Origin of the sequence: Burkholderia sp. NRF60-BP8 (genome assembly GCF_001522585.2) — a bacterium.
Classification (GTDB): Bacteria; Pseudomonadota; Gammaproteobacteria; order Burkholderiales; family Burkholderiaceae; genus Burkholderia.
In genome coordinates this window covers 1,705,365-1,763,035 of the sequence record NZ_CP013373.1, presented here as the reverse complement: position 1 = coordinate 1,763,035, position 57,671 = coordinate 1,705,365, and the positions used below count along the sequence as shown (strand labels likewise).

Sequence of the window (57,671 nt, the reverse complement as noted above, 5' to 3'; positions counted from 1 at the left end):
ACGGCACGCGCCAGTACGTCGCGCCGTCGATCAAATGGCAGGACGCACGGCGAAGCTGGCTGCTGCAGTTCGAATACGACACGTACCAACGCGTGCCCGATCGCGGCATGCCGGCGCCGGTCGCCGCGATCGACGCGGCCGGCAGGCCGATCGCGTTCTCGCTGCCGTCCGCGCCGCGCGCGACCTTCTTCGGCGCGGCGGACCGCGACACCGTCCGCGACAAGAACATGAACGGGCGCTCGGTCGTCACGTACGTGCTCGACGGCGACTGGACACTGCGCCATACACTGGGCGTGCTGGATTTGCACAGCACCTTCGACAATACCTACGTCACGCAAAGCTACGTCACGAAGCCGCGCGACTACCGGCGCGTGCAACGTGCGCGCTATCTGCAGGACATGACGCATCTCAACGTGCAGACCGGCGTCGAATTGAGCGGCAAAGTCGCGACCGGGCCCGGCTTGCATCACCTGCTGTTCGGCATCGAATACGGCTGGCAGAAACGCAGCCCGACGCTCTGGCAGGCCGATGCGGCGCCGGTCCCGATCACCGGACCGGATCGTCTCGCGCCGGCCGGCGCGGCGCCGCGCCCGTATGCGATGAACCGCCATCGCGTCAGCGACTACGCGATCTTCGCGCAGGATCGCATCGACCTCGGGCGAGCGTGGAAACTGCTCGGCGGCCTGCGCGCGGAACGCTTCGACGTCGATTCGACCAACGCGCTGAACGGGCTGCATGCGCGGCGCACGACGACGGCATGGAGCCCGCGGCTCGGCGTCGTGTGGTCGCCGGTTGGCGCGCACAGCGTGTATGCGTCGTACAGCAAGAGCTTCGCGCCGGTCGGCGGCGACCTGATCGGCATCACGCCGGACGCGCGCGGCAACGCCAACGATCTCGGCCCGCAATACAACCGCCAGTACGAGATCGGCGTGAAAAGCGACTGGCGCGATGGCGCACTGAGCACGACGCTCGCACTGTTCCAGCTCGATCTGTACAACCGCCGCGTCGCCGATCCGGTTCGGCCCGGGTTCTTCGACCTCAACGGCCTCGAGCGCAATCGCGGCCTGGAACTGGGCGTCGCCGGCCGGCTCGCGGGCGACTGGTTCGTTCGCGGCGGCATCGGCTGGCAACACGCACGGGTGGTCGACGCCGAGCCGAAGTACGCGGGCAAGCGGTCGGCGGGTGTGTCCGGGTCGAACGGCAGCCTGTTCGTCGGCCATGCGCCGCTGCGCGGATTTTTCGCCGAACTCGGGCTGGTGTACGAAGGGGCGCGTTACGCCGATCGCGACAACCTGCTCGAACTGCCCGCATACGTCCGCTGGGACGGCAAGGCCGGATATCGCACGCGCGACCTCGAGGTGACGCTGGCGGCCGTCAACCTGACCGATCGCGACTATTACGCGAATGCGACGGGCCTCGCGCAGATCATGCCCGGTTCGCCACGCACGTTCACGCTGACGGCGGCGTACAAGTTCTGACCTCGCGGGCCGCGCCGACGCCTCGCGCGACCGGTCCGCCGGGCAGCTCGCGCTTGGCACGCCTGTGCTATCGTATGCGCCGCGTTCGGTGCTCGCATGCGCATTCCGCGCATGCAGTTAAACGGGAAACAGGAGGCGGATGTCCGCCCGGCCTGTGCTGTCCCCGCAACGGTACGCCGCCCGCGCAACGCGCTTTTTTCGCACGTGCGCCCAGGCCGCCCGCGATGCCACTGCCCTTCGACCGGGCGGGAAGGCTGCGGTCTGGCAAGCGGCCAGCCCGGATACCGGCCGACGCAAGGGGCGAGCGCGATGCTCGCCGAACGCCCGGTCCGCGGGGGACGGATGGGGTGCGCATTCCACCCGCGTTCGCGCGGGTTTCGCCCGATCCGTCATGCACTGCCTGCTCGCCGGCCGCCGATGCGCCGCCCGCCTTCCCTGTTCCACTGTGTCGACACGGTGCGCGCCGTGCCGCGCGCGATGAGCCGCGCATGGCTCGTCGGCGCGGGCCCCGGCGACGCCGATCTGCTGACGCTCCGAGCCGTGCGCGCGATCGGCGCGGCCGACGTGCTGCTCGTCGACGATCTCGTGAACCCCGACGTGCTGCGCCATGCGCGCGCCGACGCGCTGATCGAGCACGTCGGCAAGCGTGGCGGCCATGCGTCGACGCCGCAGGCGGCGATCGTCGCCGCGCTGCTCGCGCACCTGCGCGCGGGCCGCAGCGTCGCGCGGCTCAAGGGCGGCGATCCGTTCGTGTTCGGCCGCGGCGGCGAGGAACTGGTCGCACTCGGCGCGGCGGGCTTTCCGGTGGAAGTCGTCAACGGCGTCACCGCGGGTATCGCCGCGCCGGCCGCGCTCGGCATCCCGGTCACGCACCGTGGCGACGCGCAGGGCGTGATCTTCGTCACCGGCCACGGCGCGGGAGCCGACGAGCCCGACTGGCGCGCGCTCGCGGCCACGCGCATGACGATCGTGATCTACATGGGCATCCGTCGCCTCGACGCAATTGCCGCGGCGCTGCGCGACGGCGGCCTGCCCGGCGATACGCCGTGCGCGGCGATCGAGAACGCCACGCGCCCCGAACAGCGCCACCTGCTCGCGACGCTCGATACGCTCGTCGAGCGTGTCGGTGCGGCCGGTATCGGTTCGCCGGCGATCGTCGTGATCGGCCGCGTCGCGGCGCTCGCCGACGATCCGGCGGTGCGTGCGGCGCTCGGCGGTTGCGCATGATGCGCGTCGCGCTCGGCATCGGCTTTCGCGCGGGCGTCACGGCCGCGCAACTCGATGCCGCGATCCGCGCCGCGCTCGCGCGCTACCCGGCCGCCGAACCGGCGCTCGTCGCGACGCTCGCCGACAAGGCACGCGCCCGGGCGCTGCGCACGCTGTGCGCACGCCGTGGCTGGCCGCTCGTCGCATTCGATGCGGCGCAACTCGCGAGCCGTCCGGAACTGGCCGCGAGCGGCCCGTCCGGCGCCGCGCTGGCGCGCTTCGGCATCGCGGGCGTGGCCGAGCCGTGCGCGCAGCTCGCCGCGCCGCACGGCCGGCTGCTCGGCCCCAAATCCATCCGGGACGGCGTGACGGTCGCGCTCGCCGGCCCGCTCTGAACCCGTTGTTTCGCTTTCGACAGGACGATTCCCGATGAAGACCGATTCCGAATCCCATCAGCGGATGGCCGAACGCCGCCGCGCCGGCCACGAGAAGAAGCAGGCCGCCGCCACGCAGGAAAAGGGCCTGCTGATCGTTCACACCGGCAACGGCAAGGGCAAGAGCACGGCCGCGTTCGGGATGGCCGTGCGCGTGCTCGGCCACGGCATGCGGCTCGGCGTCGTGCAGTTCATCAAGGGGGCGCTGCACACGTCCGAGCGCGACTTCCTCGGCGCGGTCGCGCAATGCGATTTCGTGACGATGGGCGACGGCTATACGTGGAACACGCAGAACCGCGACGCCGATATCGCGACCGCGCGCAAGGGCTGGGACGAGGCGCGCCGGATGATCGACAGCGGCGACTACCGGATGGTGATCCTCGACGAGCTGAACACCGTGCTGAAGTACGAATACCTGCCGCTCGACGAAGTGCTCGCGACGCTCGTCGCGCGTCCGGCGTCGGTGCACGTCGTCGTCACCGGGCGGCACGCGCCCGATGCGCTGATCGATGCGGCCGATCTCGTCACCGAAATGCGGCTCGTCAAGCATCCGTACAAGGAGCAAGGCGTGAAGGCGCAGCGCGGCGTGGAGTTCTGAGCATGCCGGCCTGCCCCGCGCTGTTCGTCAGCGCACCCGCGTCGGGCCAGGGCAAGACGTCGGTGACGGCCGGCCTCGCGCGGCTGCACCGCCGGCTCGGCCGCCGCGTGCGCGTGTTCAAGACCGGCCCCGATTTTCTCGATCCGATGCTGCTCGAACGCGCGAGCGGCGCGAGCGTGCATGCGCTCGACCTCGGAATGGTCGGCGAGGCCGGCTGCCGCGCCCTGCTCGCCGAGGCCGCGCGCGACGCGGACCTGATCCTGATCGAAGGCGTGATGGGGCTGTTCGACGGCACGCCGAGCAGTGCCGATCTCGCGGCCGCGTTCGGCGTGCCGGTCGTCGCGGTGATTTCGGCGAAGGCGATGGCGCAGACGTTCGCGGCGATCGCCTTCGGGCTCGCGCGGTTCCGGCCGGGATTGCCGTTTCACGGCGTGCTGGCCAATCGCGTCGGCTCGGCCCGGCACGCGCAATTGCTGCAACAGGCGTTGCCCGACGAGTTGCGCTGGCTCGGACACGTGCCGGCCGATGCGGGCATCGCGCTGCCGGAGCGGCATCTCGGCCTGCATCGGCCGGCCGATATCGACGATCTCGACGCGCGGCTCGATCGCGCGGCCGACGTGCTCGCGCAGACGGCGCTGGCCGACTTGCCGCCGACCGTCGCGTTCGCGGAACCGGACGCGGCCGCGCCGCTGCCGCGCGCGCTGGCCGGCAAGCGGATCGCGGTGGCGCGCGATGCGGCGTTCTCGTTCATCTATCCGGCCAATCTCGCGCTGCTGGATGCGCTCGGTGCGACGCTGCGATTCTTCTCGCCGCTCGCCGACGAACCCGTGCCCGACGATTGCGATGCGCTGTTTTTGCCGGGCGGCTATCCGGAACTGCATGCGGCGACGCTTGCCGGGAATGCCGCGACCGCGCGGACGATTCGCGCGCATGCGGGAGCCGGCCGGCCGATCGTCGCGGAATGCGGGGGAATGGTTTACCTGTGCGAATCGCTGACCGATGCGGATGGCTCGACGACGCCGATGCTCGGCCTGCTGCCGGGGCATGCGACGATGCAGCGCCGGTTCGCGGCGCTCGGCATGCAGCAGCTCGATACGCGCACCGGGCCGATGCGCGGTCATACGTTCCACTATTCGCGGCTCGCGACGCCGCTGGAACCGGTCGCGCGCGCCGCGCGCCCCGACGGCGCGCGGGACAGCGGCGAAGCCGTCTACCGGAGCAGCGCGATCGTCGCGACGTACATGCACATGTACTGGCCGTCGAATCCGGATGCAGTCGTGGCGTTGTTCAGCGGGGGCACGTTCTAGATGGTGGGATGCGGCGCTCGGATCGAGGCCGCACAGGTCATATCGGGATGGTGGGGCCGCTTTGCGACGATCGCACCTGCGCATCGACAAATTCGGCAAAGTGATCGCCAAGGGAAACGGATGTGTTTCGCGACATGAGTCATCTCCTTGGGATGCGGCCATCATGTACCAATTTTGGGTACATTTCGCGTTCGCCGCGCCGAAGCGGGGCCGATGGCCGGGTCGGTGCCGCGTGCCCCACCTCCTCCGTCACACCAGAAACGCCTCGGTCAGCTTGACCCAGTACGACGCACCGGTCGGCAGCGCCGCGTCGTTGAAGTCGTAGCCGGGGTTATGCACCATGCAGCCGCCCTCCCCGTCGCCGTTGCCGATGATCAGATAGCAGCCCGGCCGTTTCTCGAGCAGGAACGCGAAATCCTCGCTGCCGGTGAGCGGCACCATCCCATCGATCAAGTTGGCTTCGCCGACCCATTCGCGAGCGACGCCGCGCGCGAACGCCGTCATCTCCGCATCGTTCACGAGCACCGGGTAGCGGCGCTGGTAGTCGATCGTCGCGGTCGCGCCGAACACGGCCGCCTGCGCATGCACGACCTCGTTGATGCGCGTTTCGAGCAGGTCGCGCACCTCGGGCTTCAGCGCCCGCACCGACAGGCGCATCTGCGCGCGATCGGGAATCACGTTCGGCGCCTCGCCCGCATGGATCGCGCCGACCGTGACGATCGCCATGTCGAGCGGCGACACGTTGCGCGACACGATCGTCTGCAGCGCCAGCACGATCTGCGCGCATACGACGACCGGATCGATCGCCCGGTGCGGCACTGCGCCGTGACCGCCGCGACCCTGCACGTCAATGACGACGGTATCCGACGACGCCATGAACGCCCCCGGCAGGAAACCGAATTTGCCGGTCGGGAAGCCCGGCATGTTGTGCATCGCGAAGATCGCGTCACAGGGGAATTGCTCGAACAGCCCTTCGTCGAGCATCTTCTTCGCGCCGCCGAGCCCTTCCTCGGCCGGCTGGAAAATCAGGTTCAGCGTGCCCGAGAAGCGGCGTTCGCGCGCGAGGTGCTTCGCGGCCGCCAGCAGCATCGCCGTGTGGCCGTCGTGGCCGCATGCGTGCATCTTGCCCGCGATCGTGCTCTGGTACGGCAGGCCCGTCGCTTCGTGGATCGGCAGCGCGTCCATGTCGGCGCGCAGGCCGAGGCGTTGCTTGCCGTTGCCCACTTTCAACTGGGCGACGACGCCGGTGCCGCCGAGCCCGCGATGCACGGTGTAGCCCCACGACTGCAATTGCTCGGCGACGAGATCGCTCGTCGCGAATTCCTCGAAACCCAGTTCGGGATGGGCGTGGATGCGGTGCCGAATTTCGATCATTTCGTCGGCGAGGCCGGCGGGGATCACGCTGTGCGTCACGGTGTCGTCTCCTGATGGGCGATGGGGAACATGCAGGCAACGATAGTCGATTCGACAGCAACCGGGCAGACGGAAAGTCGTCGCGGTAGCAACTGATGGTTGCTATATAAAAATACGGCTCACGACGCACGGTGACCGGCCATCCGGACGACTGCCGCGGCCGATCCGGTCGCGCGAAACTGTGTGTCCTATCGCGAATTTTCGTGCAAGAGGGAGTGGTCGTGGCTATTTGCGCATCTGAAATACTGCCTTTACCTCAATGGTTTACGAGATTACGTTCACTCTTTGACGCTTGTACATTTTTTGTGTACGATGATAAAAAAGTGAACAAGCGATCCTCGTTGATGCCCAAGAACGCCACCCTCCCGATGTCGGAACAACAGGTGCTCGACGAAGCGTGCGCCGCGTTCGGCCGCGTCACCCCGCGCTTCAACGCGCGGCCCGTGCGCGTGCCGGCGGCATACCGCGCGCGCGCCGACGCGATGATTCGCTTCGACGTGGCCGGACAGGTCGTGGAGATGCCGGTCGCCGTGAGCCTTCGTGTCGAATCGCTGGCGGGCGCGCTCGCGGAATTGCGTCGCCGCGGTGGAGCCGCACACGTGTCCGGCGAGCGGCCGCTGATGCTGGTCGCGCCCCACCTTTCCGGCGAACTGGCCGGGGGCCTGATCGACCAGGGCATCCCGTTTCTCGACACCGCCGGCAACGTATGCCTGATCCAGCCGGAAGCGACCGTCATGATCGCGGGCCGGCCCAAACCTGCGCGCACGCCGCGCCGGCAGGCGTCACGCGCGACCACGCCGAAGGGGCTGGCCGTGATGTTCGCGCTTGCGACGCAGCCGGGCCTGGTCGCGCAGCCGTATCGGGGGATCGCCGCCGCGTCGGGCGTCGCGCTCGGCACGGTCAATCTCGCGATGGACGATCTGATCGCGCGCGGCCTCGTCGGGCAACGCCGCAACGGCGAGCGTCTGATTCCCGACTGGCCGCGCTTCGTACAGGAATGGGTCGCACTGTACCCGAGCCGCTTGCGTGCGAAGCTGCCGAGCCGCCGGTTTGCCGGCCTCGCGCCCGACTGGTGGCGCGGCTTCGATTTCGCGGCCTTCGATGCACAACTCGGCGGCGAGCCGGCGGCCGATCTGCTCACGCACGATCTGAAGCCGGCCGCGATCACCGTCTATACGCACGGCGCCGTGCCGAACGGCCTGCTGCTGCAGGGCCGCCTGCGTCCGGACGCGCACGGCGACGTCGAAATCCTCGAAGCGTTCTGGCCGCGCTCGCCGGCACTCGACTGGCGCGAGCAAGAGGTGCCGCTCGTGCCGCCGCTTCTGATCTATGCGGATCTCGTCTCGTCCGGAGACAGCCGCAATCTTGCCGCAGCCGAACACATCCATGACCGATACCTCGCCCACCCGCCCGCTTGAAGTCGATGCGAGCCGCCCGCTCGAGCCGGCAGCGGTGGCGCTGCTGCAGTCGGTTGGCGCGGCCTGCGCGCAGCTCGACGCGGCATTCGTCGTGGCCGGCGCGACCGCACGCGACATCCTGATGTGGCATGTCCACGGCATCCGGCCGGTGCGCGCGACGCGGGACGTCGACGTCGCGGTGTGCGCGGTCAGTTGGCCGTTTCATGCACGGCTCGTCGATACGCTCGTCGCGACCGGACAATTCGCCCGCGCGCCGAAGCATCAGCAAAAACTGCTGTTCGACAGCGGGATGCAGGGTTTTCGCACGGAACTCGACCTGGTGCCGTTCGGGCCGCTCGAAGCGCCGCCCGGCGAAATCGCATGGCCGCCCGGCGGCGACTTCGTGCTGAACGTGCTGGGTTTTCAGGAGGCGGTCGATACCGCGCTGACCGTGTCGATCGGCGCCGGCATCACGGTGCCGGTGGCGAGCCTGCCGGCGCTCGCGCTGCTGAAGCTGCTGGCGTGGAAGGACCGGCGCGCGCGCCAGAACAGCGACGCGTACGACCTGCTGTTCCTGCTCACGCATTTTCACGATGCGGGCAATCGCGAGCGCATCTGGGACGTCGCGCCCGACCTGCTCGAACGACATGGCTTTCAGCCGGAGCTGGCGGCAGCGGCGCTGCTCGCGCGTGACGCGAAACGGGCTGCGTCGCCGCACACGTACGACGCGATCCGCGCGCTGTTGTCCGACGACGCGACTTACGCGACGCTCGCGCAGGATCTGCAGGCCCGCGCGTTCGCGCTGTTGCCGGGTGAATTCAATGACGACGCCGACCGGTATCTCGATGCGTTCCGCGGTGGCTTCCTCGCGGATCCGCCCGTTCGTCGGGCATGACGGGCTGCCGCGCGACCGCAATCCCATCGTGCATTCGCTGCGTCATGCCGAGGCCGCCCAGTCTTCGAGCGGCAACCCCGCGACACGACTGAATTCGCGACCGTTGTTCGTGACGAGCACCGCACCGGCTGCGATCGCGTGGCCGGCGATCGATGCGTCGTTCGCGCCGATCGGCGTGCCACGGGCGGCGAGGTCGGCGCGAATCGCGGCGGTTGCATCGATCGCCGCGGTATCCCACGCCAGCACGCCGTCCAGCCGCGCGACAAAGCTCGTCACGAGGTCGGCATGCTTCGGCGATGCCTTTCTGCCGACTGCACCGAACCGCATTTCGGCATAAGTAACGGCCGATACGACGATCCGGTGCTGCGCGTTGACGCACGACTGCAACCGCGACAGCACCGCGGGCGGCCGCTCGCGCATGATGAACGAACAGATGTTCGTATCGAGCATGTAGAGCGTGGTCACCGGTTCGACTCCGTCGGCACATCGGCGTCGCCGGACAGGTCGAAGCGACCGGTTTCGACGACGGCCGGGCGTTCGGCGAGGAAATCGGCATCGGCCAGCGGTTCGTTCGCGAACGACAGCCACGTGGGGCGTACCGGCCGCAACAGCAGCGTATCGCCCTCGCGGCGGATCTCGAGTTCGGTGACCCCCTCGAACTCCATGTCCTTCGGGATGCGGATTGCCTGGTTACGGGCGTTCTTGAAAATGGAAACGGTGCGCATGAGCCACTCCATGGGAGTACGATGCGCCCATTGTAGACATATGCTGGCATATGTCAATTTGGCGGAATGCGAATCCGCCACTGCGTCCCACGCTGTCGAGGATGTCTGATTCATGCTGCCGGCCTGTCGTCGATGAGAGGAGCGATCCATTCTTCATGACGCAGGCCACGCGGTCCATATACCGGACGGCCAATGCATGCGCATCGCAAGGTCGCGCACACCGTCGCACCGACGCTGTGCGCCGCCCCCGTCATGGCAATCGGAAAGTGTCAAAGAACGTATCGCGCTCGATCACGGTGAGCGCCGCGCGCTTGTGCGGGAAATCGAACTCCTTCAGCGTGTAGAACCCGAGCCGATGCATGTACGCGATATGCCGCACATGGTCGACGCGCGGCTCGCCGACGAGCCGCTGCGTACGCGGTTCGTCGACGAACATGTAGTGCAGCACCCCGCTCCACCACGCATGCAGCTTGCCGGCGCTCTGGAAACGCGAGTCGCCGATCAGCAGGTGCAGCCCGCGATCGTAGTCGTGCGCATCGTAGAACGGCGCGAGGCGGTCCTCCTTCGCCCAGTAGAACTCGAAATAGCCGAACGGCGTGTCGTCGAAATAGCCGATCGTCGGGTGCATGTGCGGGTCGGCGAGCCGTTCGGCGAGATACGCCGCATGCTCGTCGCGCGTGCCGCGCTGGTCCCAGAAATGCGCGACACGATCGAGGTTCATCCACGTGCTGAACAGGTCCGCGTGCGCGTCGATGTCGACGGTGCGCAGGCTGAACGTCATGCCGACCTGCGGCATGGCGCGGGCATAAATCTCGCCGGCCGGCGACGGCGGCCGCACCGGATGCCGATGGCCGTTCGTGATCGCGTAGCGCAGCGGCATCCCGCCCGACGCGGGCGCCTTCAGCCACGGCCGCGGATTCTGCCAGAACGTCGTGCGCGACACGGTGAGCCGCAGCGTGTCGCCCGCGATCTGCGCGCCGTCGATCACGCCTTCGCGCACCGCACGCGCGACGTACGATGCCACGGCCGCCGCATCGGCGCCGCCGAGCGGCACCGAGATCGTCGCCGCATCGTGCCGCGTGTCGGTGTTGAACAGTGCGACGAAGGTCGCGAGCAGCGCGTCCGGCGCGTCGTCGGGCCGCCATGCGTCGAGCGCCTGCTCGACGACGGCCGCCGCCTGCCCGTGCGCGGCGCCGTCGAGCGCCGCGGCCACTTCACCTTCGACGGCGTCGGCCGCGCCGGCCGGTTTCGTCAGCGTGTCCTGCATCACAATGCTCCCGCGTCGTGGCGATCGGCGAGCACGTGCAGCCCGCGTTCGAGCGCCGGAAACAGGCTGCGCTGGAAGTTGTTCCAGCGCAGTTCGAGAATCGTGTCGTCCGGCGCGATCGGCGTGTCGAGCACGTCGCAGATCACCTCGCCGGAATCGATACCGTTGTCGACGTAGTGGAACGACGCGCCCGTCATCGTCACGGGTTCGACGGATGACGTCGCACCGGTGGCCCAATCGACCCGTTCGCCGCGTGCGCCGTGCAGCGCGTCGAGCGTCGCCCACGCGCCGCGCCGCTGGTACGGCGAATCGTCGGCCGTGATGCCCGGGTGGATGTTCGCGATGCGACGGTGAAAACGCGCGCCCGGCCGCACGAGCTCGTCGAGAATCACGAGCAGCCCGTCGAGCACGACGATGTCGGCGTCGAGTTCGAGCAGGCGCTCGAGCAGGCGGCGCTCGAATGCCTGTTTGCCGGCCACGCGCTCGCGCGCGTCGCGCGGCAGCCGCCGGTACGTCGATGCGATCGTGCAGAACAGTTCGTCGACGGGCCGGCCTTGCACCGTCAAGCCTTCCGGCAGGATCCACGGGCGGCCCGGCGTGCGTGCGAACCCGTAATCGGCCACTTTCGCGCGGTCGGACGGCGACCCGTCGTCGTCGTCGACGATCACGCCCTGGAGCGTGTAGCGTTCGCCGAGCGGCGAATCGTTCAGGCGCTCGACGAGGAATTCGAGCGGCGCCTTCATGTAGCGCGTGCCGCCGCGATAAGCGACCGGCTGGCCGGCGCGATCGGCCGCGCCGTTGCGCAGCGACTGGATGTAGACGAGATTTTTCTTCGGCATGGAGGCGTCGTGGAAAAAAGCGGACGAAGGCGCCGCGGCCGGCCCGCGCCGGCCACGAAGGCCGGCCGGCGAGCCGCGGCGCGCGACGTCACCAGTTGTATTTCGCGGTCGCGATCACCGTGCGGTCGGTCCCGAAAATGCAGACGTTCGTCGACTGGCAACCGCTGATGTAATGGCGGTTGAACAGGTTCGTCCCGTTCACGGCGAAGCGCCAGTTACGCATGTCGTAGTGCAGGCCCGCGTCGAACAGCGTGACGCTCGACACCGTCAGCGAGTTGTCGGCCGCACCGGCCGACGCGCTCTGGTAACGAATGCCGCCACCGAGGCCGAAACCCGCGAGCGGCCCCGTGTGCCACGTCCAGTCGGTCCACAGCGACGCCATCTGGCGCGGACGCGGAATATCGACCGGCCAGTTGTTCAGCGAGGCGTCGTTGGCCTGCACGTTCTTCACGTCCTGATAGACGTACGACGCGATCACCGAGAGGTTTCGCGTGAGCTTGCCGGTCGCGCTCAGCTCGATCCCGCGCGAACGCACTTCGCCCGTCTGCACGGACTTCGTGCCGGTGTCGTCCTGGCTCGGCAACGCCGGCGTGAGCACGTTGGTCTGGTTGATCTGGTAGATCGCCGCGTTGAGCATCAGATTCTTGCCGGGCGGCTGCCAGCGCAGGCCGGCCTCGATCTGCTTGCCGCGCGTCGGCTGCGGCAGCCCACCGCCGAGCAGGTTCACGCCGATCAGCGGATTGAACGACGTCGCATAGCTGACGTACGGCGACAGCCCGTAATCGCCCTGGTACGTGAGGCCGACGCGGCCGGTGAACGCCGTGACGTCCGCCTTCGTCGACGTGCCGGCCGCGCGGTCGTCCATTCGCATGTTGACCCAGTCCTCGCGACCGCCGAGCGTCAGCGTCCAGCGGTTCCACTTGATCTGGTCCTGCGCGTACAGGCCGAACGTGTTCATCGTCGTGTACGTGTTGGTGCGGAACGTGGTGCTCGGATCCGAGAACACGGCCGTCGTGACGGGCGTATACACCGGGTTGTACAGGTTCAGGGTTGGCGCGGCGGCCAGCCATTCGCTGTCGGTCGCGGTCTGGCGGTTGTACTGGAAGCCGAGCAGCAGCGTGTGCTGGAGCGGCCCCGTCGCGAAGCGGCCCTCGAGGTTGTTGTCGATGTCGAAGCGGCTGTAGTTCGTCTGGAACACGCCGGCCCAGCGATTGACGGTGGTCAGCGTGTCGTCCGAGAAGCCGTTGCCCCACACCGAACCGTTGTCGAGCGACAGGTGCATCAGGCGCGTGTTCTGACGGAACGTCCAGGCCGGCGTCAGGTTGCGCTCGAACTGGTAACCGACCGACCACTGCTTCTTGCGGTAGTAGTTGAAGTTGCCGTCGCCTTCGTAGATGTCCTTGTCGATCTGGCCGTTCGGGTTCGGCAGCACCGTGCCCTGCGCCGGCAGGAAGTTCGACGAGATGTCGCCCCAGTCCTGCAGGTAGGTCGCGGACAGCGTCAGCGACGTATCCGCGTCCGGACGCCAGCGGAACGACGGCGCGAGCGCGACGCGCTGGTCGTTGTTCGGGCCGGTCAGTGCGTTCCCGTCGCGCGCGACGCCGACGAACCGGTACGCATACTTGCCGTCCGGATCGAGCTTGTCGCCGACGTCGATCATGAACTGCTTGCGCGCATAGTCGCCGATCTGCACACCGGCTTCGCGCACGCGTTCGCCGTCGGCGAGCTTGGTGTGCACGTCGACGATCGCGCCCGGATCGCCCGCGCCGTACAGCACCGAGGTCGGTCCGCGCAGCACGCTGATGCTGTCGATCATGTACGGATCGACGCGCCAGCTCGCGAGGTTGATCGTGTTCGGCACCTGCAGCCCGTTCACGTAGGCGGTCGGCGTGAAGCCGCGCAGCGCCGCGTACCAGTCGGAGCGGTTGTCCGACCCGTACGACGAAAAGCCCGGCACGTAGCGCAGCGCCGCGTTCACGTCGGTGGCGCCGGTCATCTCGATCTGCTGCGCGGTGACGACGTTGATCGTCTGCGGGATCTCGTCGAGCGGCGTGTCGGTCTTGGTGCCGGTCGTGCTGCGCTTCGCGACGAGCCCGACCGTGCCGTCTCCCGCCGAGGCCGCGTTGACGGTGATCGCCGGCAGCGTGCCGTTTTGCGCGCCCGTCGACGGATTCGCCGTCGCGCCGTTTTGCGCACTGCTGGCCGACGCCGCGGCGCCCGCGTTCACGGCCGGCGCCGTCTGGGCGTAAGCATGCCCTGCCGCCGCCGTACCGAACGCCACGCTTGCCGCGGCTGCGATCGCACGCACACGCGTGCCTGTTGCCCACTCCATCTTCTTCTGCTCCACTTTTTCATGCGGTCTCCGACCGCGCCTTTGTCAAAGAGCGAAAGCCATCCGGCCCGCGCTCACCCCGTTGTTCGGTCGTTTTTCATGCGTTGCCCGGGCCGCGCCTTCGTCATGCGCGGACGCGATCCCGTCTTCGAGCGACGCGCAGATTTCGTCCGCGCGGCGCGCCAGTACCGACAGCAGCGTGTCGGACAGGCCGTGGCTGTCTTCGCAGCAGCCTTGCAGATAGATGCGCGGCGCGAAGTGCTCGGGCGTCGCGAGCAGGTAGTCGCGCGTCACGTCGCCGCGCGCGAGCGCATCGCCCAGATGCGGCGCGAGGCCTTCGAGCAGCGCCGAATGCGTGTCGCGCCGGTAGCCGGTCGCGAGCACGAGCGCGTCGAAGCGCTCGACGCGCGTGGCGCCGCTCAACCGGTCGCGCAACGTCAATTCGATGCGGCCGTCGGCGCCGCGCACCGCGGCCTCGATCGCGCTGTTCGCGAGCAGCGCATGACGCGGCGTGCCGTCGATGCGCTGCAGGTACAGCATTTCGTAGATCTGCTCGATCAGCGGCCGGTCGACCACCGCGTAGTTCGTGTCGCGATAACGCTCGAGCAGCGCGCGGCGCGCGTCGTGCGGCTGCGCATAGACGACGTCGGTGAATTCGGGGCTGAAGATTTCGTTGACGAACGGGCTGTCGTCGGCCGGCTTCAGCGCGCCCGCACGCATCACGAGGCTCGCGTCGACGTGCGCAAAGCGGCGCGCGAGATCGATGAACACCTCGGCCGCGCTCTGCCCCGCCCCGATCACCGCGACACGGCGGCGCTCGCCGTCGGGCGACGCGACGAGCCGGTCGATGTCGGCCAGGTACGACGACGAATGGATCACGCGGTCGCGGCCGAGCGCGGCGAACGCATCCGGAATCGCCGGCGTGCCGCCGACGCCGATCGACAGCGCACGCGTGACGCGCTGGCGCTCGTGGCCCGCCGCGTCGCGCGACAGCACGCGCAGTGCGTCGATCTTCGCCCCCTCGCCGCGCACGGGTTCGATCCCGAGCACGGTCTCGCTGTAATGGACGCGATCGTCGAACGCGTCGGCCACCCAGCTCAGGTAGTCGTGGAATTCGACGCGGGTCGGGTAGAAATTCTTCAGGTTGACGAATTCGTTCAGCCGGCCGCGTTCGAACAGGTAGTTGATGAACGTGTAGCGGCTTTTCGGATCGCGCATCGTGACGAGATCCTTCAGAAACGAGATCTGCATCCGGCAGTCGTCGAGCAGCATCCCGCGATGCCAGCCGAATTCCGGCTGGCGCTCGACGAAGCAATGGGCGAGCGTGCGCACGCCGCCGCGCTCCGCGAGGCGCACGGCCAGCGCCAGATTCGACGGCCCGAAGCCCACGCCGATCAGGTCGAATACGGTTTCTCTCTGCATGTCTCAGCTCCCTTGTCGGTGAATCCGGCCCGTCAGACGTGACGGCCGGAGAAGAACGTCTCGCGCAGCGTGCGCATCCACAGCGGCTGTGCGTCGGCCAGCGCGAGACGGCGCTGCCGCGCGAAGCCGTGCCGCGCGAGATGATCGGCAACCCGCGTGTGGCCGGCCGGAACGGCACAGCCGACCGCGTCGGTACGCAGGTCGTCGAGAAACAGGTAATGCACGACGGACGGCAGCCAGCCGGCCACGCGGTGCGGGCCGCGCCAGCGCGGCTCGCCGACCAGCATCCGCAGCCCGCGGTCGTAGTCGCGCGCCGCGACGTGCGGCGCGAGCGCGTCCTCCTTCAGCCAGAACGCCTCGAAATACGCGAACGGCTCGCCGTCGAAGCAGCCGACGAGCGGCGTGACGTGCGGATCGGCTTCCTGCGGGCCTGCCGCGCCGCATGGCGCGGGCCGTGCGCCCGGCCAGCCGTCGCGCACGCGCGGCTCGTCGAACCAGCGCGCGAGCCGTTCGGCGTCCTCCTCCGGCTGCCAGCCGCGCAGCGTGAAGCGCACGCCGAGCGCCGGCAGGTCGCGCGCGTAGACGTCGCCGCGCGGCGCGGGCGGCCGCCGCGGGTGACGCCGGCCGTCGGTCATCGTCGGCAGCATCGCGCATGGCACAAGCGCGCCGACGCGCCACAGATCGGCCTGTTGCGCCCAGCCGTCGCGCACGCAACGGCCGCCGTCGGCGAGCACGCCGCTCGCGCGCAGCGCGTCGAGCGCGACCGCCGGCCAGGCGGCCGGGTCGAGCCGGATCGCCGCGTGGCGCGCGCTGTCCGAGAACGCCGCGGCCAGCGCGGCCAGCAGCGCCCGCCGCTGGTCGGCCGGCGCCGCGCGATGGTTGTAGGCGACGAGGCGCAGCGCGCCGTCGTCGCCGAGCTGCGCGCGCAGCAACTGCGCGCCGATCCCGTCGCCCTGCGCGACGCGGATCTCCACGCCGTCGCGCACGGCGAAGAGGCCGTCCGCGAACGCGAGGCGGTAGGTATCGAGCATCGTGAATCCGTCCGGACGCACCTCAGCCAGCATGGCGCGCCTCCTGTTCCGTTTCCGCTCGCGCATCGAGCCGCGCGCCGAGCGCCGCGAGCGTCGGCGCCGCGAACACGTCGGCGATCGTCAGCGCGTGACCGGCACGGCTTGCGGCGTCGACGAAGCGCACGACGTCGAACGACGTCGCGCCGGCTTCGAACAGGTTCGCATCGGGCTCGGGGGCGGCCGTCGCGAACGTGTCCGACCACAGCGCGGCGAGCGCGGCAGCGGCACGCGACGCCATCGCGTGGTGCCGTGTCGCGCCGTCGGCGCGTGGGCCGAACGCGACATGCGTGTCCGCGCGCGCATCGGGCGCGCCGAGCGCGGCTTCCGACGCGCCGGCGAAGCGCGCGACTTCGTCGTGATACAGATCGACGAGCCCGTCGACGAAATCGCGCGCGAGCAGTTCGTCCGCATACGAGAACGCGGCGCTCACGCGGCCGTCCGGATGCTCGACGACGTCGAGCTCCAGCGTAAATACGACGCGATGGCGCACGTCGTCGAATTCGGTCAGCGACAGACCGGCCCAGTCGCGCGCGGCCGCCCCCGTCGGGCGCAGGTAGTTGAACATCACCTGGAACAGCGGATTGGCCTGCGCGGCTCGCGGCGCACGCAGCGCGGCCACGACGTCGGCGAACGGCACGTCGGCATGCGCATATGCGGCGAGCGCCGTGTCGCGCACCTGCGCGAGCACGTCCGCGCGACGGGCGGCCGGGTCGATCCGCGTACGCACGACGACCGAGTTGATGAACAGGCCGAGCGCCGCGCGGGCCGCGTCGCCCGTGAGCTCGCGCGTCGACGCGAGCACGCCGACCGGCTGGTCGGCCGCGCCCGTCGCGCGGAAAAGTGCGATATTGAGCGCCGCATGCAGCAGCATCGGCAACGTGGCGTGCGCGGCCGACGCGGCGTCGCGCGCGGCGCGAATCAGCGGCGCATCGAATTCGAACGCGATACGGGCCGCGCGCCATTGCGGTACGGCCGGCGCGTCGGCGCGCTGCGGCAGCACGCGCGACGGCAGATCGGCGAGCGCATCGCGCCAGTACGCGACACGCGCCGGATCGCACGGCGCGGGCAGCACGAGCGGCAAGGTCGACCGCACGGCTTCGGCGGCCGGCTCGGCGCTGCGCCGCACGCGGGCGACATAGCGGGCGCGCACCGCATCGAGCCATAGCTCGATCGACTCGCCATCCGACACGATGTGGTGAATCGTCACCGACAGCACGTGATCGTCCGCACCGAGCCGCAGCACGCGCGCGCGCCACAGCGGCGCGTCGGCCGCGAGGTCGAACGGGGCGAGCGCATCCGCGTCGGTCAGCGCGGCCGCGCGGGAGCGCGCATCCGCGTGGGACGACAGGTCGATCACCGGCAGATCGACGGCGACGTCCGCGTCGATCCGCTGGCCCGGCAGCGCGCCGTCACGGACGACGAGCCGCGCACGCAGCGCCGGATGCACGGCCGCTGCGTCCGAGAACGCCGCGCGCAGTGCGTCGACATCGAGCGGGCCGCGCACGCGCAGCGCGACCGGAATGTTGTACGCGGCGCTGTCCGGTTGCGCGCGCCACAGGAACCACAGGCCGACCTGCGCGGGCGACAGCGGCCATACGCCGTGCGCGTCCGGTTTGACCACCGCGACGCCCGGCGCCGCGGCGAGCGCATGCCCGGCGCGTGGCGCATCGGCCACCTGCAGCGCGTATTGCGCCAGCACGGGCGCCTCGAACAGCGCACGCACCGGCACGTCGCGGCCGAGCCGTTCGGCCACGCGCGTCGCGACGCGCACGGCCGCGAGCGAATGACCGCCGAGATCGAAGAAGTGATCGCCGCGGCCGACGCGCTCCAGATTCAGCACGTCGCACCAGATCGCCGCGAGCGCGGCTTCGTCGCCGTCGTGCGGCGCCTCGTACGCCCGTTCGACACGCACGGGCGCCGGCAACCTCGCGCGGTCGACCTTGCTGTTCGCGTTGCGCGGCAGCGCGTCGAGCACGATCAGTTGCGCGGGCACCATGTAGTCGGGCAGCGTGCGGCGCAGGTGCGCGTCGAGCGTCGCGGCTTCGACCGGCTGCGCGGCTGCCTGCGCGTCGGCGGTCAGTTCGACGTACGCGACGAGTTGCGCGAGCGCGCCCTGCCCGTGCACGACCGCGCATGCTTCGCGCACCGCGTCGTGCGCGGCGAGCTGCGCTTCGATTTCGCCGAGTTCGATGCGCAGGCCGCGCAGCTTCACCTGGTGATCGACGCGGCCGATGAAATCGAATACGCCGTCCGCGCGGCGTCGCACGAGGTCGCCGGTCCGGTACAGCCGCGCGCCCGGCGCGCCGTACGGATCCGGCACGAAACGCTCGGCCGTCAGCGCCGGGCGGTCGAGGTAGCCGCGTGCGACGCCGATCCCCTCGCCGCCCAGATACAGTTCGCCGATCACGCCGACCGGCAGCGGATGCAGCCGCGCGTCGAGCACGTGCGCGGTGCGCGCGCCGACCAGCGTGCCGATCGGCAGATACGCGGCGTCGCCGAGCTTCGCGAGATCGTCGCCGGGACGGAACATCCACAGCGTCGGCGTGATGACCGTTTCGGTCGGGCCGTAGCCGTTGACCACGCGCACGTTCGGCAGCGCACGGCGCAACATCGCGAACGCCTCGCGCGACGTGGCCTCGCCGCCGACGGTCAGCGAGCGCAGCGTCGGCGGCGCGCCGTGCGCGAGCGCCCATTCGGCGAGCTGTGCCGCGCAGCCGGGCGGCACGTAGGTCATCGTCACGCCGTCGCGGATCATCATCGCGCAGGTCTGCGCGGGCGGCCACAGCACGTCGGCCGTCACCGACACGGCGGCGCCCGACATGTATTGCGAAAACCAGCCTTCGTGCGCACCGTCGAAATTGACCGACTGAAACAGCAGGAACACGTCGTTCTCGCCCGCGCCGTAACGCTCGGCGATCGCCGCGCAATGCCGCGCGAACGACGCGTGGTCGACGATCACGCCCTTCGGCTTGCCGGTCGAGCCCGACGTATAGATCGCATAGGCCGCGTGACCGGGCAGCACGTCCGGCAACGCGACGTGCGCGGCTTCGTCGAGCGCATCGATCGCATCGGCGCGCCACACGCGCAGCGCCGGCAGTTCGGGCAGCGACGCGGCGCTCGCGGCGTCGGTCAGCACGTGCGCGATGTTCGCGTCGCCGACGATCTGCGCCAGCCGTTCGCGCGGGTGAGCCGGATCGAGCGGCACGAACGCGGCGCCCGACTTCAGCACCGCGATCAGCGCGACGAGCAGGTCGACCGAGCGCTGCAGCGCGACGCCCACGCGCATCTCGGGCCGCACGCCGGCCGCCACCAGATGGCGCGCCAGGCGCGCCGCGCGGGCATCGACTTCGCCGCGGGTCAATGCCCGATCGACATCGGCGACGCCGCGTGCGTCGGGCCGCGCGTGCGCATGCGCGGCGATGCGCGCATGCACCGGCACGAACGGCTCGGCAGCGGTCGCACCGGCCGGCGCGTTCCATGCGAAGAGCTGCGTGCGTTCGTCGGCAGGCAACCAGTCGAGATCGCCGATCGGCCTGTCGGGGCGCGCGAGCGCATCGGTCAGCAGCGTGACGAAGCGCGCGGCCAGCCGTTCGATCGCATCGGCGTCGAACAGGTCGAGCGCGTAGATGAAGGCGGCGTCGAAGGTGCCGTCCGGCGTCGCTTCGACGGACAGCGTCAGGTCGAATTTCGCGGACGGCGTGCCCGACGGCAGCAACGCGGCCGACGCCGCGCCGAATGCCGGCAGCGCGCGGCGTTCGCCGTACGCGGCCATCACCTGGAACAGCGGATGGTGGCTTGCGCTGCGCGGCACGCCGAGCGCGTCGACCACCTGCTCGAACGGCACGTCCTGGTGCATCTGCGCATCGACGAGCGCGCGCTGCGTCCGCGCGACCAGCGACGAGAAATCGCCGTGCGCGGGTACGTCGACGTCGATGGCCAGCGTGTTGACGAAGAAGCCGATCAGGCTCGCGACTTCCGCGCGCTCGCGATTCGCGGCCGGCACGCCGACGCAGATCCGTGCGTCGCCGGTCGCGCGCGCCAGCAGCGCGTCGAGCGCCGCGAGCAGCACCGCGAACGGGGTCGCGCCGGACGCGGCGGCGAACGCGCGCAACCGCGCGCCGATGCGCGCGTCGAGCGAAAACACATGACGCGCGCCGCGCGCACTGCGTCGCGCCGGCCGCGCGGCCGCGCCGGGCAGCGTCAGCACGCCGCGCTGCGGATCGAGCCGCTCGCGCCAGAACGCGAGCTGACGGTCGCGCTCGCCGGCGTCGAGCCAGCGGCGCTGCCACAGCGCGTAGTCGGCGTACTGGATCGGCAGCGGCGCGAGCGGCACCGGCTCGCCCGACGCATACGCGCGATAGAACGCCGCGAGTTCGTCCAGCATCACGCCCGACGACCAGCCGTCCGACACGATGTGATGCACGGTGAGAGCGAGCCAGTGATGCGTCGCGTCGAAGCGAATCAGATGCGCGCGCACGAGCGGCGCCGTGCCGAGATCGAACGGCTCGACTTCGTCGGCCGTCGCGAGCGCTTGCGCGCGCGGCACGCGCTGCGCATCCGGCAACGCGTCGAGATCGGTTTCGCGCCACGGGCAGCGCAACGGCGCGCGGATCGTTTGCGCGACGCCGTCCTGCGCTTCGTCGAAGGTCGTGCGCAGCGCCTCGTGGCGCGCAATCAGCGCATCGCAGGCGAGACGCAGCGCATGCACGTCGAGCGGGCCCGTCAGCGCCAGGCGCTCGGTGATGTGGTACGCGTCCGGCGCATCGATCAGCCGCGCGTGCAGCCACAGACGCGTCTGCGCGAACGACGCCGGCACGCGGTCGCTGCGCGGCGTGCGCGGCGGGATCGGCAGCACGCGGAAGTCGATGCCGGCCGCGCCGAGCTTGTCGATGAAGACCGCGCGCTGCGCATCGGGCAGTTGCGCGAAACGCGTCGCGAGCGCGAGCCAGTCGGGTTGAACCTTCGTCATCCGTCGTCCTTATTGGGTTTCCAGTTCGCCGAGCAGCGCGTCGATCGCGCTTGCCGCGTCGGTTGTGCCGCGTGCCGCGCAGGCCGCGTCGATCGCTTGCGCGCAGCGCGCCAGCGTGCGCGTGTCGAACAGCGTGCGCAGCGGCAGCGCGAGCCCCCAATGCAGGTTGGCCTGCGCGTGGGCCTGCGTCGCGAGCAGCGAGTGGCCGCCGAGCAGGAAGAAATCGCCGTCGCGACCGATCGCGTCCACGTGCAGCACGCGCTGCCAGATTTGCGCGAGCGCACGCTCGGTATCGGTCGCGAGTTCGACGGCTTCGGTCGCTTCACGCACCGGCGCGGGCAGCGCATGGCGATCGCACTTGCCGTTCGGCGTGACGGGCAATGCATCGAGTTCGATCAGCTGCGACGGCACCATGTACGCCGGCAGTTGCGCACGCAGCGCATCGAGCAACGCCGCGCGGTCGAGCGGACCCGCGTCGCCGCGGGCGACGTAGCCGATCAGCTGCTCGTCGCGCACGATCACGACCGCGTCGTTGACGCCCGGCGCCGCGCGCAGCAGCGCCTCGATCTCGCCCGGCTCGATTCGCTGGCCGCGCAGCTTCACCTGCGTATCGACGCGGCCGAGGTAGTCGAGCGCGCCGTCCGCGCGCCGGCGCGCGAGGTCGCCGGTGCGGTACATGCGGCCCCCCGGCACGAACGGGTCGGGCACGAAGCGCTCGGCGGTCAGCGCCGGACGGCCGAGATAGCCGCGTGCGAGGCCCGCGCCCGCGAGATACAGTTCGCCGGTCGCGCCGGCCGGCACCGGCTGCCACGCGGCATCGAGCACGTGCAGTTGCAGGTTCGCGATCGGATGGCCGATCGGCACCGCGACCGCATGCGCGTCGTCGGGGCCGCAGGTCCAGTGCGACACGTCGATCGCGGCTTCGGTCGGCCCGTACAGGTTCACGAGCGTCGCGTTCGGCAAGAGGCGCGCCATCTTCGCGACGAGTTCGGCCGCCAGCGCCTCCCCGCTCGCGACGATCAGGCGCACGCTGTCGCATTGCGCGGCGGCCGAGAAGTCGTCGAGATACGCGGCGAACGCCGCGAGCATCGACGGCACGAAATGCAGCACCGTCACGCCGTGCGCGTGGATCGCGGCGGCCAGACGCGCCGGATCGCGGTGGTCGCCCGGCGCCGCGATCGCGAGCTTCGCGCCGATCGCGAGCGGCCACACGAATTCCCACACCGACACGTCGAAGCCGAACGGCGTCTTGTGCAGCACGACGTCGTCGCGCGTCAGCCGGTACGCGTGCTGCATCCACGCGATCCGGTTCGCGAGCGCGCCGTGCGTGTTGCCGGCGCCCTTCGGCTTGCCGGTCGAGCCGGACGTGTAGATCAGGTACGCGAGCTGCGCGTCGTCGATCGCGGCGGCATCATCGTCGGTATCGCCCGCTTCGTCGGCCAGCAGTTCCGCGACCGTCAGCAGTTGCGTCCCGGCGCCCTCGCCCAGCGCGGCCTCGACCTGTTCGCGCAGATGCGCCTGCGTGATCGCGACGGCCGGCCGCGCGTCGCGCAGCAGGTACGCAATGCGCTCGGCCGGATAGTCGGGATCGACCGGCAGATACGCGGCGCCGGCCTTCAGCACGCCGACGAGCGCCATCACCATGTCGAACGAGCGCTCGACGCACAACGCGACCGGCGTATCGGGCTGCACGCCCCGCCGGCGCAGCGCGGCGGCAATGCGCGACGTCGCGGCGTCGAGTTCGCGATAGGTCGCGCGCTGCACATGGCCGTGAGCGTCCGCGTATTCGAGCGCGGTCGCGTCGGGCGTCGCCCGTGCCGCGTCGCCGAATTGCAGGTGCAGCGGTTGCCGTCGTTCCACCGGCCAGGTACGCGCGGTGTCCTGCGCACGCGTTAGCGCATCGCGGGTCGCATCGTCGGCGATCGACAGCGTGCCGAGCCGCGCGTCGGGCGTCCGGGCCAGCGCATCGAGCGCGCAGGCGAAGGCGCGGTGCCAGGTCTCGACCTGACGCGCGTCGATGCGCGCGGTGTCGTAGCCGTAGTCGATCGTCAGTTCGACGCCGGTTTCGATCACGAGCGTCAGCGCGAAATCGGTCGCTTCGATGCTGCGTACGCCGCTCAACGCCAGCGCGCGCGGATCGGTATCGCGCGCGGTATCGTCCACCGGATAGTTCTCGAATACGACGAGCGTATCGAACAGTGCGCCGCCCGCCCCGCGCGCCCAGCGCTGGATGTCGGCGAGCGGCGTGTGCGCGTGTTCGGCGGCGGCCGCGTTCTCGCGTTGCAGCGTTTGCAGCCAGTCGGCCGCGCGTTGCTGCGGCGCCGGCGCGGTGATCACCGGCAGCGTGTTGATGAAAAGACCGAGCACCGAGTCGACGTCCGCGAGCGCATCGGGACGGCCCGCGACGGTCGCGCCGAACGCGACGGCCGGCTGGTGCGTCATCCGCTGCAGCGCGAGCGCCCATGCGCCCTGCACCAGCGTGTTGACGGTCAGTTTCAACGCGCGGGCGGTCTGCGCGACGCGCATCGTCGTGTCGGCGTCGAGCGTCGCGCGCCACGTGACCATCTTGGCATCCGCGCGGTCGGCCGTGCGTTCCGCGATCAGCGTGGGCGCATCGAGCCGCGCCAGGCGCTCGGTCCAGAAGCGCTCGTCGGCGTCGCGGTCGCGCGTGCCGAGCCACGCGATGAAGTCGCGATAGCGCAGCGCCGGACGGCTCGCGAACGGCGACACGGCGTCGGGGTCGCGGTAGTCGCGCAGCACGTCGGCGAGCAGCCGCGCGGTGCTCCAGCCGTCGAGCAGCACGTGGTGACGCGTCCATACGACGCGCCATGCGTCGTCCGTCACGCGGATCAGCGTGAGCCGCATCAGCGGCGGCTCGCGCCAGTCGAAGCCGCGTGCGCGATCGGCCGCGAGCCACGCGTCGAAATCGGCGTCGAGCGTGTCGCCGCGCGTGCGCCAGTCGAGCTGCTCGACCGGCATGCGCGCGTGACGATGCACGCACTGCAGCGGCGCGGCTTCGTCGGGCATCACGCTCGTGCGCAGGATGTCGTGACGCGCGACGGATGCGTCGAACGCGGCCGCGAGCCGGTCGGCGTCGAGCGCCGTTGCGGTCGCGACGAGCTGGTTCACGTAGCTCGCGTGGCCGGGCGCGAACAGCGCATGGAACAGGATGCCCTGCTGCATCGGCGACAGCGGATACACGTCGTCGATCGCGCGCCAGTCGAGCGGTGCGCGCTCGATCGCGGCCTGCGTGAGACCGGCCGCCTGCGCGAGCGGGAAATCGCCCGGCGTCGCGCCGGCGCCGCGATGCGCGACGCGCGACGCGCAGGCATCGACGAGTTCGCGCAGCGCGAGCGCGAAACGTTCGGCGAACGCGTCGATCGTCGCGCGTTCGAATTGCGGCGCACCGTAGACCCAGTGAACCTTCAGCGTGCGCGCGCCGTCGCCGTCCGCGTCGAGGTACGCATGGATCGCGAGCGTATTGCCGAGCGGGCCCTGCGGGTCGCGCTCGACGCCGGTGCCGCCGAAACGCGGGACGAGCAGTGCATCGCGCGGCGCGTCGAACTGGCCGAGATAGTTGAACGTGACGCGCGGGCGCGGCACGGCGGCCAGCGTCGCGCGCGTCGCCGTATCGCGATGGTGCGCGAGCACGCCGAAGCCGAGCCCCTTGTGCGGCACCGCGCGCAGCGTGTCCTTGACCGCGCACAGCGTGTCGCGGGCCGTCGCTTCGACCGGCAGCGTCACCGGGTAATGACTCGTCAGCCAGCCGATCGTGCGGCTGGCATCCGCGTCGTCGAACAGCGCTTCGCGGCCGTGCCCTTCCAGTTCGACCCGGCACGATGCTGCGCCGCGCGCGCCGGCCAGCGCCAGCGCGAGCGCCGCGCCGAGCAGCTCGATCGTCTGCGTGCGATAGGCCGCGTGCGCGTCGGTCAGCGCGGCGCGGGTCAATGCCGCGTCGATCGTCTGCACGACGACGGCCGCGTCGGCGTTCGTCGCCGCTGCATCGGGGTGATCGGGCACGATGTCGTCGCCCTGCGCCATGCCGGCCCAGTAGGCGGCTTCGGCGGCGAACGGCGACGCCGGTTCCGTTGCGGCGCGGGCGAGCCGGGCGGCCCACACGTCCGCGCGCAGGCCCGGTTGCGACAGGCGGATCGGCGTGCGCTCGCATGCGGCGCGATAAGCGGTGTCCAGGTCGTCGAGCAGGATTCGCCACGACACGCCGTCGACGATCGCATGGTGAATCGCGAGATAGAGCCGCGTCGAACCGTTCGGCAGCCGTGCCGCGCACGCGCACGCGAGCGGCCCGCTGCCGAGGTCGAGACGGCGTTGCAGCGCGTCGAAGCGCGCCAGCGCGTCGGCTTCGTCGCGCGCGGCGACTTCGACGAACGGCAGCGCGTCGTACGGCTTCGCCGCATCGCTCGCGTGCCACGCGCCGTCCGCGCCGCGCGCGAAGCGCTGACGGAACGCGTCGTGATGCGTGAGCAGCGCGTCGAATGCGCGGGCGAACGCGTCCGCGTCGAACGCGCCGCGCACATCGAACGACACCGCCTGGTTCCAGTGGCCGCGGTGCGGGATATCGAGCGCGAAGAAGCGTTGTTGCGCGGGCGTCAGGATCGACGTGGCAGCCGGCAGCGCGACGGCAGTCGCGTCTGCGCTTGCAGGCCGGGCGGCGATGGCCGTGTCGTCCGTTTTCGCGATGCGTGCGAGTTCGGCGACGGTCGGCCCGTCGAACAGCTGCTTCGGCGTGAAGCGCACGCCGCGCTTGCGCGCACGGGCGATCACCTGCAGCACGAGGATCGAATCGCCGCCGAGTTCGAAGAAATTGTCGTCGCGGCCGACTTTCGGCGCCTTCAGCACGGCCTGCCAGACGTCGGCGAGCACCGTTTCGACCGCGCCCTGCGGCGCGTCGCCGGACGCAACCGCGACCGGCACGGCCGCCCGCTCGCGCAATGCCGCGCGATCGATCTTGCCGTTCGCCGTCACGGGCAGGCGCGCCAGCGCGACGAATTGCGCGGGCACCATGTAGTCGGGCAGCGTCGCGGCGAGCGCGGCGCGCATCGCGGCCTCGTCGAATGTCGCGCCGTCGCGCATCACGACGAACGTCGCGAGCCGCAGGCGGCCATCGTGCTCGATCGCGAGCGTTTCGGCCTGCGCGATCGGGCCGGCCGCGCGCACGGCCGCACTCACCTCGCCCGGCTCGACGCGGTAGCCGCGAATCTTCACCTGGTCGTCGATACGGCCGAGGAAGACGAGGCGGCCGTCCGCGCGCAACCGCACGCGGTCGCCCGTGCGATACAGCCGCGCGCCGGGCGTGAACGGATCGGGCACGAAGCGTTCGGCGGTTTGCGCCGGGCGTCCGAGATAGCCGCGTGCGACGCCCGGCCCGCCCAGATACAGCTCGCCCGTCGCGCCGGCCGGCACGCACGCGCCGAACGCGTCGAGCACCAGCGCGCGCGCATTCGGCAGCGGCACGCCGAGCGGTACGCCGCTCGCGGGATCGCGCGCGCCGGCGGCGATCGACGCCGTGTCGCATGCGATCGCGCCGACCGTCGCTTCGGTCGGCCCGTAATGGTTGATCACGCGGCAGGCCGGTGCGAGCGCGGCCAGCCGCGCGACCAGCGCCCACGTGAGCGTTTCGCCGCCCGTGACGAGCGCGTGGCGCGGCAGCACGTCGGCCGGCGCGCGCGCATCGAGCAGCGCCTGCAGATGGCTCGGCACGATCTTCAGCACGCCGACGTCGCGACGGCGCATTTCGTCGGCGAACAGATCCGGATCGAACGCGCACGCGGCCGGCAGCAGGTGCAGCGTGCGGCCCGCGCACAACGCGCCGAACAGCGTCGTGTGGCCGAGATCGGCCGCAACGGTCGACACCATCGCGAACGACGCGTCGGGTGCGAATGCGAATTCGTCGAGCATCCCCTGCACGTAGTCGGCCAGCGCGCCGTGCGAGACGACGACGCCCTTCGGCGCGCCGGTCGAGCCCGACGTATAGATCAGGTACGCGCCCTGTTCCGGGTGCGGCGCGACGCGCACGCCGGCCGCATGGGCGAGCGTCGCGTCCTGCACGAGCGCGTCGACGTCGAGCGGCTGCGCGTCGAGGCCCGCCGGCCACGCGGCCGGCTCCGCGACGAGCGCCCAGCGCGCGCCGCAGTCGGCCGCCGCCGCGGCGAGTCGCGCGGCCGGCTGCGCGGGATCGAGCAGCACGGCCAGCGCGCCGGCTTTCAGCGCGCCGAGCAGACCGACGACGAAACGCGCCGAGCGCTCGATGCAGACGACGACGGCCGCTTCGGCGCCCACGCCGCGTTGCGCCAACGCCCGCGCGATGCGGTTCGATGCGTCGTCGAGCTCGGCGAACGTCAGCGATGCCGACGCGTCGGAAAGCGCGATGCGATGCGGATACGCGGCCGCCTGCCGGGCGAATGCGGCGACGACGTCGGCATGCTCGACTTGCAGCGCACGGCCGTTGCGCGGCTGGCGCGTCGCGGCCGATGCGTCGCACGGTAGCGTGGCGGTCGTGTACTGCGGATCGCGCGCGGCCGCGCCGACGAGCGCCGCATAGCTGTCGAGCCATGCACGCGCGGTATCGGCATCGATGCAGTCGGTCGCATAGGCCGCGACCAGTTCGATCCCGTTCGCGTCGTCGGTGAAATCCAGCGCGAAGTCGAAGCGCGCGGCGAGATCGGGCCCCGGCGTCGCGACCGCCGTGGCGCCCGGCAGCACGCTGTCGTGCCGTGCGTCGAACTGCTGCGCGAACTTCACCCGCAGCCATTCGTCGCCGCGCTTGACGGGCGGTTTCACGGCGTCGACGACGCGCTCGAACGGCACGTCCTGGTGCGCGACCGCGTCGAGCGCCGCGGTGCGCGCCGCGTCGACGAGCGCGCGGAACGGCAGCGTCGGCGCCACGCGTACGCGCAGCGCGACCGTATTCAGGAAAAGCCCCAGCAACGCACGCGTTTCGGGGCGCTGGCGATGCGCGACCGGCACCGCGACGACGACGTCCGTTTCGCCGGTCAGGCGCGACAGCCACGCGTCGAGCGCGGCCAGCAGCACCGTGAAGACGGTTGCCCGTGCGTCGCGTGCGAGCTGCCGCACGTCGGCCGCGACCGCGTCGGGCAGGCGCACCGACACGCGCGCGCCGTGCAGCGTGCGTGCCGCGCCCGGCTGACGGTCGACCGGCAGCGCGAGCGGGCCCGGCACGTCGCGCAACGCGCCGCGCCAGTAGTCGAGCTGGCGCGCGCCCTCGCCGCCGGCCAGCATGTCGCGCTGCCAGGCCGCGTAGTCGGCGTACTGGATCGGCAAGTCGGGCAGCGACGGTTCGCGGCCTTCGGCATACGCGCGGTATGCAGCCGACAGTTCGTCGAACGCGCAGCGCGAACTCCAGCCATCGGTGATCGCGTGATGCGCGGTCAGCAGCAGGCGGTGACGATCGTCGGCGAGCGCGATCAGTGTCGCGCGCAGCAGCGGGCCGCGCGCGAGGTCGAACGGCTCGGCCGCGTCGCGCTCGGCGAGTCGGGCGGCTTGCGCGTCGCGGGCGACCGGCGGCTGGTCGCGCAGGTCGACCGCGGCGATCGGCACCGGCAGATGCGCATGAATCCGCTGCATCACGACACCGTCGTCGTTGTCGACGAGCGTCGTGCGCCAGGCTTCGTGACGGCCGATCACGTGATCGAGCGCACGCTGCAGCGCGTCGCGGTCGAGCACGCCGTCGATCGTCCAGTGTGCGGCGATGTGATACGCGGCGCTGGCGTCGCGCGTTTGCGCGAGCACCCAGAAACGTTGCTGCGCGAGCGATGCCGCACGGTCGACGTGCGGCGCACCCTGCGCACCCGGCGCCGCCGCATCGGCCGTCGCACGGCGCGCGGCAATCGCGGCCACCGGTTCGCCGGTCTCGCGTTCCGCCCGGTCGAGCGTTGCGGCCAGTTCGGCGAGCGCCGGATCGGCGAACAGCGTATCGAGCCGCAGATTCACGCGCACGGTGGCGCGGATTGCGGCCTGTAACTGCATCGCGGCGAGCGAATCGGCGCCCAGCGCGAAGAAGCGATCGTCGCGCGACGGCGCGACGTCGAGGCCCAGCAGCGTCTGCCAGAGGCTCGCGATCTGCCGCTCGGTCGGCGTGCGCGGCGCCTCGCCCACGGCTTGCGCCGTGTCGCGCGCGGCGGCGATCCGCTCACGCAGCGCGGCACGGTCGAGCTTGCCGTTCAGCGTGTACGGCAGCGCATCGCAACGCACGAACCGATGCGGCTGCCACGCGGCCGGCAAGTGCGCGGCCACGTGCGCCTTCAATGCGGCATCGTCGGCCGCCGCGCGCAGCGCGACGCACGCGATCAGCCGCGTCGGCCCATTGGCGATTTCGGCCACCACGGCCGCGTCGGCCACGGCCGGGTGCGCGCGCAGGCATGCGGCGATTTCCGCCGGCTCCACGCGCACGCCGCGCACCTGAACCTGATCGTCGAGGCGGCCGAGATAGTCGAACGCGCCGTCGTCGCGCTGGCGTGCGAGGTCGCCGGTGCGATAGACGCGCGCACCGGGTTCGCCGTGCGCATCGGGAATGAAACGTTCGGCCGTGAGCGCCGCGCGACCGTGATAACCGCGTGCGACGCAGACGCCGCCGAGCAGCAACTCGCCCACGCCATCGGCCGCGGCGCCGTCGATGCGCGCCACGCGCGGGCCGATCGGGCGACCGATCGGCAGCGACGCATACGCGTCGTCCGCGGCCAGCGCCGGCGTTTCGCCCGGCTCGACCGGCCACAGCATCGGCGAGATCACGGCCTCGGTCGGCCCGTAACCGTTGATCAGGCGGACCGCCGGGAACGTGCGGCGCACGCATTCGAACGCCTGCTGCGGCAGCGCTTCGCCGCCGAACGCGAGTACGCGCAAGGCCGGCGGCACGCCGTCGCGCGCGGCGACGGCCGCGAATTCGCGCAGGTAAGCGGGCGGAAATGCCGCGACGCTGACCGCTTCACGCACCATCAGCGCATGCGCGGCGTCCGGCGAGAACGGCTGCGGCGGCGCGACGACGATGCCGGCGCCGACCGCGAGCGGTGCGAGCCAGCATTCGTGCGCGGCGTCGAAATTGACCGACGCGAAATGCAGCAGACGGTCGCCCGCCTCGATCGGCAGCGCGGCCGCGAGCGCGTCGCAATGCGCGGCGAGCGGCCCGTGCTCGACGACCACCGCCTTCGGCGTGCCGGTCGAGCCCGACGTATAGATCATGTACGCGGCCGAACGCGGGTGCACGGTCGTCGCGTCGTCGTCGAACGCATCGTCCTGCGCGACACCCGATGCGTCGGCCGTCGCGTCGAACGCGTGTTCGAACGGCGCGCCGAGCGCCGCGCGGCCGGCGGCGTCGACGATGCCGTGCCGCAGTTGCGCGTCCCACACGATCCAGTCGAGGCGTGCGGCCGGATGGCGCGGATCGAGCGGCACGAACACGCCGCCTGCCTTGAGCACGGCCAGCAGCGCGACGAACAGTTCGCACGAACGCTCGACGCACACGCCGACCCGCACTTCGGCGCCGACGCCGGCCGCGCGCAATTGCCGGGCGAGTTGCGATGCACGTGCGTCGAGCGCACCGCGCGACAGGCGCAGGTCGTTCTGGAAAGGCACCGCGATCGCGGGTGCGTCGGGCGCGATGCGCGCCAGTGCGCGGATTCGGTGATGCAGCGCAGTCGGGAAACTCGTCATGTGCGTGAAGTCCTTCGGTCCGGCCGCTTCGGCCAAGTCTCGGGGCCGCTTGGGGCGGCTTCACTGGTGTGACGAACGACGCGGCCGATTTTTTACCGTTTTGCCCGCAAAGTGCGCGCGACCGTTTTTTTGACGATGGGGCTAAATATTTGCGCGGCCCGTTCGTCTATCAGGGAGGAACGCCGCAACGGGGCCGGTCCCGCCCGCTGCGTTCGCGCCGGATTTGCCGTTTTCGCGTTATTGCCTGCCTTCCCTTTACCGACGTTGCCGATGACAGCCGCCCACGAGCCTTCTTCCCCGCCGTCCCTCGACGCTTCCCCCGCCCGCCCCGCGGCGCGCCTGATCCTTGCGCTGCTGCGCGAAAGCCGCGTGTCGCTCGCGCTGGCGCTCACCGCGTGCGTGCTGAACGGCGTCGCGAGCGTGCTGCTCGTCGCGACGCTGAATCGCGCGCTGTCGCAACCGGCGGCAGCCGATGCATCGCTCGCGTGGCGCTTCGCGCTGTGCGCGGTGATCGCGCTCGTCACGCGGATCGTGTCGGGCACGCTGTTTGCCCGCCTGTCGCAGGACACGATGGCGCGGCTGCGCGTGCATCTGGCGCGGCGCGTCGGCGCGGCCGAATTGCGCGACATCGAGCGAATCGGCGCCGCCCCCGTGCAGTCGGTGCTGACCGACGACGCGACCAACGTGTCGATGCTGTTCTTCGCGTTGCCGAACCTGGTCATGCACGGCTCGATCGTGTTCGGCTGCCTCGGCTATCTGGCGTGGCTGTCCTGGCCCGTGTGCGTGCTGGCGCTGGCCGCGATCGTCGCCGGCTCGCTCGGCTATCACACCGGCGACCGCCGCGCGATCGCGTCGCTCGAAGCCGCGGGCCACGCGCAGGACCGCCTGTTCGGCTATCTCGGCTCGCTGTTCTCCGGCGCGAAGGAGCTGAAGCTGCACGATGCGCGCGCCCGCCAGTTCGTCGACGGCCAGCTCGGCGCCGCGATCGGCGAGGTGCGCGACCACCGCCGCCGCGCGTTCAGCGCGTATGCGGTCGGGGTCGGTTGGATCATCTTCCTGTTCTACGTGTTCCTCGGCGTCGCGTCGTTCTGGCCGCAGCTCGGCGTGCATGCCGACCCGGCCGCGGCCGCCGGCTACGTCGTCGTGTTCCTGTTCATGCTCGTGCCGCTCGACGGCCTGCTGAACAACCTGCCGACCGTCAACGCGGCGCGCGTGTCGCTCACGCGGATCGAAGGCGTGATGGCCGAATTCGGCGCGCTGCGCACGATGCCGCCCGCGGCCGACGCACCCGACGTGCCGCCGGCCGGCGCCGTCACGCTGCGCGGCGTCACGCACGCGTATTTCCACGAGCGCGACGAACGGATGTTCAGCATCGGGCCGATCGACCTGACGATCAGGCCGGGCGAGCTCGTGTTCATCGTCGGCGGCAACGGCAGCGGCAAGACGACGCTCGCCAAGGTGCTGACGGGGCTCTACGAGCCCGAGCAAGGCACGATCGAGGTCGACGGCCGCACGATCGGCTGGCGCGAGCGCGCGGCCTACCGGCAGCGCTTCAGCGCGGTGTTCAACGATTTCCATCTGTTCGATGCGCTGCTCGGCATCGTCGACCCCGACGATCCGTCGCGCGCGCAGGCCGACGCGCGGGCGAACGCGCTCGTCGCGAAACTCGCGCTCGACCACAAGGTGAAGGTGGTCGACGGCGCGTTCTCGACGCGCGCGCTGTCGACCGGGCAGCGCAAGCGGCTCGCGCTCGTCGTCGCGTATCTGGAGGATCGTCCGTTCTACCTGTTCGACGAATGGGCGGCCGACCAGGATCCGTCGTTCAAGGCCGTGTTCTACGAGCAATTGCTGCCCGAGCTGCGCGCGCGCGGCAAGGCCGTGATCGTGATCACGCACGACGACCGCTACTTCGATCTCGCCGACCGTCTGCTGAAGCTCGACAACGGGCGCATCGTCAGCGACACGCAACCGGCGCGACTGCGTGCGCAGGATGGCGTCGATGCGCTGAGCGCGTAACGCGACGGCCGATCGAAAAATTGCCGGCACGCTGCACTGGCAGTAGGTCGGCGATTGTCGTTTCGGCAGGGAGTCGGGCTCACGCGTGGAGAAGAGAAAAAGGCGGAAGCCACGCATCGTCAAGCGAACACGGCGACCTGCCAGTTCACGCGGCGGCCCCAGCGGCCGCCCCCGGCGGCATCCTCCGCGCGCTCAGCGCACGGCCGGCAGCTTCAGCATCGTGTCGGTCATCACGTCGGCCAGCTTCAGCGCCGACATCGGGCCGCCGAATCCCCAGATGTTGCGCTCGATCAGCGCGATCCGGTGCGCCTTCAGCGCGGGCACGAAACGCCACACCGGCGAATCGAGTTTGGCCGACAACGGCACGTCCATCCCCGACGCGGTCACGAACAGCACGGCGAGATCGCGCTGCCGCAGCAGATCGGCCGACGTCACGTACAGCGTGCCTTCCCGCGTCGGCTTCTTCGGCCACGGATCGAGCCCGAGCGCCCGCGCGAGGCCCGCGGACGTGCTGTTGCCCGTATAGGCCCAGTAACGATCGGGCAAGCCGAGATCCTGCAGCAGCGCGACGCGCTCGCCGGCGCGGCCCGCGGCCGCGAGCCGCGCCGCATTGCGCGCGATGCCGGCGTCGAGTTGCGCTTCGACTGCCTGCGCGCGCGCGTCGCGCCCCGTCACCTTGCCGATCGTCCGGAAGATCTGCCGCATCCAGTCGAGCTGCGTGACCGGCACGCCGCCCTCCGACACGTTCGGGCTGAACTGGAACAGGATCGTCGGCGCGATCCGGTCGAGCGCGTCGAAGATCGGCGCATGCCGGAAGCCGACGCCGATGACGAGATCCGGCTTGACCGCCGCGATCGCCTCGAGCCCGGGCTCCTGCCGCGAGCCGACGTCGGTCACGCGCGCGAGCTGCTCGCTCCGGTAGCCGAGCCAGCCCGGGTAGAACGCCGTATCGGCCATCCCGACCGGCACGATGTCGAGCGCGATCACGCTTTCCGCGAACATGAAGTCGAGCGCGACCACGCGCTGCGGCCGCACGGGCATCGTCGCGCTGGCCTGCGACACGACGGGATTGCCGGCCAACGACACGGCGCCTTGCGTACCGCTTGCGCCCCCGGCCGCGGAAACGGCGGCCGCCGATGCGGACAACGCGCCGCAGCACGCGGCGCCGAGCGCGGCGAGTGCACCGAGCGCGTGCCGGCGGCCGGGGCGCGTCACCGGATCGCGTCCTGCTCGGCCAGCGCCGCGTCGTCCATCGTCAGTAGCAGGGGGCAGCTTCCACACAGTTGCGTTTCTCCAGGAATTTCGTAGCGCAGGCAGCACACGCGGCGCGCGCGAAACGGCGTCGGCAGCAGCGGCGAGCGCGGCAGCGCGTCGCGCACGGGCATGCGCAACGGATTCGGCTCGCCGTGCACGCAGGTCGAACCGAACAGCCAGCTCGCGTCGCGAACGGGATCCGCCGCGCACGGCAGCGAACGATACGTATCGAGCAGATAGTCGAGCAGATTGCCCGCGTTGCTCCACAGCACGCGCGGCGTGACGCGCCCCATCGCCGCGAGCAGGTCGATCACCGCGCCGAGATGCGCGACGAGCCCCGCATAGCGCGGCTCGGGATCGTCGCACGGCGCACCGAGCGCATCGCTCGCGAAATACAGCGCGGCCGGCATCCCGTCGTCGAGCGCGACGAACGTGCGCTCGGGCGTCATGTCGAGCGGCCGGCCGAGCGTGAGCGCGGCGACGACGCCGGCCGGCGCCGCGCGGCCGAAATAGTATTTGCTCCACTGCGACATCAGCGCACGCGCATGCTGCGTCGGATCGCCGCCGTAATGGTCGACCATCGCGCCGAGCACGGCGTCGCGGTGCGCAGGCAACGCGCTGACGGGCACGACGATGCGGCCCGGCGCGCGTGCATCGTCGGGCATGCCGAGCCACACGACGTCGAGGTGTTCGGCGAACGGTTGCGGCGCGAACGCCGAAAAGCGCGTGGCGCGCGCGCCGTCGAGCGACGGCGTCATCGCCCCGCGCGCCGGGCGCGGCGCCCCTCGAGAATCAGCAGCCCGAGCAGGTACGGTGCGCCGATCAGCGCAGTGAGCACGCCGGCCGGCACTTCGCGCGGCGCGACGACGATGCGCGCCGCGAGATCCGCGGCGCCGAGGATCAACGCGCCGCACGCCGCCGCGAGCCACAGCCGCGTGCGATGCCGGCGCGCGCCGAGCATCGTCGCGACGTGCGGCGCCATCAGCCCGATGAAGCCGACCGGCCCGACCGCCGCGACCGCCGCGCACGCGGCAAGCGTCGCGATCGTCAGCGCGAGCGGCCGCAGCGCCGCCACCGGCAGGCCGAGCGCAGCGGCCTGGTCGTCGCCGAGCGCGAGCATGTCGAGCGGTTTCGCGAGCCACGCGAACACCGGCACCGCGAGCGCGCACCACGGCAACAGCATCGACACCTCGCCCCAACTGCGGCCATACGTGCCGCCGACGAGCCACACGACGAAGCGCGCGGGCTGCACGCTTTCCTGCGTGATCAGCCATTGCGCGAGCGTGGTCCACAACGCGCCGATCACGATGCCCGTCAGCGCGACCGCGAGCGGCGCGTAGCGATGCCGGTGATTCAGCGCGAGCGTGATCGCGAGCGACAACCCGCCGCCGATCAGCGCGGCGGCGGCAAGCGTCACGTGGCCCATCAGCGGCCACGTCGACAACGCGAACAGCGTGACGAGCCCCGCGCCCTGCGTGACGCCGAGCACTTCGGGGCCTGCGAGCGGATTGCGCACGACGCTCTGCATCGCGACACCGCTGACGGCAAGTAGCGCGCCGGCGAGCAGTGCGCACAGCAGGCGCGGCAGGCGCAGGTCGATCAGCATGCGTGCGAGCGCATCGTGACCGGACAGCGCGGCCAACCAGCGCGCGGGCGACAGCCACTCCGGCCCGGCCGACACGCCGATCAACACCACCAGCCCGCCCGTCGCGACGAACAGCGCGGTGCGCAGCGGCCAGTCGAGTCGTTCAAGCCAGCCGACGAGCCGCGTCGCGCCGCCGCCCGCCGCGCGTTCGGCATCCGCGTGCAGCACGCCCGACCACGCGGCGCCGCGCCGGATCATCGCGAGCATCAGCGGCGTACCGACCAGTGCGATCGCGACGCCGGTCGACAGCGTCGCGTCGAGGCCCGACGCGAGCACCGCGCTGTCGGTGACGAGCACGAGCGCGCCGCCGGCGAGCGCCGACAGCGGCACCAGCGCGCCGAGCCGGGCCGCGCGCGCGCCGCGCACCTGGCGCAGCAGGTTCGGCGCGACGAGGCCGACGTACGACAGCGGGCCGGCGATGCTGACGGCCACGCTCGTGAACGCGACCGCGACGATCGTCGCGGCGAGTCGCGTCGCATCGACGCGCACGCCGGCCGCGGCCGCCGCATCGTCGCCGAGCGTGAGCGGATTCAGCGGCCGGATCACGAACGGCAGCGCGATCAGCGGCACGACGAGCCAGCGCGCGGCGAGCGCGAGACCCGTCGCGCCCGGCTGGTACAGGCTGCCGTTGGTCCACAGCGCGGCGCCCGCGATGTTCTGCTCGAAGAACGCGAGCACGAGTGTCGACAGCGCGGCGAACAGCAGCATGCACACGCTGCCCGCGAGCACGAGCCGCAACGGCGTCGCGCGCCAGCCGCCCGCCGCGACGATCGCGCACGCGGCCGCGGCGAGCCCGCACACGAACAGCAGCGGCACCGACGCGACGCCCGCCAGCGTCGGCACGAGCATCGCCGCGAGCAGGCCGAGCTGGGCGCCGCCCGTCACGCCGAGCAGGTCGGGCGACGCGAGCGGATTGCGCGTGAGCGACTGGAACAGCGCGCCGGCGATGCCGAGGCAGCCGCCGGCGACGAGCGCGGCCGCGACGCGCGGCAGATTGAGATCGAACAGGAATACGTGCGCGAGCGACGCGGCATCGCTGCCGGGCGCCGCGCCCCACCACACGCGCAGATCGGGGGCAATCCGCAGCGCCGCGAGCAGCGCGATCAGCGCGACGAGGCAGAACGCGATCGCGCCGGCCCGCCCCGTCGTCGCTCCGTGGCCCGTCGCCGCGAGGCGCTTGCGCATCGCGAACGTCGTCATACGGCGAGATCCCGGTCGAAGACGCCGGCCGCCTGCGCCGCGCCGTCGGTCGACGGCCCGTAGGCCGGCACGCACATCGGTGCGCCCGTGCGCGGATGCGCGAGCTTCAGCATCTCGACGCCGAACGCCGCGCGCAGCCGCGCCGGGTCGAGCATCGCGTCGGGCGTGCCCTGCGCGACGAGGCGGCCCGCGCGCATCAGCACGATCTCGTCGCTGTACGCGGCCGCCTGGTTCAGGTCGTGCAGCACCCACACGATCGTCAGCCCGCGCGCGCGGTTCAGCGCACGCAGCGCATCGAGGATGTCGAGCTGGTGATGAATGTCGAGATAGGTCGTCGGTTCGTCGAGCAGCACGATCGGCGCCTGCTGCGCGAGCGCCATCGCGATCCACGCGCGCTGGCGCTCGCCGCCCGACAGCGCGCCGACGTCGCGCTGCGCATCGTCGGCGAGGCCGCTCGTCTCGAGCGCCTCGTCGATTGCCGCATGATCGATCCGCGACAGGCCGCGCAGGAAGCCGCCGTACGCATAGCGCCCGTACGCGACGAGCTCGCGCACCGTGAGGCCAGACGGAATCTGGTTGAACTGCGCGAGCATCGTCAGCTCGCGCGCGAGCGCGCGACGGCGAAACGATGCAAGGGGCTTGCCGTTCACTTCGACATGGCCGGCACGCGCGGGCTGCAGGCCCGCCAGCGTGCGCAGCAGCGTGCTCTTGCCGCAGCCGTTCGGCCCGCACAGCGCGGTGACGCGGCCGGCCGCGATCGACAGGTCGAGCCCGTCGATCACGACATGGTCGCGATATCCCACCGACAGCCCGCGCGCGGCAAGCGCGGCGGTACTACGCGTCATCGATCCTCCGTTCGGTCGCGCGGGACCGTGTAACTCTGCGCCATCGCGACGACGACCTTGCGCGGCCCCTCGAACGGGTCGCGTGCATGCGCGCTCAGCATGTTGTCGAGCATCAGCACGTCGCCGGTGCGCCACGGGAACACGATGCGCTGCTGGTCGAGCACCCCGCGGATCTGCGCGAGCGCGTCGGCCTCGAGCGGTTCGCCGTCGCCGTAGTACACGTTGCGCGGCACGTTCTCGAGCCCGACCGCATCGACGAGCGCTTCCTGCATGTCTTCGTCGAGCGCCGACAGGTGAAACAGGTTCGCCTGGTTGAACCAGACGCGCTCGCCCGTGCGCGGATGGCGCGCGATGGCCTGGCAGCGTTCGCGCGTGCGCAGCAGCAGTTCGCCGTCGTCGTCGGTACGCCACGCGCACTCGATGCCGCGCGCCGCGCACATCCGCTCGACCTCGGCCGGCTCGTCGGTGCCGAACGACTGCTGCCACGGCAAGTCGAGCCCTTGCCCGAAATTGCGCACGTACAGCAGCTCGCGTTTCTCGAAGCGCGCGACGAGCGCCGGATCGAGCGCACGGTACACGGCGCGGCTGTCCGCGATCGGCGTCGCCCCGCCCTTCGGCGCGGCGAGCGCGCAGTGGAACCAGATGCGCAGCGGCCATTCGCGCGTGTACGACTGTTCGTTGTGCAGCGGAATCGCGCGGTGCGGCGGGTATTCGGTCGACGTGTAGACCGCGCCTTCGACCTGGCTGCGCGGCGTCGACGCGTATTCATAGCCGATCAGCGGATCGCCGAACGACGCCGCGAATTGCTGGAACGCGTCGATCGACGGCACGCGAAAGCCCGTGAACAGCACGCCGCCCGCCCGTTCGAGCGTGTCGGCCGCGATCTCGCGCGCCAGCGGCGCGACGTCGTCGATCGACATCCCGTCGTTGCCGCGCGGCGACACGACGGTGGGCAGCCCCGGCTCGATACGCAGGTCGTCGAGCGTCGGCAACGAAAGCAGGGTCATGCAAACGTCCTCTTCAGGTGAGGCGCCGCACCCGCGGCGCAGCAGGTCACGACGCGCGCGTCGCGCGCTCGCCGTCCATCGCGCGGCGCAGGCTCGCCGGGCGCATGTCGGTCCAGACGGTCTCGATGTGCGCGAGACAATCGGCCTTCGGGCCGCTCACGCCCACTTCGCGCCAGCCGGCGGGCACGGGCCGGAACGTCGGCCAGATCGAATACTGTTCTTCGTCGTTGATGACGACCGTATAGACGAGATCGTCGGTGTCGGCGGAAGGCGTCGGGGCTTGCGTCATGATCGGAAATCGCTGGGCGGTTGAAGGAGGCGAAGCGGCGGATTCGGCCGCTCCTGTCTGATAGACGGTTGACCGGCGCGTATTTTTACCGCCGCCGCGCGCGGCCGCCGAGGAACACCGGGCACGCGACGCCGCGATGGCATGCGTCGAGGCATTCCGCGCAATGGCGCTCCGCGTCGCGCACCATGAAATGCACGAGCGTCTGCGACACGTTCAGCGCGCGCGCCGCGGTCTGCAGCGTCTCCTCGCGCAGCCGCACCATCTCGAAGGCCGCACGGCTGCGCGCCGGCAGGTCGTCGAGCGCGGCCCACACGCGCCGCAGCGTATCGCGTGTCATCAGCGCGGCTTCCGGCGTCGGCTCGGGCGACGGCACGTCGAAGCCGTCGTCCTCTTCCGTGTGATAGACGTTTTCCAGGCTCTGCCGGCGGCATGCGTCGATCGACGCATTGCGCACCATTCGCGTCACGTACGCGACCGGCTGGCGCACCGCGTCCTGGTTCGGGAATTCGACGAGCTTCACGAACACGTCGTGCACGACGTCTTCCGCGCGGCTCGCGCAACCGACGAAGCCGCGCGCGACGTTGACGAGCATCGCGCGATGGGCGATCAGCACGTCGAGCAACGCGCCCTGCGCACGGGGCTCGGACGCCCGGCGCGCACGCGGCGCGGCGCGCGGCGGCAAGTCCGGACAACTGCCGAGGAACGGGTTTGCCGCTGTCGCCGCCGGTCGGTCGAGTACTTCCGCCATGGCCATCGATCTGCTCCGTCAAATTCCGAGATAAGGAAATTTAACGTAAACGCAAATCATTCTCAATCCGATTACGTGATGACCCTTTGGGTCGTCAGGATTTGTCTGAACAATGGGTGGAATCGTCGTCGGCGCGCACGGGTGCGCATCCGCGCTGCGCGGACGGCCCGCACGCCGCGCACGCATGCTTTCACGTTCCTGACGAAACGCCTGCACGTGTCATCGGCGGTAGCAACTTCTTACCACGTGAAATTTTGGGGGCTCGTACGATCCACTTGCCGTTACCAAGGGAGAACGACATGAAATCCATCGTGTTATCCGCAGTCATGGTGGGCACGCTCTCGAGCGTGATGCTCGCCGGGTGCGTCGCCTACCCTGGCCCTGTCGAAGTCACGATCGGCTGGCATGGCGATCGTTACTGGGACGGAAATCGCTACTGGGAGCGCCGCGACTGGGAAGCCCGGCATCCCCCCGGCCCGCGCGACGACCGCGATCGCCGGGATGACCGCCGTGACGACCGTCGCGACGATCAGCGGCCGCAGTGGTGATGCCGCTGCGCACTCTTGATTCATTCAACGACAGGACCTCGACATGAAGACGCTACTGAAAACCCTCACCGCCGCCGCCGTGGCCGCCGCCGTGCTCGTGCCGGCCATCGCCGAAGCGCATCCGCACCGCGTGTGTCACTTCGAGCATCACCATCACAAGGTGTGCCGCTGGGTGCGTTGAGCGTCGCGTAGCCGATGCGAGAAAGCGCCGCTTGCCGGCGCTTTTTTTCGTTTCGACGCGACGCGGCGTCCACGCTAGCGCTGCCACCGCTCCGGCGCGAGCCAGATCGGAAACGACAGGATCACCGCGAGCCCGTGCCCGTCGATACCGGACGTCACGTCGACCGCCCCGCCATGAGACTCGGCGATGCGCGCGACCAGCGACAGGCCGATGCCGCTTCCCGGCTGCGCGGTGCCCGGCACCCGGTAGAAGCGTTCGAAGATTCGCCCGCGTTGATCGATCGGCACGCCCGGCCCGTCGTCCGCGATACGCAATCCGACCCGCCCTGCATCCGCAACGCCATCGCATGCGATCTCGACCCGTCCGCCTTCGCGGCCGTAACGCAGCGCGTTGTCGATCAGGTTGCGCACCGCGATCGCGATTTCGTCCAGGTCGCCCCACACGCATACCGGCTCGACCGCCACCCGCACTGTCTGCCCGCGCGCATGCGCGACCGCATCGAAGTCGCTCGCGATCAACGCAACCAGCCGTGCCAGGTCGACCGGCCCATGCTGCTCCGCACGCGAGCCGGCATCCAGCCGCGCCAGCTCGAGCAATTGCGCCGACAGCCGCGCGCTGCGCTCGACGCCCGTTGCCAGCCGGCGCAGCGCGGCGTCCTTGTCCGTCGGATCGTCCGCCCGCAATGCCACTTCCGCCTGCGCCGACAACGCTGCCAGCGGAATGCGCAATTCGTGCGCCGCATCGCCGATGAAACGGCGCTCGGTATCGACGGCCTGGCTCAGCCGCGCGAGCAGCCGATTGAACGATTCGACGAGCGGCCGGAGTTCGCGTGGCAGCATCGTCAACGGCAACGGCGAAAAATCGAACGCGGCCTTGTGCTGGATCGCCCGCTGAACCTCGCGCACCGGCCCGAACGACCAGCGGATCCCCCACCAGATCGCCACGCCCAGCATCGCGAGCATCACCGCCGTATTGAACAGGCCGAGCTGCACCGCATTGCTGGCCTTCTCCTGCCAGGTCGTGGCCGGCCCGCCGGTTTGCACGTGAATCCGGCCGGCCGGATCCGCGAGCGAGTAAACCCGCCAGGTCTCGTCGTGCGCGAGACCGCGTCCGGCGCTCACGCCGTATCCGTCGCGCATGTCGGCCTTGAGCGCCGGCCCCGGCGCATCCGCGCTGTGCATGACATTGCGGCCGTCGACCCAGATCTGGAACGCGACGTCGTATTTGCCGTACGCCGTTTTCGGCAACACCGCCTGCGTGCGCACTTCGGGCAGACGATCGATCGTATCGGGCAACGACAACAGCAGCAGTTGCGCGGCGCCCTCGAGCAAGCCGTCGCGCCAGCCGCGCTGTTCGCGCCACAGGCCGATGCCGAGAAACGCGCCCCAGCCGGCCCAGAACACGACGACCGTCGCCATCACGGTCGCGAGCAGGCGTACGCGCAGCGACCTCATGCCGTGCCCTCCCCGACGCGATAGCCGAAGCCGTGCACCGTCACGATCAGCTCGTCGCCGAGCTTGCGCCGCAATTGATGGATGTACACCGCGATCGTGTTGCTTTCGATTGCGCCGTCGTTGCCGTACACGCGCTCCTCGAGCTGCGCCCGCGTGACGACTCGCCCTTGCCGCTCCATCAGCGCGAGCAGCGTCCGGTATTCGTGGATGCTCAACGCGACCGGTTCGCCGGCGCGCGTGACTTCCCGGCGCGCCGGATCGACATGGACATCGCGGCAGACCAGCCGCTCCGACACGCGCCCCTGGCTGCGGCGCGTCAGCGCCCGAAGCCGCGCATACAGCTCGTCCAGCTGGAACGGCTTCACGAGATAGTCGTCGGCGCCGGCGTCGAGGCCGCGAATACGGTCGCTCAACTGATCGCGCGCGGTCACGATCAGCACCGGTGTCGCATCGTAGTTCGCCCGCATCGCGGCCAGCAGCGTGAAACCGGACGCGCCCGGCAGTTGCAGGTCGAGCAGCACCGCGTCGTAGTCGTGCCCGACGAGCGCGAGCCGCGCCGCCGGCACGTCGGCCGACCAGTCCGCGCGCCAGCCGTTCTGCGCGAGGCCGGCCCGCACGGCGTCGGCCAGCATCGCATCGTCTTCCACCAGCAGGATATGCATCGATATCGCTCCTCGATTGGCGAGGTCGCCAGCCTGACGGACCGCGATTAAAAACTTCTTAAAGCCGAGGGGCCACGATGCGCATCGATCGCCGCATTGCCGGCGCAATGCATCCGGCGCTTTCCAGAGAGGCCCGCCATGACCGTGTTCCGTTCTTCGATTTCGTTGCTGCGATGCAAGACGGCGCGGCGCGCCACCTTCGCGCCGGGCCGGTGCGCGCCATTCTGGCATGGAAGGCCGCACGCGTCGTGTCCGTCGTGTCCGTCGTGTCCGTTGTGTTCGTTGTGTTCGTTGTGTTCGTCGTCTTCGTCGTGCTCGTCGTGCACGGGTCGCACGGGAGCCGCGCGATGAACCAGTTCGCCACGCTCGTCCCGTTCGGCCTCGCGCTGAGCCTTGCCAGCGCCAACAGCATCGTCTGCCTCGCCGGGCTGTCGCTGATCGAACGACTGATTCCCGTGCTGCCGTCGCACGTGCTGCTCGCGATGATCGGCATCGCCGGTGCGCAAGGCGCGTGGACCTTGCCGGAAGCGATCGTCGTCACGGTGCTCGGCAGTTTCGCCGGCTGCCTCTTTCATTACGCGCTCGGCAATCTGTGGCCGGAAGACAGCGTGCTGACCCTGCTGCGCCGCCTCGCGCCGCTGGGCCGGCTGCAGCCCGCCAGAATCGACGCACTGATCGAAAACATCCGCGCGCGGCCCACGCGGCTCGCCCTGTGGTCGCAACTGGTGCCATTCGTCCGGCTCGTCGCGCCGGCGCTCGCCGGATTGCTGGAAACGAGCTTCACGCGTTTCGCGTCCGGCGCCGCGGCCGGCATTGCGCTATGGAACACGCTGTTCATCACGGCCGGCTATCTCGCCGCGCAAGCGGTCGCCTAGCCGCGCCTGTCATTGACCGATCGACCCTCCAGGAGCCTGTCGATGCGAATCCCCGAATGGATGCTGTTTCTGCGTAGCTGGTGGCGCAATCCGCGCCGGGTCGGCGCACTCGCGCCGTCCGGTCCGGCGCTCGCCGCGTTGATCACCGCACAGGTGCCGTGCGACGGCGCGTCCGTGATCGAACTCGGCGCCGGCACCGGCGTGTTCACGCGCGCGCTGCTCGCACGCGGCGTCGCGAGCGAGCGGCTGGTGTTGGTGGAAGCCGATCACGCGTTCGCGAACGCGCTGCGGCGTCAATTTCCGGCGTTGCGGGTGATGCAGATGGATGCGGCCGAGCTCGGGACGACCGGCGACTTCTTCGGCGGGCAGCGCGCGCACGCGATCGTGAGCGGGTTGCCGCTCGTCGCGATGCCGGTCGAACAAGCCGTCGCGATCGTGCAGTGCGCATTTGCGCGCCATCTGGCTGCCGGTGGCGCGTTCCATCAGTTCACCTATGTGCCGCGCTGCCCGATTCCCGCGCGCCATCTGGAAGCCATGCGCGTTCGCGCCGTGCGGGTCGGAGTCGCGTGGATGAATTTTCCGCCGGCCTTCGTGTACCGGTTCGAACGGCTGGGTGAGGTGGTCGTCCGGCACCGGGCCGGTGCGAAGCCGTCGCTGGATGAGGTTGCTCGAACAACGGCTTCGTAGGGTCGCGACACGGCCCGGCTGTTCGTGCTGCCGGGCGTTGCCCCGGCGACGGGCCGCGCGCATTCGCTCGGGTCACGCCGATCCCGGTCAATGGATCGACGCCGCACAACGCTCAATACAGGAAAATCCGGATCGTTGCGGCCGCATCGAACGGCCCGATCTTCGGTGGTCCGAACGACTTGAGCACCGCATCGAGCAACACGCTCTGATTCGTGACGTTGGCCGGAAACTGCGTGAGCGTGAACTGCTTGTTGAACTCGATCGCCTTGCCCTGGCTGTCCTCGAGGCCGATGCCGAAGTTGCTCTTGCTGTCAGGCACCAGCAAGCCGTTCTGCACGATGCCTTTCGTCGCTTCGAAGTAACCGTCGACGCGCACCGGGATGCTGCATTTCTTCGTCAGCGACAGCGAAAACCGCCGGCGCGGCACGGCCGGCAGGAAGCCGTTGCCGGACGTCTGCACCTGCCCGAAATTGACGATGCCCGGCTCGGGCGTCACCAGCACGTCGACCGTGCATGGCGTCGGCTTGAGCTTTTGCAATCCGCTCAGGTAGTAACGGAAGCTCCCGTTGCTGTTCAGCCCGCGCTCGCCGTCGAACTGGAACACCGCGTAGACGTCCGACGGCGGCGTCACCCACGTTCCGCGCTTGCGCACGACGATCTGATACGTGATGCTGATCGGCACCTTGGGGCACCGCCCTTGCCCGACCTCCCAATCGCTCAAATGGCACACACCGACGGAGCTGCCCGTATCGATGCGATCGCCCTGCAGGTTGCCGCGCCCGTAATGGTCTTCGCCACCGTAGCGAATGCCGACTTCGAGCCCCCATGCAGCCGGATTCTGCATCGCCGGATTCGCGTAGAAGTAAACCTGCTCGGGGAAGTTCTGCAGCCTGGGAATATCCTTGTAGCAATAGCCGGTCGTCGTGCGCGGCGGAGAAACCCAGATCACGTAGCCGTCCGGCGCGTCGGTCGGATACGACGCGACGTTGCCGATCGATTCGGTCAGCGACATGCCGCTGCCGTTCGCGACGCATTTCAACGCCCACGCCGGCTGCGCAAGCGCGACGAACAGCGCGAGCACCCACCACCGGAGCCACCCGGGCGTTCGCGTCGCCGCCCCGCTTCGAGCGCCCCCGCTCATTTCTTCACGCTCTTGCACACACCGGCCTCGCACGCATACTCGACCGCCACCTGGCCGCCGTAATCGTCGATATGCGTGACGAACAGCGTCGACGGCGTCGCCGCCTTGAACGGCACGTCGGCCGTGCTCATCGGGCTCACCATCGTCGGCTCGATCGGCACCGGCGTTTTTTGCGCGCCCGCGCTCACGTCGACCACCGTCACGTGGTACGGCGTCGGATTGTCGAACACCAGCTTGTGCGCGGCCGCATCCACCCGCAGCGTCATCGGCAGCGTCCAGTCCTCGTCGCGGGCGGGCTGCACGGCCTTCGGCCGGTAGAACAGCTTCATCTGCGTATGCAGCGCGATCTGCAGCGTGTTCGGCGTGTCGGTCTTCGGCGGCACTTCGCGGATGTTCAGGTAGAACACCGTTTCGCGATCGGCGGGCAACTGCGCGCCGGGCAGCTTCGCGATCCGCAGCACGTTGCGCTCGTTCGCCTCCACCCGCTGCAGCGGCGGCACGACCATCAGCGGCGACGTGATCTTGTTGCCCTTCGCATCCTCGAGCCACGACTGCACGAGATACGGATACGTCGTGCTCTTGTTGGCGATCGTCACGATCGCGGCCTGCTCGCCTTCGTTGAAGATCACGCGCGTGCGGTCGGGCACGATCGCCGCATGCGCGGCGCCTGCCAGCACCGCACCGACGGCCGCGAACGCGCACAGCGCGCGCCGCGGGAAAGCAAGGGAGAAAACGTTCTTCATCGCTAGATCCATGGAAATCATCGTTCGACCCGTGCGGCCGCCGCATGCGGCTCGCCGGGTGTCCGGCACGTCAGCGGAATCGGCGTGCCTTCGAGTTGGAGTGAATTCGGCAGTGCGTCGATCGTGCAGAGCGTCCGTTCGCCCGCCCGCACCGCCAGCGTGGATTTCGGCTGAACCTGGGTCAGGAACGCCGCGCCGCCTTCGCCCACGATGCCGAGTTCCTTGCCGTTCGCCGCGTCCTGCACCGACGCACCGAACGGCAGCGGCTTGCCGGCCGCGTCGGTCAGCGTCAGGTACAGGTTGCTGCCGCGCGCCGCGGAAAATTTCACGAAGCCGATCGCGCCGTCGGTCAGCACCATGCGCTGGATCGGGTTCGTGACCTGCACTTCGAGCGGCAGCTTCTCGACGTTGACGGTCGCGTCGTACACGTTGTACGGCGAGATGCCGTCAAGCACCGCGTAGCCGCGCGAGTCGGTATGCGTGAGCGTGCCGGACAGCGGCACGTCGGGCACGCCGTCGGTCGACACCAGCAGCCGCGTATCGCCCGCATTGCCGTTCGCGTGCGCGGACACGCCGTACTGCGTCGCGACGAACGAGCCGTCGACTTCGAGCGACGCGGCCGCATACGCGTTGGCGAGCGTCGACGCCTGCGCGGTGAGCTGGTACGCCGACGTGCGCTGGCGGAAGCTCGCGTTCGCCGACGCGCGGCCGTCGGTCGCGCCCGCATTGACCTGGTACGTGCGGCCGGCCGGGTCGTCGTAGATGTAGCCGGCGTTCACGCTGGTGCTGCCGCTGCCCGTCGTCAGGTTCGACGTGACGGTGTGGTTGCCGCCGATCGGCAGCGTCGCGGTGACCGAGAACTGGTTGCCGCTCGCGCCCGCGCTCTGCGTGCGGAATGCCGACACGCTGACGTTCAGGTTGCGCAGCGTGCCGATCGAGAACGCACGCGTGAGCGTCAGGCCGACCCGCTGCTCGGACGCACGCGCCCAGTAGGTCGTCTGGTCGTACGAGAAATAGGTCGACGTATTGCCGAAGCGCTTCGACATCGTCGCCGAATAGCGCTGCTTGCTGTTGGCGAGGCCGTACGACGTCGGATCGCCGGAGAATTGCGCGAAGTTGGTGTACTCGCGCTCGGAGAAGCGGTAGCCGAAGAAGCGCACGTCGGCATCGAGCCCGTCGAAGTGCTTCGAATAGTTGATGCGATACGAGTTGCCGTTGCGTGTCGCGCCGCTCCACCACAGGCGCGCCCGCGCGTGCGTGACGTCGGCCGACACCGCGCCGAAGGCGCCGAAATCGCGGCCGACGCCGAGTGCGACCGACGTGTAGCCCGACGCCGCGATGAAGCCGCCATACGCGGTGATGTCGAACGGCAGGCCGTACGCGATTTCGCCGAAACCGAAGAACGGCGTGATGCCGGCGCCGCCGAACAGGCGCGGCTTGCCGACCGCGGCCTTGTAGCGCAACTGTCCGGTGCGCGCGAGGAACGGCACGGCGGCGGTCGTCACCTGGAAGCGCTGCACGCTGCCGTCCTCTTCCTCGACCGCGACGTCGAGCGTGCCCTGCACGCTCGTGTTGATGTTCTGCAGCGCGAACGCGCCCGGCGACACGCGCGTCACGTACAGCACGCGGCCGGCCTGCGACACGGTCACGGTCGCGTTGGTGCGCGCCACGCCCGAGATCAGCGGCGCATAGCCGCGCAGCGACGGCGGCAGCATGCGGTCGTCGCTGCGGATCGACGCGCCCGTCAGCGCGAACGTGTCGAAAATGTCCGAGCTCAGGTAGTCGTCGCCGAACGTCACCGTCGACTGGATCGACGGCAGCGCGCGAAATGCGTAAAGCCGGCTGAAGCGGAACGTGCGATCCGCGTACGCCGTGTTACCCACGTTCGATTGCGCCTGGTAGTCGCCGCGCAAGCGCCACGCCGCCCAGTTCGCGCCGACCGTCCCGTAGGCCTGGATCGCGTTCGTCTGCCCGCCGGCCGCACCGAAGTTGCGGTTCGTGTTCGCGATCACGCGATAGTCGAGCATCGCGCCGGGAATCCCTTCGGACCAGTGGTCCGGCGGCAGGTAAGTCGAATCGGTGAATTCGAGCGCGGCCTGCGGAATCGTGATCTTGAGCCGCCCGTCGCTTTTCAGGTAACGCACGGTCGCCCCTTCGATCGCAGCCAGGTCGACGCAACCGCCCCGGAAACGCGGCAGATCCTTGACCAGCGACGGCTTCAGGCCGAACCGCGCGACGAGCTCCGGTCGCAGGCACGGCTTGCCCGCGCCCGTCGCATCGACGGTCACGAATTCGATCGGCTGCAGTCCGAGGTACAGGTCGTTGACCTGCACGTCGAGCATGTACTCGCCGGGCAACGTGAAGTCCGGCTGCGAGAACTGCGACAGGTCGACGTTGCTCGTTCCGTCGATGTCGAGGAACGACGAATTGAATTCCGTCGCATGGCTCTGGCTGCCGACGACCAGCACGGAGACGCAAAGGAAGGAATGTCTGATTCGCACGCGGCGCTACCGGGAGTCCAGGGAGAAGGAAAACGGGAGGAAAGACGAAGGAGGAAGGGACGCACGCCTCCCTCCTCCGGTACGGACGCTTACTGGTAGCGGACCGTGAAGTTCGCGACGCCGTCGGCGGTACCCGGCGTCACGCCGGCTGCCGTCGCTTCGTACATCGCCGCGAAGCGCGCGGTGTTCGTGCCGTTCTGCAGCAGCGTCGGCGCCTTCTGCTCGGCGCCGTTGTCGAGGTATTCGCCCGACGCGGACTGCAGGCGGATGCCGACGTTGGTTGCCGAACCGATCGTGGCGAGCAGCTTCGGCTGGCCGGCGCTCGACGTGCCCGTGAACGTGAAGTACGCGTTCTGCGCGATGCTGGTGTCGCAGTCGGTCAGCTTGATGTCGAACGACACCGGGTCCGACTTGTCGCCGGCTTGCTTGAACTTGTTGGTCGGCACCTTGCCGAGCTGCACGGTCTGGTTGACCGAGTTCGCATCGATGCCGCATGCGCCCGCGACGATCTCGCCCGTGAAGTTGATCGTGCCGGTGCCCGCCGCGAAGGCCGAGGTGGACAGGGCCGCGAGTGCGACGGCGGTCAGGAGAGATTTTTTCATGACGTTTCCCGTAAGGAGTGCAAATGGAATGGACGACGTGGCGGACACAAACGGTAGCGTGTGGTGGCTCCCGTCCGACACGAGGCGGCATTATCGAGATAACAACGAAAGATTTCTGTAAATCATTGTCAAATGCATCTGACAATGTTCGATTCACTCCTCTAGAAGCTCATTCATTCCTTTTGTCTTTCAATTCCGGATCTTTTATCCGCACTCCTTTTTGATTTTCCGGAAGCGCTTGAAGATTAAGGGAATTTTTTGCCGATAATCGTCTCTTCCATATCCCTCCTCGTCGGCACCGACTTGCGCGCGGCCTCCTGCCAAAGGACAAAACATTGTCCAGTGCCGCCATCGTTGTCCGATCGCAACACGAATATCGAATCATTTTCAACTGACAGGAAATTAACGGCGGAATCTTATCAATATGGATTTATCGCGCAAACGATTGCGAAAAGCATACAAACGTTTTACTGCGACACTTTGCCGCCGCGATTGTTTCCAATGCATTGATTAATTCGATCGTCAATTACCGATCGGGAATCTGCAGCATGCGCGGTCGCCGGAACACGCATGGCATGCCGGATTCGATGAAATGGGAAACGAAGAGACGCGGCACGTGCTTGCTCAGGCGGACGACACGATGGGTCTATGGATGCGGGCGGCAGCAGAAGCCGCCGCTGCGCGGCCGGGAGATGAGAACGATGCGCGGGCCGGCAAAAGAAGCGCCGATGGCGCAAGGCGGTACGGTGGGCGGCACGCCCCGTCGAAGTGACGACCGCACATCGAATCGTGCAGCCGCCGTCGTGTTGCCCGGCACGCTGCGGCGCCAGGCAACACATCGCCCATCTCACGCGGAAGCCGCAGCCTCCGCCGATGCCGGCGCCCAGCCGCCGCCGAGCGCGCGATACAGCGCGATCGCGTTCGCGAGCCTGAGCTGCCGGAGCCGGATCAGCTCCTGCCCCGACTCGTACGTGCTGCGCTGTGCGTCGAGCAGTTCGAGATAGGTCGCGACGCCACCCGCATAACGACGCTCCGCGAGCTTCAGCCGCGCGCCGTCCGCCGCATACACGTCCTGCTGCGCGGCAAGCTGCCGGTCGATCCAGTCGCGCGCGGCGAACGCATCGGCCACTTCGCGAAACGCGGTCTGCACGGCTTTCTCGTATTCGGCGACCGCAATGTCCTTGCGCGCGTTCGCGACGTCGAGGTTTGCGCGATTGCGTCCGCCCGCGAAGATCGGCAGCGTGATGCGCGGCGCGAAGGTCCACACGTTCGTGCCGGCCGCGAACAGGTTCGAGAACGCGTCGCTCACTGAGCCGTAGTCGGTCGTCAGCGCGATGCGCGGGAAGAACGCCGCGCGCGCCGCGCCGATGTTCGCGTTCGCGGCTTTCAGCCGTGCCTCGGCCTGGCGGATGTCCGGCCGCCGTTCGAGCAATTCGCTCGGCGCGCCCGGCGCCACGGGTGCGATCGACAGCGTGTCGAGCGCGGTCGCGTCAGCGGGCACGTTGCGCGCGAAATCGCCCGCCAGCAGTTGCAGCGCCCGCACGGCCTGCGCATGCTCGCGCTGCAGCGCGGCCTGCGACGCGCGCGCGGACGCGACCAGCATCTCGGCCGAGCGCAGCTCGATCGCGTCGCTCGTGCCGGCGGCATAGCGACGTTGCGTGAGCGCGGCGATCCGCTCGCGCGCATCGAGCGTGCGCTGCGCGAGCGCCCGCTGCTCGTGCAGTGCACGTTCCGATACGTACGCGCCCGCCACTTCGGCGATCACGCCGATGCGGACCGTGCGCTGCGCGTCGGCCGTCGCGAAGTATTCGGCGAGCGCCGCGTCGGACAGGTTGCGCACGCGGCCGAACAGGTCGAGCTCGTACGCGCTGACGCCGACGCCCGCGCGATACAGTCCGCTGATCGCGCTTTCGCGCACGACCGGATCGTACTGGCGCGCGCGCTCATAGCCGAGCTGCGCATCGACCGACGGCATCCGGTCCGAGCGTTGCACGCCGTACAACGCACGCGCTTCCTCGAGCCGGCCGGCCGCGATCCGCAGGTCGCGGTTGTTCGCGAGCGCCGCATCGATCCACGCCTGCAGCGCCGGATCGGTGAAATACGCATGCCAGTCGTCGAGCAACGCGGCATCCTGCGCCGCGGCCGGTTCGGCCGCCGGCGCGTTACTGCCGTCGACCGGCGCATAGCTTGCCGGCACCGGCGCCGCCGGACGCTCGTAACGCGGCGCGAGCGAGCAGCCGGCGAGCGCGAGTGCAGCGGCCAGCGCGACCGGAGCCCGCCGCGCGGCGCATACGTTCAGCGCAAACATCATGGTTGCGAACCCTCCATCGTCGCCGGCCGCGACCCGCCGCGCCGGCGCGGGCCGACGTCGAACAGGCGGCCGACGATCACGAAAAACAGCGGGACGAGAAACACCGCGAGCACGGTCGCCGTGATCACGCCGCCGAGCACGCCTGTGCCGATCGCCCTCTGCGCGCCGGACGCGGCGCCCGATGCGAACGCGAGCGGCAGTACGCCGACGCCGAACGCGAGCGAGGTCATCACGATCGGCCGCAGCCGCAGGCGCGCGGCCTCGAGCGCCGCGTCGACGAGCGGCATGCGCTGCGCCACGAGATCCTTCGCGACTTCGACGATCAGGATCGCGTTCTTCGCCGACAGCCCGATCGTCGCGATCAGCCCCACCTTGAAATAGATGTCGTTCGGCATCGCCCGCAGCGTCACGCCGAGCACCGCGCCGATCACGCCGAGCGGGACGACCAGCATCACTGCGAACGGAATCGACCAGCTCTCGTAGAGCGCCGCGAGCGCGAGGAACACGACGAGCACCGACAGCGCGAACAGCATCGGCGCCTGCGCGCCCGACAGCCGCTCCTCGAACGATTGCCCCGACCACGCATGGCCGATGCCGGCCGGCAGCGTCGCGGCGATCCGCTCGATCGCGCTCATCGCCTCGCCGCTGCTGTGGCCTGCCGCGGCCGAGCCGTTGATCGTGAACGACGGATAGCCGTTGTAGCGCGTGAGCTGCGGCGGCCCGAGCGTCCAGTGCAGCGTCGCGAACGCCGCGAGCGGCACCATCTCGCCGCGCGCGTTGCGCACGCGCAGCTTCCGCACGTCGTCCGGATCGAGCCGGTGCAGCCCGTCGGCCTGCACCATCACGCGCCGCACCTGCGTGCCGTGCATGAAGTCGCCGATATAGTCGGAGCCGAACATCACCGCGAGCGTCGTGTTGATCTCGTCCATCGACACGCCGAGCGCGGACGCCTTCGCGCGATCGATGTCGAGCTTCAGTTGCGGCGCGTCCTGCGTGCCCGCGAACATCAGGTCGGTGAGCGCCGGATCCTTGTGCCCCGCCGCGAGCAGTTGCTCGCGCGCGGCGCTGAACGCCGCGTAGTCGAGCCCGCCGCGATTCTGCAGCCGGAAGTCGAAGCCGCTCGACGAACCGAGATCGGGCAGCGCCGGCGAGTTCATCGCGAACACCGTCGTGTTCGGCGTGCCCGCGAAGCGCTCGTTGACGCGCGCGACGATCGACTGCACGTGATCGTGTGCGGCCTTGCGCTCCTTCCAGTTCTTCAGCGTGACGAAGATCATCCCGCCGTTCGGCCCTTCGCCGTACAGGTTGAAGCCGCCGAGCGCATACGTATAGGCGGTCGGCTCGTCGCGGCGGATGCTCGACTCGACCTCGCGCACGCTCTGCATCGTTTCCGCGAGCGGCGTGCCTTGCGGGCGAATCACCATCACCATGAAGTTGCCCTGGTCCTCGTCGGGCAGGAACGCGCTCGGCAACTGCGTGAGCATCAGCGCGGCCGCCGCGGTCAGCGCGCCGTACACGACGAGCCAGCGCAGCGGCTTCTTCAGCATCGTGCCGACCCGTGTCGCGTAGCGCTGCGTCGCGCGCGCGACGAAGCGGTTGAACCAGCCGAAGAAGCCGCGCTTCTCGTGGTGGTCGCCGGACACCGGCTTGAGCAGCGTCGCGCACAGCGCGGGCGTCAGCGACAGCGCGAGAAAGGCCGAGAAGCCGATCGATACCGCGAGCGACAGCGCGAACTGCCGGTAGATGTTGCCCACCGCGCCGCCGAAGAACGCCATCGGCACGAACACCGACGTCAGCACCACGGTGATCCCGACGATCGCGCCGCTGATCTGCCGCATCGCCTTGACGGTCGCGTCGTACGGCCCGAGCCCCTCCTCGACCATCAGCCGCTCGACGTTCTCGACGACGACGATCGCGTCGTCGACGAGGATGCCGATCGCGAGCACCATCCCGAACATCGTCAGCACGTTGATCGAGAAGCCGGCCGCGTACATCACGCCGAACGTGCCCGCGAGCGCGACCGGCACGACGAGCGTCGGGATCAGCGTCGCGCGCAGGTTCTGCATGAACAGGAACATCACGAGGAACACCAGCACGCCGGCCTCGATCAGCGTCGTGACGACCTTGTTCATCGACACGCGCACGAACGAAGACGTCTCGTACGGAATCTGGTATGTCACGCCCGGCGGGAAGTACGCGGACAGCTCGTCCATCGTCGCGCGCACCCGCTTCTCGGTGGCCACCGCGTTCGAGCCCGGTGCGAGCTTGATGCCCATCCCGGTCGCGACCTTGCCGTTCACGTACGACGGATAGTTGTAGTCGTTGCCGCCGAATTCGATGCGTGCGACGTCGCGCAGGAACAGCGCGGAGCCGTCGGCCCGCGCGCGCAACGCAATCGCACCGAAGTCGGCCGGCGTCTTCAGCGGCGCGTCCGCGAACACGGTCGCCGCGATCGGCGCGCTGTCCGGCACCGCGCTGCGGCCGATGTCGCCGATCGTCACGCGCGCGTTGTGCGCCCGCACGGCCGACGCGATGTCCGACGCGGTGAGGCCGTGCCCGGCCAGCTTCACCGGGTCGGGCCAGATCCGCATCGCATATTCGGCGCCCCAGAACTGCACCTTGCCGACGCCCTCGACACGACGCAGCGCCTGCACGACGTTCGCCGACGCGTATTCGCCGAGCTGCACGTCGGTCATCCGGCCGTCGTCGGACGTCAGCGACACGACGAGCTGGATGTTGTCGGCGGCTTTTTCGACCTGGATGCCGTCGCGACGCACCGGCTCGGGCAGGCGCGCATCGACCGTCTTCAGCCGGTTCTGCACTTCGACGGCCGCGAGATCGGCGTTCACGCCCTGCTTGAACGTCAGGTACAGCGACGCCGCTCCGGCGCTGCTCGTCGCGGACGTATACAGCAACCCCGGCGCCCCGTTCATCTCGCGCTCGATCAGCGCGGTCACCGATTCCTCGACGACCTGCGCGGACGCGCCCGGGTACGTCGCATAGATGCTGACGACGGGCGGCGCGATGTCCGGATACTGCGCGACGGGCAGCGCGCGGATCGCGAACAGGCCGCCCAGCATGATGAAGATGGCGATCACCCACGCGAAGACGGGGCGATCGATGAAGAAACGTGCCATGTTGGTTTGAACCGGTCAGGTTTGACGGGCGGCCGCCTGCGAAGCGGCCGCTGCCGGCGCCGCCTTCGACGGCGGCGCCTTCTCGACGGGCTTGACGACCGTATCGGGCGCGAACTGCGCCGCGTCGTCGACGATCACGCGCTCGCCGCCCGCGAGGCCGCGCGTGACGCGCCAGTCGTGGCCGCTCATCTGGTCGGCCGTGACTTCGACGTCCTTGACCTTGCCGTTCGCGCCGACCACGCGCACCGACGTCCGGTCGGTCGTGCGCAACAGCGCGTCGCGCGGCACGAGGATCGCCCGCTGGTCGACCGCCGTGTCGAGCGCGATCCGCACATACGCGCCGGGCAGCAGCTCGCGCTCCGGATTCGGGAACAGCGCGCGCATCGCGACGGTGTCGGTGGTCGGATCGACCGCGAGATCGCTGAACAGCAACTTGCCCTTCAGCGGATACGCGGTGCCGTCGGCGCGCAGCAGCGTCACCGCGACGTCGTGCTGCGCAATGCCCGTCGCGCGCCCGCTCTTCACCGCGCGACGCAATGCGTCGACGTCGGCGGCCGGCTGCGAGAAGTTCACGTAGATCGGATCGAGCTGCTCGACGGTCGTGAGCGGCGTCGCCTGGTCCTGGCCGACGAGCGCGCCCTCGGTCACGAGCGCGCGCCGTGCGCGGCCCGCGATCGGCGCGGTGACGGTCGCGTAGTCGAGCTGTAGCTGAGCCCGCGCGAGTTCGGCCTTCGCGGATGCGACCTCGGCCTTCGCCTGCGTGTCGGCCGCGACGGCCTCGGTGTGGTCGCGCTCGCTCACCGCGCGATCGCGCACGAGGTCGTCGTAACGGCGGCGCTTGTCGGTCGCCGCGAGCGCGGCGGCCTGCGCCTTCGCGAGCGCGCCCTGCGCGGCATCGCGGGCGGCCTTCAGCGGCGCGGGATCGATGCGGAACAGCACCGCGCCCTGCTTCACTTCCTGGCCTTCCTCGTAGGTACGGGCGGTGACGATGCCCGCGACCCGCGCGCGCACCTCCGCCTGCCGATATGCGTCGAGCCGGCCCGGCAGTTCGACGGTCATCGGCACGGCTGTCGGGCGTACCGTCACGACGGTGGCCTGCTTCGCGGTCTCCGGCGCGGCGTTCTTGTCGCCCTTTCCGCATCCCGCCACGGCCAGCAGCGCCGCGAGCGCGAACGGCGCCAGCCCCAGGCGGCGCCACAGGGTGCGTTTGTTATTCATGTTCTGACCTCGGATCACTCGCCGCCGATACAATGCGGCGGCTCAGGGTGGCCGATTATAATCAGTCACGACTGATTAAATACAGGCCGCCTCAATCCGGCGCTCACTTTGTCTCAATAAAACGACAGCGAACTGTAAGGAATTTCACGACATGGCCCGCAAGACCCGGGAAGAATCGCTCGCCATCAAGCACCGGATCCTCGACGCCGCCGAGCTCGTGCTGCTCGAGCGCGGCGTCGCGCAAACCGCGATGGCGGACCTCGCCGAGGCCGCCGGGATGTCGCGGGGCGCCGTCTACGGCCACTACCGCAACAAGATGGAAGTGTGTCTGGCGATGTGCGACCGCGCGTTCGCACGCACCTCCGAAGGTTTCGACGCGGGCGACGGCCTGCCGCCGTTCGCGACGCTGCGGCGCGCCGCGTCGCACTACCTGCAGGAATGCGGCGAGCCGGGCCCGATGCAGCGCGTGCTGGTGATTCTCTATACGAAGTGCGAGCAGAGCGAGGAAAACGGTGCGCTGCAGCGGCGCCGCATGCTGCTCGAATTGCAGATGCTGCGCATCGCCAAGGCGCTGCTGCGTCGCGCGATCACGGCCGGCGAAGTGGCCGCCGATCTCGACGTGCATCTGGCCGCCGTCTATCTCGTGTCGCTGCTCGAAGGTGTGTTCGCATCGATGATCTGGACCAACCGGCTGCGCGGCAACCTGTGGAACGACGCCGAGGCGATGCTCGATGCCGGCTTCGACGCCGTCCGCACCTCCGCCGCTCTGCGCCGCCGCGCGCAAAAATTGCCTGATCGACCAAAATCATCGTAACAAATGCTGATTTAACCCGATTTACCGCAGTACGAAACGAACGAACCGACCCCCTTTAAAATTTTTAACGTTTCGCGGAACATCGGTAGACTGACGCTGTCATCTTTCTTTAGCGTCTGCGTGATAACCGGGTTCGACCCGGTATGCACGCCGCCGTTCGAAGCGGGCCCGCCCCGCGCGTTGGGTCGAACGGAAACGACACAGGCCCCTGGCGGGGCCTGTTTTGTTGCACGCCCGCCGCCCGCCCCGTCGCCGTTCGACGATGTGCCGCCGGCGGCCCTCGCCCACACCCCTTTGAACCGCTTTCCTGGATGTGGACACCTTGGTCAAGTCCGTCGCAACCCCTGATGCCGCCGCGCCCGGTCGTGCGCAGCGCGCCGTGCGCGCGCTCGTGCCGGCCGCCGTGCTCGGTGCGCTCGCCGCATTCGGCCTCGCCGCCGCCCTGCCGGCCGTGTCGCAACTGCCGGGCGCCGTCGACTCGGGCACGGCCGCGCTGCCGCAGCGCGTGCTGTCCGATACGCCGTTTCCCACCGCGCAGCATTTCGTGACGAGCGAGCTCGCCCGCACGATCGGCGAGCGCAACGAACACGTCGATCGCCCCGATCGCAGCTTGCAGCCGGGCCTGTTCGCGCCGCTCAGCGCACATCGCAACGACATGCTCGGCTACGCGAGCCTGTTCCAGTTCGCGTCGCCCGATCCCCGGCACGGGATGCGCGCGGGCGACATCGAGCTCACGCTGTCCGATACGCTGAACCGT

The 57,671-nt window shown here is 69.8% G+C and carries 42 protein-coding genes and 1 riboswitch (2 of these 43 cut by a window edge); of the genes, 14 read left to right on the top strand and 28 right to left on the bottom strand.

What is annotated here, in order from left to right:
- From WS54_RS21535 to WS54_RS21515, 5 genes are all read left to right on the top strand, one after another.
- Positions 1–1,478: the 3' portion of a TonB-dependent receptor gene (locus WS54_RS21535; RefSeq protein ID WP_034207298.1), read on the top strand. The gene continues 661 nt to the left of window position 1, outside the view; only the last 1,478 of its 2,139 coding nucleotides appear in the window; its start codon lies beyond the left edge, outside the window; it ends in the stop codon at positions 1,476–1,478.
- 68 nt (positions 1,479–1,546) lie between these two features.
- A riboswitch (cobalamin riboswitch) is annotated at positions 1,547–1,785 on the top strand.
- Positions 1,786–1,895: 110 nt separating this feature from the next.
- Positions 1,896–2,705: a uroporphyrinogen-III C-methyltransferase gene (gene cobA / locus WS54_RS21530; protein ID WP_230624920.1), complete on the top strand. Its 810-nt coding sequence runs from the start codon at positions 1,896–1,898 to the stop codon at positions 2,703–2,705.
- The gene (locus WS54_RS21525; protein WP_034207297.1) at positions 2,702–3,079 is read left to right on the top strand and encodes a cobalamin biosynthesis protein; all 378 of its coding nucleotides are present in this window, start codon (positions 2,702–2,704) and stop codon (positions 3,077–3,079) included. The genes cobA and WS54_RS21525 overlap by 4 nt, the downstream gene beginning before the upstream one ends.
- A 34-nt stretch (positions 3,080–3,113) precedes the next feature.
- A complete protein-coding gene (cobO, locus tag WS54_RS21520) occupies positions 3,114–3,716 on the top strand; it encodes a cob(I)yrinic acid a,c-diamide adenosyltransferase (protein WP_034207296.1) in 603 nt (200 codons plus the stop codon).
- A gap of 2 nt (positions 3,717–3,718) precedes the next feature.
- Entirely contained in the window at positions 3,719–5,023 is a 1,305-nt protein-coding gene (locus WS54_RS21515; protein WP_034207295.1) for a cobyrinate a,c-diamide synthase, read from the top strand.
- A gap of 37 nt (positions 5,024–5,060) precedes the next feature.
- Here the strand turns inward: WS54_RS21515 and WS54_RS21510 are convergent, their stop codons facing one another.
- Both WS54_RS21510 and WS54_RS21505 read right to left on the bottom strand, forming a co-directional pair.
- Positions 5,061–5,159, bottom strand: a complete 99-nt coding sequence (locus tag WS54_RS21510) for a type II toxin-antitoxin system ParD family antitoxin (RefSeq protein WP_080747772.1) — start codon at positions 5,157–5,159, stop codon at positions 5,061–5,063.
- Between the two features lie 113 nt (positions 5,160–5,272).
- Positions 5,273–6,436, bottom strand: a complete 1,164-nt coding sequence (locus tag WS54_RS21505; RefSeq protein ID WP_059785711.1) for a M20 aminoacylase family protein — start codon at positions 6,434–6,436, stop codon at positions 5,273–5,275.
- Positions 6,437–6,780: 344 nt separating this feature from the next.
- Here WS54_RS21505 and WS54_RS21500 point away from each other — a divergent pair, with 344 nt between their 5' ends.
- Both WS54_RS21500 and WS54_RS21495 read left to right on the top strand, forming a co-directional pair.
- The gene (locus WS54_RS21500; RefSeq protein WP_034207293.1) at positions 6,781–7,854 is read left to right on the top strand and encodes a type IV toxin-antitoxin system AbiEi family antitoxin; all 1,074 of its coding nucleotides are present in this window, start codon (positions 6,781–6,783) and stop codon (positions 7,852–7,854) included.
- The gene (locus tag WS54_RS21495; protein ID WP_059785708.1) at positions 7,823–8,728 is read left to right on the top strand and encodes a nucleotidyl transferase AbiEii/AbiGii toxin family protein; all 906 of its coding nucleotides are present in this window, start codon (positions 7,823–7,825) and stop codon (positions 8,726–8,728) included. Before WS54_RS21500 ends, WS54_RS21495 begins: the two co-directional genes overlap by 32 nt.
- A 42-nt stretch (positions 8,729–8,770) precedes the next feature.
- Here the strand turns inward: WS54_RS21495 and WS54_RS21490 are convergent, their stop codons facing one another.
- From WS54_RS21490 to WS54_RS21450, 9 genes are all read right to left on the bottom strand, one after another.
- On the bottom strand, positions 8,771–9,193 hold the full coding sequence (locus WS54_RS21490; protein ID WP_034207291.1) for a PIN domain-containing protein: 423 nt from the start codon (positions 9,191–9,193) through the stop codon (positions 8,771–8,773).
- On the bottom strand, positions 9,190–9,453 hold the full coding sequence (gene vapB / locus WS54_RS21485; protein WP_052100282.1) for a type II toxin-antitoxin system VapB family antitoxin: 264 nt from the start codon (positions 9,451–9,453) through the stop codon (positions 9,190–9,192). The genes WS54_RS21490 and vapB overlap by 4 nt, the downstream gene beginning before the upstream one ends.
- Before the next feature lie 250 nt (positions 9,454–9,703).
- On the bottom strand, positions 9,704–10,720 hold the full coding sequence (locus tag WS54_RS21480; RefSeq protein WP_059785705.1) for a GNAT family N-acetyltransferase: 1,017 nt from the start codon (positions 10,718–10,720) through the stop codon (positions 9,704–9,706).
- Positions 10,720–11,559, bottom strand: a complete 840-nt coding sequence (locus WS54_RS21475; RefSeq protein ID WP_034207289.1) for a N(5)-hydroxyornithine transformylase PvdF — start codon at positions 11,557–11,559, stop codon at positions 10,720–10,722. The genes WS54_RS21480 and WS54_RS21475 overlap by 1 nt, the downstream gene beginning before the upstream one ends.
- A gap of 88 nt (positions 11,560–11,647) precedes the next feature.
- A complete protein-coding gene (locus tag WS54_RS21470; RefSeq protein ID WP_059785983.1) occupies positions 11,648–13,891 on the bottom strand; it encodes a TonB-dependent siderophore receptor in 2,244 nt (747 codons plus the stop codon).
- Between the two features lie 45 nt (positions 13,892–13,936).
- On the bottom strand, positions 13,937–15,313 hold the full coding sequence (locus WS54_RS21465) for a lysine N(6)-hydroxylase/L-ornithine N(5)-oxygenase family protein (RefSeq protein ID WP_059785703.1): 1,377 nt from the start codon (positions 15,311–15,313) through the stop codon (positions 13,937–13,939).
- A 32-nt stretch (positions 15,314–15,345) separates the two neighbouring features.
- Positions 15,346–16,377: a GNAT family N-acetyltransferase gene (locus WS54_RS21460; protein ID WP_059785700.1), complete on the bottom strand. Its 1,032-nt coding sequence runs from the start codon at positions 16,375–16,377 to the stop codon at positions 15,346–15,348.
- The gene (locus tag WS54_RS21455; protein ID WP_059785698.1) at positions 16,367–21,352 is read right to left on the bottom strand and encodes a non-ribosomal peptide synthetase; all 4,986 of its coding nucleotides are present in this window, start codon (positions 21,350–21,352) and stop codon (positions 16,367–16,369) included. The genes WS54_RS21460 and WS54_RS21455 overlap by 11 nt, the downstream gene beginning before the upstream one ends.
- Before the next feature lie 9 nt (positions 21,353–21,361).
- Positions 21,362–31,036 carry a non-ribosomal peptide synthetase gene (locus tag WS54_RS21450; RefSeq protein WP_059785980.1) on the bottom strand — a complete coding sequence of 3,225 codons (9,675 nt, stop codon included), beginning with the start codon at positions 31,034–31,036 and terminating at the stop codon, positions 21,362–21,364.
- 270 nt (positions 31,037–31,306) lie between these two features.
- On the opposite strand from WS54_RS21450, the gene WS54_RS21445 reads away from it, so the two are divergent.
- Positions 31,307–33,052 (top strand): cyclic peptide export ABC transporter, encoded by a 1,746-nt coding sequence (locus WS54_RS21445; RefSeq protein WP_059785696.1) that lies wholly within the window; start codon positions 31,307–31,309, stop codon positions 33,050–33,052.
- Positions 33,053–33,244: 192 nt separating this feature from the next.
- On the opposite strand, the gene WS54_RS21440 is transcribed toward WS54_RS21445, so the two are convergent.
- The 7 genes from WS54_RS21440 to WS54_RS21410 form a co-directional block, all read right to left on the bottom strand.
- A complete protein-coding gene (locus WS54_RS21440) occupies positions 33,245–34,267 on the bottom strand; it encodes an ABC transporter substrate-binding protein (protein ID WP_059785690.1) in 1,023 nt (340 codons plus the stop codon).
- The gene (gene fhuF, locus WS54_RS21435; protein WP_059785687.1) at positions 34,264–35,064 is read right to left on the bottom strand and encodes a siderophore-iron reductase FhuF; all 801 of its coding nucleotides are present in this window, start codon (positions 35,062–35,064) and stop codon (positions 34,264–34,266) included. The genes WS54_RS21440 and fhuF overlap by 4 nt, the downstream gene beginning before the upstream one ends.
- Complete coding sequence (gene fhuB, locus WS54_RS21430) at positions 35,061–37,151, bottom strand: Fe(3+)-hydroxamate ABC transporter permease FhuB (protein WP_059785683.1); 2,091 nt, start codon at positions 37,149–37,151, stop codon at positions 35,061–35,063. Before fhuB ends, fhuF begins: the two co-directional genes overlap by 4 nt.
- Positions 37,148–37,996, bottom strand: a complete 849-nt coding sequence (locus tag WS54_RS21425; RefSeq protein ID WP_034207281.1) for an ABC transporter ATP-binding protein — start codon at positions 37,994–37,996, stop codon at positions 37,148–37,150. The genes fhuB and WS54_RS21425 overlap by 4 nt, the downstream gene beginning before the upstream one ends.
- Entirely contained in the window at positions 37,993–39,003 is a 1,011-nt protein-coding gene (locus WS54_RS21420; protein ID WP_059785680.1) for a TauD/TfdA family dioxygenase, read from the bottom strand. Before WS54_RS21420 ends, WS54_RS21425 begins: the two co-directional genes overlap by 4 nt.
- Positions 39,004–39,049: 46 nt before the next feature.
- Complete coding sequence (locus WS54_RS21415) at positions 39,050–39,292, bottom strand: MbtH family protein (RefSeq protein WP_006476052.1); 243 nt, start codon at positions 39,290–39,292, stop codon at positions 39,050–39,052.
- Between the two features lie 85 nt (positions 39,293–39,377).
- Positions 39,378–40,046 carry an RNA polymerase factor sigma-70 gene (locus WS54_RS21410; RefSeq protein ID WP_059785676.1) on the bottom strand — a complete coding sequence of 223 codons (669 nt, stop codon included), beginning with the start codon at positions 40,044–40,046 and terminating at the stop codon, positions 39,378–39,380.
- 293 nt (positions 40,047–40,339) lie between these two features.
- On the opposite strand from WS54_RS21410, the gene WS54_RS21405 reads away from it, so the two are divergent.
- Positions 40,340–40,588 carry a hypothetical protein gene (locus WS54_RS21405; protein WP_082725187.1) on the top strand — a complete coding sequence of 83 codons (249 nt, stop codon included), beginning with the start codon at positions 40,340–40,342 and terminating at the stop codon, positions 40,586–40,588.
- 43 nt (positions 40,589–40,631) lie between these two features.
- Entirely contained in the window at positions 40,632–40,769 is a 138-nt protein-coding gene (locus tag WS54_RS34025) for an HHHH-motif protein (RefSeq protein ID WP_014897078.1), read from the top strand.
- A gap of 74 nt (positions 40,770–40,843) precedes the next feature.
- On the opposite strand, the gene WS54_RS21400 is transcribed toward WS54_RS34025, so the two are convergent.
- The 3 genes from WS54_RS21400 to WS54_RS33750 are packed head-to-tail and all read right to left on the bottom strand — an operon-like array spanning position 40,844 to position 43,211.
- Entirely contained in the window at positions 40,844–42,223 is a 1,380-nt protein-coding gene (locus WS54_RS21400) for an ATP-binding protein (protein ID WP_059785674.1), read from the bottom strand.
- Positions 42,220–42,885 (bottom strand): response regulator transcription factor, encoded by a 666-nt coding sequence (locus tag WS54_RS21395; RefSeq protein ID WP_059785671.1) that lies wholly within the window; start codon positions 42,883–42,885, stop codon positions 42,220–42,222. Before WS54_RS21395 ends, WS54_RS21400 begins: the two co-directional genes overlap by 4 nt.
- Positions 42,886–42,932: 47 nt before the next feature.
- Positions 42,933–43,211, bottom strand: coding sequence for a hypothetical protein (locus tag WS54_RS33750; RefSeq protein WP_082725186.1), 279 nt, complete (start codon positions 43,209–43,211; stop codon positions 42,933–42,935).
- Between the two features lie 21 nt (positions 43,212–43,232).
- On the opposite strand from WS54_RS33750, the gene WS54_RS21385 reads away from it, so the two are divergent.
- Positions 43,233–43,760 (top strand): DedA family protein, encoded by a 528-nt coding sequence (locus WS54_RS21385; protein WP_059785978.1) that lies wholly within the window; start codon positions 43,233–43,235, stop codon positions 43,758–43,760.
- A gap of 42 nt (positions 43,761–43,802) precedes the next feature.
- The gene (locus WS54_RS21380; protein WP_108041938.1) at positions 43,803–44,447 is read left to right on the top strand and encodes a class I SAM-dependent methyltransferase; all 645 of its coding nucleotides are present in this window, start codon (positions 43,803–43,805) and stop codon (positions 44,445–44,447) included.
- Between the two features lie 112 nt (positions 44,448–44,559).
- Here the strand turns inward: WS54_RS21380 and WS54_RS21375 are convergent, their stop codons facing one another.
- The 7 genes from WS54_RS21375 to WS54_RS21340 all read right to left on the bottom strand — a co-directional run bounded on the left by WS54_RS21375 (position 44,560) and on the right by WS54_RS21340 (position 56,100).
- Entirely contained in the window at positions 44,560–45,588 is a 1,029-nt protein-coding gene (locus tag WS54_RS21375) for a fimbrial protein (protein WP_059785668.1), read from the bottom strand.
- Positions 45,585–46,331, bottom strand: coding sequence for a fimbrial biogenesis chaperone (locus tag WS54_RS21370; protein ID WP_059785665.1), 747 nt, complete (start codon positions 46,329–46,331; stop codon positions 45,585–45,587). The genes WS54_RS21375 and WS54_RS21370 overlap by 4 nt, the downstream gene beginning before the upstream one ends.
- A 17-nt stretch (positions 46,332–46,348) precedes the next feature.
- Complete coding sequence (locus WS54_RS21365) at positions 46,349–48,799, bottom strand: fimbria/pilus outer membrane usher protein (RefSeq protein ID WP_059785661.1); 2,451 nt, start codon at positions 48,797–48,799, stop codon at positions 46,349–46,351.
- A gap of 122 nt (positions 48,800–48,921) precedes the next feature.
- Positions 48,922–49,434, bottom strand: a complete 513-nt coding sequence (locus WS54_RS21360; RefSeq protein ID WP_034207269.1) for a fimbrial protein — start codon at positions 49,432–49,434, stop codon at positions 48,922–48,924.
- 847 nt (positions 49,435–50,281) lie between these two features.
- Positions 50,282–51,742 (bottom strand): efflux transporter outer membrane subunit, encoded by a 1,461-nt coding sequence (locus WS54_RS21350; RefSeq protein ID WP_059785976.1) that lies wholly within the window; start codon positions 51,740–51,742, stop codon positions 50,282–50,284.
- A complete protein-coding gene (locus WS54_RS21345; protein ID WP_059785658.1) occupies positions 51,742–54,882 on the bottom strand; it encodes a multidrug efflux RND transporter permease subunit in 3,141 nt (1,046 codons plus the stop codon). The genes WS54_RS21350 and WS54_RS21345 overlap by 1 nt, the downstream gene beginning before the upstream one ends.
- A 15-nt stretch (positions 54,883–54,897) precedes the next feature.
- The gene (locus tag WS54_RS21340) at positions 54,898–56,100 is read right to left on the bottom strand and encodes a MexX/AxyX family multidrug efflux RND transporter periplasmic adaptor subunit (protein WP_059785655.1); all 1,203 of its coding nucleotides are present in this window, start codon (positions 56,098–56,100) and stop codon (positions 54,898–54,900) included.
- Positions 56,101–56,251: 151 nt separating this feature from the next.
- Between WS54_RS21340 and WS54_RS21335 the strand changes: the two genes are divergently transcribed.
- A complete protein-coding gene (locus WS54_RS21335) occupies positions 56,252–56,914 on the top strand; it encodes a TetR family transcriptional regulator (protein ID WP_059785652.1) in 663 nt (220 codons plus the stop codon).
- A gap of 322 nt (positions 56,915–57,236) precedes the next feature.
- Positions 57,237–57,671, top strand: the start of a protein-coding gene (locus tag WS54_RS21330; protein WP_059785649.1) for a M23 family metallopeptidase. The gene runs 831 nt beyond the window's last position; only the first 435 of its 1,266 coding nucleotides appear in the window; it begins with the start codon at positions 57,237–57,239; the stop codon falls past the right edge of the window.

Bases quoted from the DNA above. Each gene is read 5' to 3' on its own strand.
- WS54_RS21340 (WP_059785655.1), bottom strand. From the start codon at position 56,100: ATGAATAACAAACGCACCCTGTGGCGCCGCCTGGGGCTGGCGCCGTTC.
- WS54_RS21415 (WP_006476052.1), bottom strand. From the start codon at position 39,292: ATGACGCAAGCCCCGACGCCTTCCGCCGACACCGACGATCTCGTCTAT.
- cobA (WP_230624920.1), top strand. From the start codon at position 1,896: ATGCGCCGCCCGCCTTCCCTGTTCCACTGTGTCGACACGGTGCGCGCC.
- WS54_RS21470 (WP_059785983.1), bottom strand. From the start codon at position 13,891: ATGGAGTGGGCAACAGGCACGCGTGTGCGTGCGATCGCAGCCGCGGCA.
- WS54_RS21370 (WP_059785665.1), bottom strand. From the start codon at position 46,331: ATGAAGAACGTTTTCTCCCTTGCTTTCCCGCGGCGCGCGCTGTGCGCG.
- WS54_RS21500 (WP_034207293.1), top strand. From the start codon at position 6,781: ATGCCCAAGAACGCCACCCTCCCGATGTCGGAACAACAGGTGCTCGAC.
- WS54_RS21465 (WP_059785703.1), bottom strand. From the start codon at position 15,313: ATGCAGAGAGAAACCGTATTCGACCTGATCGGCGTGGGCTTCGGGCCG.
- WS54_RS21475 (WP_034207289.1), bottom strand. From the start codon at position 11,559: ATGCCGAAGAAAAATCTCGTCTACATCCAGTCGCTGCGCAACGGCGCG.
- WS54_RS21455 (WP_059785698.1), bottom strand. From the start codon at position 21,352: ATGACGAAGGTTCAACCCGACTGGCTCGCGCTCGCGACGCGTTTCGCG.
- cobO (WP_034207296.1), top strand. From the start codon at position 3,114: ATGAAGACCGATTCCGAATCCCATCAGCGGATGGCCGAACGCCGCCGC.
- WS54_RS21515 (WP_034207295.1), top strand. From the start codon at position 3,719: ATGCCGGCCTGCCCCGCGCTGTTCGTCAGCGCACCCGCGTCGGGCCAG.
- vapB (WP_052100282.1), bottom strand. From the start codon at position 9,453: ATGCGCACCGTTTCCATTTTCAAGAACGCCCGTAACCAGGCAATCCGC.
- WS54_RS21345 (WP_059785658.1), bottom strand. From the start codon at position 54,882: ATGGCACGTTTCTTCATCGATCGCCCCGTCTTCGCGTGGGTGATCGCC.
- WS54_RS21425 (WP_034207281.1), bottom strand. From the start codon at position 37,996: ATGACGCGTAGTACCGCCGCGCTTGCCGCGCGCGGGCTGTCGGTGGGA.
- WS54_RS21360 (WP_034207269.1), bottom strand. From the start codon at position 49,434: ATGAAAAAATCTCTCCTGACCGCCGTCGCACTCGCGGCCCTGTCCACC.
- WS54_RS21380 (WP_108041938.1), top strand. From the start codon at position 43,803: ATGCGAATCCCCGAATGGATGCTGTTTCTGCGTAGCTGGTGGCGCAAT.
- WS54_RS21495 (WP_059785708.1), top strand. From the start codon at position 7,823: ATGACCGATACCTCGCCCACCCGCCCGCTTGAAGTCGATGCGAGCCGC.
- WS54_RS21385 (WP_059785978.1), top strand. From the start codon at position 43,233: ATGAACCAGTTCGCCACGCTCGTCCCGTTCGGCCTCGCGCTGAGCCTT.
- fhuF (WP_059785687.1), bottom strand. From the start codon at position 35,064: ATGACGCCGTCGCTCGACGGCGCGCGCGCCACGCGCTTTTCGGCGTTC.
- WS54_RS21450 (WP_059785980.1), bottom strand. From the start codon at position 31,036: ATGACGAGTTTCCCGACTGCGCTGCATCACCGAATCCGCGCACTGGCG.
- WS54_RS21445 (WP_059785696.1), top strand. From the start codon at position 31,307: ATGACAGCCGCCCACGAGCCTTCTTCCCCGCCGTCCCTCGACGCTTCC.
- WS54_RS21525 (WP_034207297.1), top strand. From the start codon at position 2,702: ATGATGCGCGTCGCGCTCGGCATCGGCTTTCGCGCGGGCGTCACGGCC.
- WS54_RS34025 (WP_014897078.1), top strand. From the start codon at position 40,632: ATGAAGACGCTACTGAAAACCCTCACCGCCGCCGCCGTGGCCGCCGCC.
- WS54_RS21510 (WP_080747772.1), bottom strand. From the start codon at position 5,159: ATGTCGCGAAACACATCCGTTTCCCTTGGCGATCACTTTGCCGAATTT.
- fhuB (WP_059785683.1), bottom strand. From the start codon at position 37,151: ATGACGACGTTCGCGATGCGCAAGCGCCTCGCGGCGACGGGCCACGGA.
- WS54_RS21395 (WP_059785671.1), bottom strand. From the start codon at position 42,885: ATGCATATCCTGCTGGTGGAAGACGATGCGATGCTGGCCGACGCCGTG.
- WS54_RS21375 (WP_059785668.1), bottom strand. From the start codon at position 45,588: ATGAGCGGGGGCGCTCGAAGCGGGGCGGCGACGCGAACGCCCGGGTGG.
- WS54_RS21405 (WP_082725187.1), top strand. From the start codon at position 40,340: ATGAAATCCATCGTGTTATCCGCAGTCATGGTGGGCACGCTCTCGAGC.
- WS54_RS21400 (WP_059785674.1), bottom strand. From the start codon at position 42,223: ATGAGGTCGCTGCGCGTACGCCTGCTCGCGACCGTGATGGCGACGGTC.
- WS54_RS21335 (WP_059785652.1), top strand. From the start codon at position 56,252: ATGGCCCGCAAGACCCGGGAAGAATCGCTCGCCATCAAGCACCGGATC.
- WS54_RS21460 (WP_059785700.1), bottom strand. From the start codon at position 16,377: ATGCTGGCTGAGGTGCGTCCGGACGGATTCACGATGCTCGATACCTAC.
- WS54_RS21480 (WP_059785705.1), bottom strand. From the start codon at position 10,720: ATGCAGGACACGCTGACGAAACCGGCCGGCGCGGCCGACGCCGTCGAA.
- WS54_RS21410 (WP_059785676.1), bottom strand. From the start codon at position 40,046: ATGGCCATGGCGGAAGTACTCGACCGACCGGCGGCGACAGCGGCAAAC.
- WS54_RS21350 (WP_059785976.1), bottom strand. From the start codon at position 51,742: ATGTTTGCGCTGAACGTATGCGCCGCGCGGCGGGCTCCGGTCGCGCTG.
- WS54_RS21420 (WP_059785680.1), bottom strand. From the start codon at position 39,003: ATGACCCTGCTTTCGTTGCCGACGCTCGACGACCTGCGTATCGAGCCG.